Below are 57671 nucleotides of genomic sequence, written 5' to 3' on the forward strand. Positions count from 1 at the left end.
GCGCGCAGCGCGGAGGGCGCGCTGCGGGGTGTGCTTTCTTTTGGTTACTTTTCTTTGCACAAGCAAAGAAAAGTGACCCGCGCCAGCGGAAGCTCTTGCTCTTGCTTCAAAGCTTCAAGCTTCAAAATCTCAATGCCAGAACCAAGGCAAAGGCAAAGGCTTTCGCCTTGCGGCGAGTCACTTTTCTTTGCTCGCGCAAAGAAAAGTAACCAAAAGAAAGCGCGCCCTGCCTAGCGCCCTCCGCGCTGCGCGCTCCGGGTCCGCGTCCATACCGGGGATTCGCGGAAGGGGCATCCTGCCCCTGCCGCGAACGGCGCACATCCTTGTGCGCCGCCCCTTCGGGGTTTTTCCCCGCCATGGCCGCCGCTTCGGAAGGGAACCCGGTAAGTCAAAAGCAATGGCAACGGCAACAGCCAAAGCAACCGCCACAGCAACTGCAACTGCAACTGCAACTGCAAGACACGACACCCCTTTTCCAGGCAACTGACCATGGCCACGCCCGACCTGCCGATGTTCGACAAGATCCTGATCGCCAACCGCGGCGAGATCGCCTGCCGCGTGATCGCCACCTGCCGCACACTCGGTATCGCCAGCGTCGCCGTCTACTCCGATGCCGACCGCGACGCCCGCCACGTGCGCCTGGCCGACGAAGCGATCCACATCGGCGCCGCGCCCGCGCGCGACAGCTACCTGCGCGGCGAACGCATCCTCGACGCCGCCCTGGCCAGCGGCGCCCAGGCGATCCACCCCGGCTATGGCTTCCTCTCGGAGAACGCCGACTTCGCCGAAGCCTGCGCCGCGCGCGGCATCGTGTTCATCGGGCCGCCGCCGGCGGCGATCCGCGCCATGGGCGACAAGAGCGCGGCCAAGGCGCTGATGCACGCCGCCGGCGTGCCGCTGACCCCGGGCTACCACGGCGAACGCCAGGAGCCGGAGTTCCTGCGCGAACAGGCCGACGCCATCGGCTATCCGGTGCTGATCAAGGCCAGCGCCGGCGGCGGCGGCAAGGGCATGCGCCGGGTCGACCGCAGCGAGGAGTTCGTTGCCGCCCTGGCCGCCTGCCAGCGCGAAGCCCAGGCCGCGTTCGGCAACGCGCATGTCCTGGTGGAGAAATACGTGCTGCGCCCACGGCATATCGAGATCCAGGTGTTCGGCGACACGCATGGCGAACTGGTCTACCTGTTCGAACGCGATTGCTCGGTGCAGCGCCGCCACCAGAAGGTGCTGGAGGAAGCGCCGGCGCCGGGCATGCGCGCCGAACGCCGCGCCGCGATGGGCCAGGCGGCGGTGGAAGCAGCACGCGCGGTCGGCTATGTCGGCGCCGGCACGGTGGAGTTCATCGTCGCGCCCGACGGCGCGTTCTACTTCATGGAAATGAACACGCGGCTGCAGGTGGAACATCCGGTCACCGAGTGCATCACCGGCACCGACCTGGTGGAATGGCAGCTGCGCGTGGCCGCCGGCCAGCCGCTGCCCAAGCGCCAGCACGAACTGGCGATCCGCGGCCATGCGCTGGAGGCGCGGCTGTACGCCGAGGATCCGGCGCGCGGCTTCCTGCCCTCGACCGGCACGCTGCAGCATCTGCGGCTACCGGCGACGGACGCGCACACCCGCGTCGATGCCGGCGTCGAACAGGGCGACGTCATCGGCCCGCACTACGACCCGATGATCGCCAAGCTGATCGTCTGGGACGAGACCCGCGAACGCGCGCTGCGGCGCATGCAGGCGGCGCTGGCGGCGTGCCAGGTGGTCGGCGTGGCCACCAATGCCGCGTTCCTGCAGCGCCTGATCGCCACCGCGGCGTTCGCACAGGCCGATCTGGATACCGCACTGATCGAGCGCGAGCATGCGGCACTGTTCGACACCGCGCCGGCCACCGCCGAGCCGACCTGGACCCTGGCCGCGCTGGCCTGGCTGCTGCACGCGCGCGCCGACGCCGCGCAGCCGGGCGACCCGCATTCGCCCTGGGACCTGCGCGACGGCTGGCGCCTGGGCGAACCCGCGCCGCGCAACCTGATCCTGCAGCATGGCCAGACGCGCCGCACGTTGCGCGCGGCGGCGACCGACGCCGGCTGGCGCATCCACGACGGCGCCACCGATGCCGTGCTCCTCGCTGCCGGCAGCCTGCAGGAGCACCGCCTGCAGGCGCAGCTCGATGGGCAGCGCGTGCGCGCCGACGCGGTGTTCGCCGGCAGCCGCCTGCATCTGTTCGTCGCTGGCCAGGCGCACCTGTTCGACCTGCACGACCCGGTCGCCGAGGCCGACCAGCCGATCGCCGATGCCGGCGGGCTGACCGCGCCGATGCCCGGCCGCGTCGTCGCGCTGCTGGTCGCGCCCGGCACCCGCGTGGCCCGCGGCACGCCGCTGCTGGTGCTGGAGGCGATGAAGATGGAGCACACCCTGCAGGCCCCTGCCGATGGCGTGGTGCACGGCTACCGCGTGCGCGAAGGCGAGCTGGTCGGCGACGGCGTGGCGCTGCTGGAGTTCGAGGCGGACTGAGCACGGGCCCGCGCGTCGGGCATCGCGCACGCCCGCAAAATCCGCCACCAATTGCGGCGCACCATCGAGCGCGCACGATCGCGCTCGGTTGCGATCGTGTGCGACCGGCCGCAGCGAGCGCACTTCGGCAGCCGTGCACGGTCGCCATGCCGGCGCCGACGCGTCACACTCGGCGCACGCCCTCAGCCAAGTCCGCCGCCATGAAGCTCACCGCCCACGTTCTCGACGGCCACACCCTCGACGTGCGCCCGGCGCCACGCGAGCGGCCGTGGATGGACCGCACCGACCAGCGCTACGCCTACCGCTGCCTGCCGCTGGACATCGCCAACGCGCACGGCTGGGAACTGCTGTGCCAGAGCGGGTTCGAGGCCGAATGGAACGGCGGCAACGCGCTCGACGCCATCCGCCTCCACCCCGACGCCGGCAGCCACGCGCCGGCGGTCAGCCATTTCGGCTACGGCGTGCTCACCTTCCACGTGCCCTGCCTGTTCCGCACCGAGCCGGGCATGGACCTGTACGTGACCGCGCCGGTCAACCGGCCCAAGGACGGCATCGCCGGGCTGACCGGCCTGATCGAGACCGACTGGAGTCCCTACACCTTCACCATGAACTGGCAGTTCACCCGCCCCGGACGCGTGCGCTTCGACGCCGGCGAACCGTTCTGCCACTTCTTCCCGGTGCAGCGGCGGGTGCTGGCCGAGACCGAGCCGCGCTGGCAGCCGCTGTCGCAGACCCCGGAACTGGAGCGCGACTATCAGGCCTGGATGCGCAGCCGCGGCCAGTTCCTGCACGACCTGGAGCAAGACGATCCAGAGGCCAAACGCACAGGCTGGCAGCGCAGCTATTTCCGCGGACCGGCGCCGGGGCAGTGCCCGGCGGGCGTCGAGCATCGGGTCAAGTTGCGGCTGGCACCGTTCACCCGCGACGACGACAGCTGAGTTGGCGTCAACGCATCGCCGAGGACTATTTGTCTTGTGGGTGGCTGACTGCGCGTAGGCAGCTGCCCAGAGAATCCGCTATCAAGGCCCAGCCCGCGACGCCGCATCGACTTTAGTGACGCTTCTACTGGCCTCCGGCCATTTGGCCGGACGGCCTGCTCGGATGTAATCAAGGTATTCCGACTGAACAATGCCCTGATTCACCCAATGGGCTGGATCGGCTGCCAGTGATGTGCTCGCATAGGCAAGTGCGTCTTGCGGATCAGCGAATAACGCCACCGGCGCATCAGGACCGTCTGGCTCCAGATACGGGAAGTCATATAGGTCCAGGTAGTCCTCGTTGCCGATATCTTCGACGTCATGGACCCAAACCTCTATCCCCCCTTTCGCGGGGCGCAACTCGACATGACGCACATACTCCGTATGTTCGAGACTACGGCCGAGGAACTGCTCAACGGACATTCCCCGATGAAGTGTGGCGGGGATATCGATAGCGGGAAGATACCGCACGATGGTCTGACACCGGGTTCGAGCCGAATTGCAAAGGGATATCGCTTGAGTGAGTGAAGCGCAAGCCCTAATGACACCACTGCCGCTCGCATGGCACGCCGTCGTGGTTGCCGTCCATCTGCACGCCGGGACAATTGCGCAGGAAATAGATCGCCTCCTCGCACGAGGTCATCTGCGCGCAGTGGGTGCGTCCATCGCACTGGAAGCGCTGCCCGGATGACGCGGCGGCGGGGACGCCGGGCGCAGCGGGTGTGGCTGGTGCCACGCCTGTGCCCGGCGCTGGCGTGGCAGCGAAGCGCGGTGCGAGCAGCGAATACGCATAGGCACCAATGCCGATCACCAGCAGCACGGCCAGCACGCGGCCGAACGCGCTGCCGGAATGGGCGTCAGCCGCGGCGCGGCGCGCCGGCGTGGTCGGCGCGCGTCCGGGGCGCATCACCCGCACCGCGCGCGGCCGTCCTTCCGCGTCCTGTTCCAGGTCGAACGAAATCAGCTCGCCGAGCCGCGGATGCACGCCGTCGCGCGGGAACGCCGCGATGTGCACGAATATCTCGGCATCGCCATGCGCCGAGCGCACGAAGCCGAAACCCCGCTCATCGTCCCACTTGATCAACGTTCCGTGCGTGCGCATGGGACCACCTCGAAGCGAACCCGTATTCCTGTCTACCGCCGACAATAACGTGGGCGATGCCCGGTTGCGGCCATCGCCAACGGCGCCTAGCGCCCCAACGCGCCGAGGCCGAGCGTCGCCGCCGCACACCATGCCACGACCCACAGCGCCGGGCGCTGCAGGCGTGCCATCAACACCAGCCCCAGCGCCACCACCAGCAGATCCGGCGGGCTGCGGATGCCGTCGCGCCATAGCGGGTCGTACAGCGCCGCGGCCAGTACGCCGACGACCACGGCGTTGATGCCGGCCAGCGCCCGCGCCACCGATCCACGCCCGGCCAGCGCCTGCCACAGCGGCAACGCCGCGCCCAGGGCCAGCAGGCCCGGCGCGAACAACGCCGCCAGCGCCAGCATCGCCGCTGCCCCCGGGACGATGCCGCTCCCGGCGCTGGCCCCCAGATAGGCGGCCAGCGCGAACATCGGACCCGGCATCGCCTGTGCCGCGCCGTAGCCGGCGAGGAAGGTGTCCGCGGACATCCACCCGCTGGCGACCAGTTCGCGCTGCAGCAACGGCAGCACCACGTGGCCGCCACCGAATACTAGCGCCCCGGCACGGTAGAACGCCGCGGCGAGCGGCACCGGCGTCGGCATCGCGGCATGGCGTGAAGAGATCCACAGCGCCGCCAGCAGCAGGCCGCCGAACGCCAGCGCACAGCACACCCCCACATCGCGGCGCCAGCGCCGCGGCGTGGCCGCCGCCATCGGCACCGACGGCGGCCGGCACCAGGCGATCCCGGCCAGTGCCCCCAGTCCGATCACCAGCGGCTGGCCCCAGGCACGGTCGAGCGCAAGCACCAGGGCCGCGGCCGCCACCGCCAGCAGCACCCGCAGCAGGTCCGGCGTCAGCGTGCGCGCCATCGCGTACACGCCATGCGCGACCACCACCACCGCGACCAGCTTGAGCCCGTGCAGCACGTCCGCGCCGAGCGGATGCAGCAGCCATCGCGGCGCAGACAGCGCCAGCGCGAACAGCAGCAGCGCCGACGGCAGGGTGAAGCCCACGAACGCCGCCAACGCCCCGCGCCAGCCCGCGCGCTGCCAGCCGATCGCGACGCCGAGCTGGCTGCTGGTCGGGCCGGGCAGCACCTGGCACAGCGACAGCAATTGCGCGAAGCCCGATTCGTCCAGCCAGCCGCGGCGGCGCACGAATTCCTCGCGAAAATAGCCCAGGTGCGCGAGCGGGCCGCCGAAACTGGTCAGCCCCAGGCGCAGGAACACCCCCAGCACTTCCCTGCTGCGTCCCGGCACGGATATTGGCGGCTGCTCAGCAGCAGACATGCGGCGTCCCCCTCCGCGCAGCGCCGACGATGGCGCAGGCCGATTCTGCCAGGGTAGTGCGACCGCCGCTGCCTGGGACCGCGAACGATCCATGCCGGCCGGCTGGGCACTGCCAAAGCGCGTTCGCATCCACACTGAACTGGCAGTTCGCCCGCCCCGGACGCGTGCGTTTCGACGCCGGCGAACCGTTCTGCCGCTTCTTCCCGGCGCAACGGCTAGTACCAACGAGACCGAGCCGCGCTGGCGAGGCCGACGAACGACTTCCCGGCGTGCAGCCATGCCCGAGCGCACTCCCGACCCGGGTTGCGGTACGCATCCCAGCGCCTGCGCGGCAGCACAACTGTCTACTACTTGTGCCGGGGCGATCGGCTAGAGTCAAACGCGTCGAGCAACGCTGCGGATCGCGCGATAGCCGCGCACGCAGCGTCTGACGCGTCACCTGGCACCCGCGCGGCAGCGTCACCGCCCGCCTCGCAGCATTCGTCCCCCGATGCTGCCTGCCACGCTGGCGCGTTCCCCCTGCGCTCGACGCACCTGGGACGATCACACAGCAGTTGCCTTCACCCGCCGGTCAGGAGAGCGACATGGATATTTCTTCTTCGATCCCGTAAGCGCAGCGTCGCAGGGCGCTGTCCATCGCCGCGGCCAGGCGTGCACGTGCCGCGCCGGTGTGCGGCTGCCCGAACCACTCTGTCTCGACACAGCCGTCTCCGCGGTTGCGGGCGTGCATGCCCGCAACCCGGGCCGGCGCGCCCGGCGCAAGGTCCGTCCTCGCGCAACGGGCCTCTGCATTCTCGACCGTGCCGTCGGCATGGTCGTGTGGCCGGTCCGGGGCCGGGGAGAGTCCGGACACACCCAGCACGCAGGCCACGTCCGCGTGGGACCGACGCACACAACAGGGAGTACACCATGCACCTGCCTCATCTGCGCATCATCGCCGCCGCAGCCGCGCTGGCGCTCGCCAGCGGCACCGCGACCGCCGGCAAGTTTCCCGACTTCGGCTACGCGCCGCCACAGACCTACAAGGGCCCGCTGTTCCAGCTCAGCCAGGACTTTCCGCAGCAAGCGCCCAGCGGCCCGCCGCCGGCGTTCTTCCAGAAGTTGCCCAAGCCGCTGAGCAACAACTTCGAGACCTGGCGCGGCTACGTGGACGCGGTGAAGACCTATTGCCTGGAAGGCAACGTGGAAAGCGACTGGTACGTGCAGAACAACAAGGTACGGCGTTGGTACCACGCGCCGTGGCAGCACTATGGGCCGCTGGGTCGCGAAGGCGTGCATGGCCTCACCAAGGAAGCGCAGATCCAGGTGAAGCAGCTGGCACCGACCCAGCTCACCACCGGGCAGACCTTCGCGGTGGGCATCTACAACGACATCGGCGCCTATACCTTCGGCCAGGTGTGGAAGGATCCGCAGAATCCCGATCCCAGTTTCACCTCCAAGCCGAACAGCTTCCGCGACGGCACCGTGGTGTGCAAGGCGCTGTTCGCCGACGTGGACAGGAGCCAGGTGCCGTTCCTGCAGAACCCGGTGCTGTGGACGGCGTACGTCACCAACAGTTTCAGCTCGGCGGACAGAACGCTCAAGCAGGTGGCCCTGATCCAGATGGACTTCGCCGTGCGCGACCGGCGCATTCCCGGCACCGGCTGGATCTTCGGCACGTTCCAGTACAACGGCGCGGTCAGCGGCAAGCCCGGCTGGCAGAACCTGGTCCCGGTCGGGGTGATGTGGGGCAACGACCCGCAGAATACCGGCAACGACTACACCAACAAGCAGCCGACCCAGACCCGGATCAATCCCGGCATCCTGCAGTCGGCGATCAACGCCCGGCCCGAACTGCCGGCGACCCACCTGGGCTGGAACGGCCGCCTCAACGGCCCGGTCGACAATCCCATCAGTTCCTGCCTGAGCTGCCACATGACCGCCGAGTCGCCGCAACTCTCGCCGATGAACCCGACCTTCCAGGCGGCCAGCAAGATCCCGCCGGTCGGTTCCAAGGAATGGATGCGCTGGTTCCAGAACAACGCGGCCGGCACGCCGTTCGACGCGGCGGCCCAGAGCACCGACTTCAGCCTGCAGCTGGCCGGCGGCATCGCCAACTTCTACGACTGGAAGTGCACCCAGGACGGCGTGTTCGTCAGCGGCGGCAACCTCTGCCAGCAGAGCGCGCTGCCGCTGAAGCTGATGCGCTCCACCACCCCGCCAGCGACGGTCTACCCGGTCGAGCGCGGCGTGGACAACCAGGAACTGGAATAGTCCCGGCGCGATCCGTCCGCACGTCGGGCGGGGCGTGTCGCCCTGCCCGGCGTGCGGCGATCGGAAAGCCGAGCCGCACTGCGCTGGCCCGATGGTTCAGGCGCGCAAAGGTCAGCGGCTCAACCTGGATGCGCCGGGACCTCCGGCGGGCCGAAGTAGGAGTTCGGCAACGGCGCGCTGCGGATCACGATCTTCTGCACGACCATGGTCGGATCGACCATCATGATCTTCAGCACATGCCGCCCCGCAGTGGACACGGACTGCGAGGCGGTCAGGGTGCGCGCATTGTTCCTGGCGTTCTCGTAGAACGCCTCGCCCAGAAAATCCTGCGACACGCGCTGCTCCGGCGTGAACACGCTGATGACCTGCGGAGTCTGATCGTCGAAGGCCACGGCCACGCTCAGCTGGTGCGCCGTGTTCACGTTGAGCGTCGGGTTGGTGATCAGATCGATGTCGTAACGGCCGGCCTTGGCCAGATAGACCGGATACTCCAGGCGCGGCGCAGTGCGCGGGTCGGAGAACGAGGCCGCGGTGACGGGAAAGACCGACATGGCGGCGCGTGCGCGGCCGTAGTCGGGGATGCGCTCCCAGCGCACGCCGCCGGCATCGACGTTGCGTTCGAACGCGTCGGCGGCGATCGCGATCGGCCCTCGCAAGCCGCCGAATGCGCCGCGCGCTTCGCGCCGCTGCGCCGCGGAGGCCTTGATCGCCTTGACGTGAATCGTCTGCGTCTTTTGCGCGCCGGTCACGACGATCGTCCCGGCCTGCTCGCCGACGCCGGCCTGGTCCCAATCGATCTCGACCCAGAAGCGCCGATCGTGGCGTCCTACGCCGAACGGCGTGCCCTCGGCGATCGCGATCCACGGCTCGGCCGCGGCCACCTCGAACGCGATCGGGCGCGCGCCGCGCGGAAACACGTCGACGTAGTGCCGCTGCCGGCACAGGCTGTCGAACGTCGGCAGCTCCGGATCGAGCCAGTAGCCCGGCCAGCCCGATACCGCACCTTCGACTGCCACCGCATAATCGGCGGTGTCTTCGATCCGCAGCGTCGTCACGGCTGGCATGATGTTCGCTGGCGGCGAGTACCAGTCGAAGTAGCCCAGATGCACCTGGTCCATCAGGTGGTTCCACTTGCCGCCCGCCAGGCGCGTGTTGTAGTAGTCGGTCAGTTCGCGGTCGCGCTGGAACAGCTGCCGCACGTAGTCGGCCTCGGCGTTCGCGCTCGCCCGGCCCTGTTGCGCGTAGAACGCATTGCGCGCCGCGGCGATGTTCAATTCCGTCGCCGTCGCGCAGGCCTTCACCGGATACAGCACCAACTGGTAATACGCGTCGTGCGCATCCGCCGGCAAGCGCGACTGGATCCTTTCGGCCTGCGCCACGAGCGTGACCCAGGCGTCCAGCACGCGCTCGGCCTCGCGGTAGTGCAGCAGGCTGAAGGTCTCCGGCTTCACCAGTTCCGGCTTGCGCCAGGCGTTGTACTTGGCGTATTTGGCGACGATGTCCGCGATCTGCACGGCGTGCTCGGCGCCGAATTCCCTGCTCGCCCAGCGCTGCGTCCAGCCGGCGACATCGTCCTTGGTGATCGCGTCCGGATTCCAGGCCAGCCGCAGGAAGAACTCGATCGGGATCTCCAGCGGCTTGAAATCGCCGACGTTGGCGATCCAGATCCGGTTGGCGCCATAGCGGTGCGCCAGGGTCATCTGCTCCCAGATCTTCGGCAGCGGATTGCTGTTGAGCCACTTGTACGAGAACGGCCCGCCGTTCATGTCCATGTGGTAGTAGATGCCGGAGCCGCCGGCGCGCTGGCGCTCGTCGGGTTTCGGCAGCCGGCGCAGATTGCCGACGTTGTCGTCGGTGAACAGCAAGGTCACGTCGTCCGGCACCTTCAGGCCGGCGTCGTAGAACTTCTGCACCTCGGTGAACAGCGCCCACAGCTGCGGAACCTGGCTCGCCTGGGTGCCGAGTTCCGCGGCGAGAATCTGCCGCTGATCGGCGATGATGGTTTCGAGCAGGCGCAGATCGGCTTGCAGATCGCCGGCGCTGGCCATGGCCACGTCGCCGTCGCCGCGCATGCCCACCGTCACCAGCACCTCGTGCGAGCGGTTGCGCGCGATGCCTTCGCGGAAGAAGGTCTGCAGCGCCTCCTTGTTGGTGGCGTAGTTCCATTCGCCGTTGCCGTACTGCATGCGGTGGTCGGTCCACTCCTTGTGTGCGCGCATCATCGGTTCGTGGTGCGAGGTGCCCATGACGATGCCGTATTCGTCGGCGAGCCGGGCGTTGTCCGCATCGTCCTGCGCGAACGCGTTGTCCCACATCGCCGGCCACAGGTAGTTCGCGCGCAAGCGCAGCAGCACCTCGAACAGGCGTGCGTAGAACTTGGAATTCATCCCGCCGAACTTCTCGGTGGTCCACTTGCCCAGACACGGCTGCTCGTCGTTGAGGAACACGCCGCGGTACTTCACCGCCGGCGGCCCTTCGAAATGCGTGCCGCGCCGGATCGAGATCGCCGGCCGGCGCCGAACCGGCACGTCCGCCCACCAATACCAGGGCGACACGCCGATCTGTTCGGACAGCGCATAGATGCCGTAGATGGTGCCGCGCTTGTCGCTGCCGGCGATCACCAGCGCTTCGGCCACGCCAGGCATCGGATCGACCACGGTCTGCAGCGTGTAGGACTCCCACTGCCCGAGGATCGGCGCGACATCGAGCTTGCCGGCGGCGACCAGCGCATCGATGACCGCACTTTTGCCGAGCGTGCCGATCAGTACGACCGGGCGATCGAGCCGGTTCGGTTCATTGACGAGCGCGGCCGGCGTTCCGAACACGCGGCCGATGTCCTCGGCGAGATCGCGCGCCGCCCTGGCCACGCCAGGGAAATCCTGCGCGTCAACCTGGATCGGCGCGACGCCCCCGTCGCCCGCGAGCCGGAACGCATTGTTAGCGCTATCAAAAATGACCATGGCGCGCAGCGGCGACGCGAAGATCGCCGCGCTCCCGGCGCCGACCAGGAAGTCGCGGCGCGAGAGGAGGAAGGAGGAATTCGATTCGGTCATGGGATGCGATTGAGTAGCGACACGTGAAGGGCGACAACCATGAACAGCCCTATCCCTTGAATTGAGGATGATGCCACGCGAAGACAGGACACCAGGCGCAAACATAAGCGGCGAATCGCTCAACTCGCAAGATCGGAACGTAACTGCAAACCTCCCTCCCAGCATAGTTCGGCGAATCGCGCGAGCGTGCTGCATCGCGACAAACATTTGCGCGGACAATGTCGATACGCGTGTGCCATGCGCTATTCCAGCGCAGTCCAAAGATCCTGCGGAACGCCGTCTTTTTGAACAACCGATCAACGTCCATCGCTGGTCTCTTTGCGAAAGCACAACCCAATTGTTGCCAATCCGAAGCAGGTCAGGAGCACGAACATGGCATAGAGCACAAGCACGATCGCCCAGTATTGCCAAGGATCTTGCGCAAGGACGGCGCGAATATCTCCGGCATACCTGCTATTGAAGTGGACATACCCAGACTGGAGCGCCGGGCGCAGTGCATAGCCACCCATTGCGCCAAAGACCGCCATGAAGGAGCCGCCGACAATGAAGATCGACGACCTGCGTTTCGCAGGTTTTAGTGCCGGCGCGATATACCGCTGCCAACGCGGCAAGGGGAAGGAACGCGATAGTCATTAACATAATGACGGATTTCCCGACTTCCGGCCGATCCGCACCATCGTGTCTTCTGCGCATCGCCGCTGCATGCAGAAACCGAACAAACGACTTAGCTTCGCCTCACCCCTTCCCCACCGGCAACACCACATCCATCAGCGTCGCATCTTCCGGGTCCGGCGTGGCCTTGAAACCCAGGTGTTCGCACATCGCCAGCATGGTGCGGTTCTCGCGCAGGACCTGGCCTTCGACGACGTTGAGGCCGAGCCAGCCGGCGTATTCGATCATGATCCGCATCAGTTGCCAGCCGATGCCGTGGCCCTTGAGGTCGGAGCGGATCAGGATGCCGTATTCGCCGCGGTCGTAGTCGGCGTCGGCGTGCAGGCGCACCGCGCCGAGCATGTCGCCGGTCTTGGGTTCGATCGCCACCAGGGCGATCGAACGGGCGTAGTCGAGCTGGGTCAGGCGGGCGATGAATTCGTGGCTGAAGTGCTTCACCGCCTGGAAGAAGCGCAGGCGCAGGTCCTCGTCGGTGACGCGGGCGAAGAAGCTGCGGAACAGCGCATCGTCTTCCGGGCGCACCGGGCGCACGAACGCGGCGGCGCCGTCGTTGAGCACGATGCGCCGCTCCCATTCCTTCGGATACGGGAAGATCGCGAAGCGCGGGTGGCCGCGGCCCTTGTGCAGGCGCCGCGACGGCGCCACCGCCACGCGGGCGTCGACCGCGATCACGCCGTCGCGGTCGGCCAGCAACGGATTGATGTCCAGCTCGCGGATTTCCGGCAGGTCGGCCGCCAGTTGCGCCAGCTTGACCAGCACCATCGCCACGGCGCGCTCGTCGGCCGCGGGCACGTCGCGGTAGGCCTTGAGGATGCGGCTGACGCGGGTGCGGCCGATCAGTTCGTGGGCCAGGCGCAGGTCCAGCGGCGGCAGCGCCAGCGCCTTGTCGTCGATCACTTCCACCGCGGTGCCGCCGCGGCCGAACACGATCACCGGGCCGAAGGTGGGGTCGTCGGCGATGCCGGCGATCAGTTCGCGCGCCTTCGGCCGCAGCAACGTGGGCTGCACCAGCACGCCGTCGATGCGCGCGTCCGGACGCGCGGCGCGCGCGCGGGCGAGGATGCCTTCGGCGGCGTCCTGCACCGCCTGCGCGCTGACCAGATTGAGGCGCACGCCGTCCACGTCGGACTTGTGCGGGATGTCGGCCGAATGGATCTTCACCGCGACCGCCAGGCCCTGCGCCAGCATCGGTGCCGCCGCCAGCGCGGCGTCGGCGGCGCTGGCGGCGTGCACCACCGGCGCGGTGGGAATGCCGTAGGCGGCGAGCAGGCGGGTGGTGGCCAGCGGATCCAGCCAGGTCTGGCCGGCGGCCAGCGCGGCGTCGACGATGCCGCGCGCGGTGGCCGCATCGAACACGAAATCCTCGGGCAGGCTGGGCGGGGTCTCCATCAGCGCCGCCTGCGCTTCGCGGTAGCGCACCAGGTGCATGAAGCCGCGCACCGCGTCGGCCTCGGTGGCATAGGTGGGGATGTGCGCGGCGTTGAGCGCGGCGGTGGCGCTTTCGTCGTTGCCCAGCCACACCGCGAACACCGGCTTGTCGCGGTGGTGGCGCGGGCGCAGGCCGAGGGTGCGGGTCAGCGCCTGCGCGGCATCGGCCGAGGAGGTGAACGCGGTCGGCACGTTGACCACCAGCACCGCGTCGTTCTCCGGATCGGCCAGCAGCGCTTCGGCGGCGGCGGCATAGCGCTCGCCGTCGGCGTCGACCACGATGTCCACCGGGTTGGCGTGCGACCACTCCTGCGGCAGCGCCTGCTCCAGGCGTTGCAGGGTCTGCGGCGACAGCGCGGCCAGGGTGCCGCCGAGGTCGGCGAGCTTGTCCACCGCCAGGCGGCCGACCCCGCCGCCGTTGCTGAGGATCGCCAGGCGGCGGCCGGGGAAGGTGCTGAGCCGGCCCAGGGTCTCGGCCGCGGCGAACAGTTCGTCCAGCGCGCGCACGCGCAGCAGGCCGGCGCGGGCGAAGGCCGCACCGTAGACCGCATCGGAACTGGCCAGCGCCTGCACGTGGGTGTCGGCATTGGGGTCGATGCGCAGCAGGCGCCCGGATTTCACCACCACCACGGGTTTGGCGCGCGCCGCGGCGCGCGCGGCGGACATGAACTTGCGCGCGTCGTGGATGTGTTCGACGTACAGCAGGATGGCGCGGGTGCGGTAATCGGTGGCGAAGTAGTCGAGCAGGTCGCCGAAGTCCACGTCCAGCGCATCACCCAGCGACACCACCGCGGAGAAGCCGACCGAGCGCGCCACGCCCCACTCCACCAGCGCGGCGGCGATGGCGCTGGATTCGGAGATCAGCGCCAGGTCGCCGGGCTGCGGGCAATGCGCGGCGATGCTGGCGTTGAGCTTGGCGTGCGGGGCGATCACGCCCAGGCAGTGCGGGCCGAGGATGCGCAGGCCCTTGGCGCGCGCCGCCGCCTCGACCCGCGCCGCGGCCGAGCCCGGGCCTTCGCCCAGCCCGGCGGTGAGGATGATCGCCGCGGCGACGCCGCGCCGCGCGGCGATGGCGACGATGCGCGGCACGATCCGCGCCGGCGCGGTGATGACCACCAGGTCCGGCACCCACGCCAGATCGGTGAGCCGGCGCACAATAGGCACGCCGTCGATCTCGCGGTAGCGCGGGCTGACCCAGCCGATCTGCCCGGGAAAGCCGGCGGCGCGCAGGTTGCGCACCACCGCGCGCCCGGCCGAGCGCTCGCGCGGACTGCCACCGACGATGGCGACCGAAGCGGGGCGGAACACGGACTGCAGGTGGTAGGTGCTCATAGCGGGCGCGTGGCGGCAAGCGGTGCGACAACGGTACACGGGTGATGCTGGCGCGGGGATGATCAGGGAATGCGGACGCGTCGCGACTGCGGCCGATGCGGGAAAGATGGCAGGTTCCGACGTCCACGCGCCGGGACTGAAGTCCCTCCCACAGTGCACCACGGCCGATCGCGAGTTCCCTGCAGAAGCCGTTTCGACCGCGACGAATGCAGCGTTGAGCATTCCGGCACCGATTCCTGTCGGGGCTGAAGCCCCTCCTACAGTGCACCTGGACGCGGGCCGCAGGTTCCTGTGGGAGCGACTTCAGTCGCGACGAACGAAGCGGGGACACTTGCCGGCTTCGCGCCTTGCCGGCGCCGATGGCCCGAAGCCGCCAAGCCGTGGCTCCCCGGCCCCACCCGGCGTCCCGGCGATGCCAAAGGTCAGCGCCACCTGCGTCTTCCCCCAATCCGGGTAAGCGGACGGTCGCGTGGCGGCCGCATAATGGCGCGATGGAGACGACTCATGCATAGCGGCGGCCTGGAACTGGCGCTGGTCTTGCTGCTGGCCGCGGTGATCGCGGTGCCGGTGTTCAAGCGCCTGGGCCTGGGCGCGGTGCTGGCCTATCTCGCCGCCGGCGTGGTGCTGGGTCCGGACGGCCTGGGCTTCGTGCAGGACACCGAGCGCATCCTCAACGCCGCCGAGATCGGCGTGGTGATGCTGCTGTTCCTGATCGGCCTGGAACTGTCGCCGGCGCGGCTGAAGCTGATGCGGCGCGCGGTGTTCGGCGCCGGCACCGCGCAGGTGGTGCTGACCGCGCTGCCGCTGGGCGTGCTGCTGCTGTGCCTGGACCTGAACTGGAAGAGCGCGCTGGTGGTGGGCCTGGCGCTGGCGCTGTCGTCCACCGCGGTGGGCCTGCAGCTGCTGGCCGAGCGCAAGGCGCTCAACAGCGACTACGGCCGGCTCGGCTTCGCCATCCTGCTGTTCCAGGACCTGATCGCGATCCCGCTGCTGGCCGCGATCCCGCTGCTCGGCGGCGCCAAGAACGACACCCTCACCTGGACCGAGGTGGCGCAGGCGCTGGGCGCGCTGACGGTGGTGGTGCTGTGCGGCCGCTTCGCGCTGCGCCACCTGTTCCGCGTCGTGGCGCGCACACGCATGCCCGAGGTGTTCACCGCCAGCGCGCTGCTGGTGGTGCTGGGCAATGCGTGGTTCCTGCAGAAGGCCGGGCTGAGCCCGAGCCTGGGCGCGTTCCTGGCCGGGGTGCTGCTGGCCGACTCGGAATTCCGGCACGAGCTGGAGGCGCAGATCGAGCCATTCCAGGGCCTGTTGCTGGGCGTGTTCTTCATCGCCGTGGGCATGGGCATCGACCTGGACCGCATCGTCGCCGAGCCGTGGCTGATCGCCGGCGGCGTGGCCACGCTGCTGTTGGTCAAGTTCAGCCTGCTGGTCGGCATCGGCCGGGTGGCGCGGCTGCCGCTGCGCAGCGCGCTGTTGCTGGGCAGCCTGTTGTGGCTGGGCGGCGAATTCGCGTTCGTGGTGTTCACCGAAGCGCAGCGCGTGCAGTTGCTCGACGACGCCAACCACGACCGCCTGGTCGCGGTGGTCGGCGTGTCGATGGCGCTGACGCCGCTGCTGTTGATCGGCATCCAGCGCCTGCTCGACGGTGGCGAGGCGGCCAAGGCTAGGCGCACGCCGCCGCCGGCCGCCCACTACGACACCGTGGACGAGCAGCGCGCGCAGGTGCTGATCGCCGGCATGGGCCGTTTCGGCCAGGTCGTGGCGCGCCTGCTGACCGCGCAGCGCATCCCGTTCGTGGCGCTGGAGCACAACCCGGACACGGTGGAAGACCTGCGCCGCTTCGGCAACAAGATCTACTACGGCGACCCCAGCCGCCCGGACCTGTTGCGCGCGGCCGGCAGCGACAGCATCGGCATCTTCGTGGTGGCGATGGACGACCCGGAGACCAACATCAAGACCACGCGGCTGATCCGCCGCCTGTATCCGAAGGCGCAGGTGCTGTCGCGCGCGCGCAACCGCCAGCACGCCTGGCGGCTGATGGATCTGGGCGCCGAGCCGTTCCGCGAGGTGTTCGCCTCGAGCCTGGAACTGAGCGAGAAGGTGCTGGTGAATCTGGGCCTGAGCCCGGAGACCGCGCGCGACCGCATCGCCCGCTTCCGCCAGCACGACGAGCAGCTGTTGCGCGCGCAGCACCTGGTGTACGACGACGAGGCGGCGGTGGTGCAGACCTCGCGCGATGCGCGCGCGGACCTGATGCAGCTGTTCGAGGCGGATGTGAGCGACGCGCCCGGGGACGCGGCGGACGATGCGGCGGCGGCGAAGCCGCAGGCATAACGGTGTTGGTGTTGATGGTGCGGCGCTTGCGTAGCGTGTGCGGCGGGAGGACTGGCGGCAGGGATGTCGGTCGTGGCGGTGCCGGATGCCGGTTGGATCCTCGCTTCGTTCGTCGCGGCTGACGCCGCTCCTGCAGGTTTCGCGAGCTATTCTGGAGCGCTTGCAGGCGGGCTTTCGCCCCGACAGGATGCGAAGCCGGTGGGCTCCACCGCTGCGTTCGTCGCCACTGAAGTCGCTCCCACAGGACTTGCGGCCGGCATGCCGGGTGCTGTGGTGGGAGGGAATCGTGACGGTCTTGGGCCATCGGTTCCGACAGGATCCGAAACCTGACGATTCCGCGGCTTCGTTTGTCGCGGCTGAAGCCGCTCCTACAGGGGTTCGCGAGTGGTGGCTGCCCTTGTAGGAGGGGCTTCAGTCCCGACAGAATGCCGAACCTGCCAGGTGCGCCGCTTCGTTCGTCGCGGCTGAAGCCGCTCCTACAGAACTGCAGCGGGCGCGCTGCTGCAGCACTTGCGGCTGGTGCGCCGGGTGCACTGTGGGAGGGACTTCATTCCCGGCTGCAGCCAGGCCTCGTCTCGACGGCGGCACAAGGCCACCTGACGTCGCTCCCACACGGGCTACCCGCATTGCGGGGTCAGCGCTTCGCCGCCGGTCGTTTGGCCGCAGCTGCGGGCGACTTCTTCGCCACGCGCTTGCTCGCTTTTCCGGCAGAGGATTTGACTGCCTTCTTTGACGCGGCCGTCTTCTTGCCGTCCGCTGTCCTCCTGCCCTCCGTCGCCTTCGGCGAGGCGTCCGCTTTCTTGGCCGAAGCAGTCCTCGCCGCCGCAGCCTTGCTGGGCTTGCCGGCGCCGGCCGCCTTGGCTTTCGAAACGGCGGGCTTGGCAGAAGCCGAAGCACGCTTCGGCGGCGCTGCGGGCCTGGCGTCGGCGCCGCCTTCCGCCGGGCGCCGCGGCGGCGGCCGGCGGCCGGCGGTCAGGGTGCGCCAGCTGTGGCCGCCGTTGAGCGCGAGCAACGCATCGGCCGCGGCCGGGCCGGCGCTGCCGGCCGGGTATTGCGCCACTTCGTCGGCCGAGGCCTGCCAGGCATCGAGGATCGGCTGCACGATGCGCCAGGCCGCCTCGACCATCGTCGCGTCCTGGAACAGGCCGGCCTCGCCGTTCATGCAGTCCTGCAGCAGGCGTTCGTAGCCGACCGTGTATTCCTTCGGGAACCAGTCGCGGTAGCGGAAGTCCATGCGCACCGGCGCCAGGCTGACCCGCGCGCCCGGACGCTTGACGTCGAACTGCAGCGAGATGCCCTCGTCGGGCTGGATGTGCAGCACCAGCCAGTCGGGACCATAGCCGCCGATCTCGGCGCTGCGCAGCGGCGCCAGCGGCGCTGGCTTGAAGCGGATCGCAATCTCGGTGGTGCGTTCGCGCAGGCGCTTACCGGTCCGCAGGTAGAACGGCACGCCGGCCCAGCGCCAGGTGTCGACCTGCAGCTTCATCGCCACGTAGGTCTCGGTGTTGGAATCGGCCGGCACCGTGTCTTCCTCGCGGTAACCGGGCACCGCGTTGCGCCCGATCGCGCCGGCCGCGTACTGGCCGCGCACCACGTCGCCCGGGGCCAGCGGCCGCACCGCCTCGATCACCTCGGCGCGCCGGCGCAGCATCGACGCGGGGGTGAACGCCGCCGGCGGTTCCATCGCGATCATCGCCAGCAGCTGGAACAAATGATTGGGCACCATGTCGCGCAAGCAACCGGTGGGATCGTAGAAACCGCCGCGCCCTTCCACGCCGATGGTCTCGGCGGCGGTGATCTGCACGTGGTCGATGCGGTCGCGGTTCCACACCGGCTCGAACAGGCCATTGGCGAAGCGGAAGGCGAGGATGTTCTGCACCGTCTCCTTGCCCAGGAAATGATCGATGCGGAACACCTGATCCTCGTCGAGCACGCGGCCGACGATGGCGTTGAGCTCCTTGGCGCTGCGCAGGTCGTGGCCGAACGGCTTCTCCACGATCACCCGGCGCCAGCCGCCGCCAGCGGGCTGCTTGACCAACCCCGCCGCGCCCAGCTGCTCGATCGCCGGGGCGAAGAAACGCGCCGCGGTGGCCAGGTAGAACAGCACGTTGCCGCCGGTCTGGTACTGCGCGTCGTACTTGGCGATCACCTCGCCCAGCGCGCGATAGGTCGCCGCATCGGCGAAATCGCCGCGCAGGTAGTGCAGGCGCGTGCGCAGCCAGTTCCACACCTCCTCGTCCAGGCCATCGGCCTTGAACTCGGCGTCGCGGTCGGCCATCAGCCCGTGCAGCGCGGTGCCGAGCAGGCGCCGCCAGCTGGTTTCGCTGATATCGCCGTGGTCCACGCCGATCACCGCGAACTGTTCGGGCAATGCGCCGCTGCGGCGCAGGTTGTACAGCGCCGGCAGCACCAGGCGCCGGGTCAGGTCGCCGCGCGCGCCGAACACCACGATCAGGCACGGAGGAGTGGTTTGCGTCGCTTCGCTCATGGATGGGTTTCCTGTTCGCCGATTAAGCCATGCAGGCGCAACGCGGCGTGGACCAGCGCCACGTGCGAGTAACCCTGCGGAAAGTTGCCGAGCATGCGGCCGCTGCGCGGATCGTATTCTTCGGCCAGCAGGCCGACGTCGTTGCACAGGCCGAGCAGGCGTTCGAACAGCGTGCGCGCCTGCGCCATGCGCCCGAGCAGCGCGTAGTTCTCCACCAGCCAGAAGCTGCAGGCGATGAAGGTGCCCTCGCCGGCCGGCAGGCCGTCGCCGCTGTCGTCGTCGGCGCGGTAGCGCTCGACCAGGCCGTCGATGCTCAGCCGCTGCGCGATCGCATCGGCGGTGGCGGCCACGCGCGGATCGTCCGCCGGCAGGAAGCCGACCAGCGGGATCAGCAGCGTCGCCGCGTCCAGCCGATCGCTGCCGTAGCTCTGCACGAAATAGCCGTCGCGGTGCACGCCCTGCTCCAGCACCTGCGCATGCACTTCGTCGGCCAGCGCGCGCCAATGCGCGCGTTGCGCGGCGTCGGCGTCGGTGACCCCGTCGCGCGCGCCGCAGTCGAATGCCAGCCACGCCATCACCTTGGAATGCACGAAATGGCGGCGCTGGTCGCGAATCTCCCAGATGCCTTCGTCCGGCTCGCGCCAGCGCTGCTCCAACTCCTCGAGCAGCTGCCGCGCCAGCGAGCGTCCATGCGCCGCGGTGGCCATGCCTTCGTGGTGGCCGCGATGGAAGGCGGCGATCACCTCGCCGTACACGTCCAGCTGGAACTGGCCGGCGGCGGCATTGCCCACGCGCACCGGCAGCGCGCCTTCGTAGCCGGGCAGCCAGTCCACTTCCCATTCGGGCATGCGCCGTTCGCCACCGATGCCGTACAGCGCCTGCAACTGATCCGGCGAGCCGGCCACGGTGCGCTGCAGCCAGCCGTGGAACGCGGACGCTTCGTCGGAGTAGCCGGCGGCGTGCAGCGCGGTCAGGGTGAACACCGCATCGCGCAGCCAGCAGAAGCGGTAGTCCCAGTTGCGCTCGCCGCCGAGCCGTTCCGGCAGCGAGGTGGTGGGCGAGGCGACGATCGCGCCGGTGGGCAGGTAGCTCAGGCCCTTCAGCACCACCAGCGAGCGCCGCACCGCCTCGGTCCACGGACCTGCATGCACGCAGCGGTGCGACCAGCCATGCCAGAACGCTTCGGTCTGCGCCAGCGCCTGTTCCGGCGCCAGCGGCGGCGGCAGCTCCAGGTGCGAGGCGCCATGGCTGAGCACGAACCAGGTGCTGTCGCCCGCCTCCAGCGCGAAGTCCGCTTCGGTGGCGAAGCCGTGGCCATGCATCGGCTGCGGGCTGCGCAGCGCGATCTGGTCCGGCCCGGCGATCGCCTGCAGGCCGCCGTCGATCTGCGACACCCAGGGGATGGTGCGGCCGTAGTTGAAACGCAGCTGCAGCTGCATGCGCAACGGCACGCGCCCGCGCAAGCCGCGCACGATGCGCACCACGTGGTTGTGCACGTCGTCGTTGTGGCTGGCGACCATGAAGTCCAGCACCGCCACGGCGCCTTCATCGGTCTCGAACTCGGTTTCCAGCACCAGGCTGCCGTCGCGGTAATGGCGCGTGCTGCGGAAGTCGCCGACCGGCGCGATCGACCAGCGGCCGTGCTCCGGCGTGCCCAATAGCGCGGCGAACAGCGCGTCGGAATCGAAGCGAGGCAGACAGAGCCAGTCGATCGAGCCGTGCTTGTCCACCAACGCCGCGCTACGGCAATTGCCGAGCATGGCGTAGTCCTCGATTCGTGCTGCCATCATGTCCGCCGTTCGCCAGGAAAGCGCGAGTCTGCCAGCGCCGACGTTTGCTTTGCGTAAGGGCCGCCGGCCGGCCACAGCGTCCCGTTAATCCCCGAGTGGGTCTGCCCGGGGATCGACGGCGCGCTCCATGGGCAGACGCAATCGGGCGGCTGCCGCTACACTGCGCCGGCGCATGAATGCCACTATCGCTGCCGCCGCCCTGCGCGTTCTGGTCCTGGAGGACGATCCGATGCTGCGCGAGCGCATCCTGATCCCGGGCCTGCGCCGTTTCGGCTTCGACACCCAGGGCTGCGGCAGCGGCGCCGAGCTGCAGGCGCGGCTGCTGACCGCCCCCGCCGACATCGTGGTGCTCGACGTCGGCCTGCCCGACACCGACGGCTTCACCGTGGCGCGCGAACTGCGCCAGCAGTACCCGGCCATCGGCATCGTCATGTTGACCAGCCTGGGCCAGACCGAAGACCGCGTGCGCGGACTCACCGGCGGTGCCGATGCCTATCTGGCCAAGCCGGTGGAGATCGACCTGCTGGCGGCGACCTTGCACAGCCTGACCCGGCGCCTGGGCGGCGCCCCGATGGAACCGGCGCGTGGCCGCTGGCAGCTCAGCGAGGACGGCTGGTGCCTGCTGGCCCCGTCCGGCGCGGCGGCGGCGCTGACCGCAAGCGAGCGCCGCCTGTGCCAGCGCCTGCTCGAGCAGCCCGGCCTGCTGGTCGCGCGCGAAGCGTTGATCGCGGCGCTGACCGACCGCGTGTACGACTTCGACGCGCACCGCCTCGACTCGATGGTGCACCGCCTGCGCAGCAAGGCGCAGCGCCGTTGCGGCACCGCCCTGCCGCTGGCGGCGGTGCACGGCAAGGGCTACATCTTCGATCCGGCCGGCTGAGCGGCGGCCACGCGCGCAGTGCCGGCCGCCGCGGCTGCCTGCGGCAAGGCGATGCGGAAGCGGGTGCCCACGCCCAGTTCGCTGTGCACCTGGATGCGGCCGCCGCTGCGCACCACCAGATCGTGCACCACCGCCAGGCCGAGCCCGGTACCGCTGTCGGCGGGCTTGGTGCTGTAGAACGGCTCGAACACGCGCGCCACCACGTCCACCGGCATGCCCTGGCCGTCGTCGGCGACCTCGATGATCGTCCACGCCGCTTCGCTGCGCACGGCGATGTCGAGATGGCCGCGGTCGGCGATGGCGTCGCGGCTGTTGCTGGCCAGGTTGAGCAGCATCAATTCGAACTGGCTGCGATCCAGGTGGATCGGCGCCGGCGTCGCCGGCAAGACGCAGCGCAGCACGATGCGCGCTTCCAGCAGTTGCCGCAGCATCGGCTGCAACGCATCGATGGCGGCCGCGGCGTCGAAGTCCTCGGCCTGTTCGCCATCGCGGCGGCTGAAGCGCAGCAGCCGGCGGATGACCGCCATGCCGCGCCGCGCCGATTCCTCCACCGACGCCAGGCTGTCTTCCAGCAGCGCGATGCGCTCGCCGTCGCTGCCGGCATCGTCGTCGTGGCGCGTGGCGGAGAAGCCGACGATCACCGCCAGCACGTTGTTGAAATCGTGCGCCAGGCCGCCGGCCATGCGCTCGACGATCTCGCGCTTCTGCGCATGGATCAGCTGCGCCTGCGCGCGTTCGCGCGCCAGCATTTCCTGCTGCAGGCGATGGCCGCGCGCATTGGATTCGCGCAGGCTCTCGCGTAGCGCTTCGGTGGTGCGATCCAGCAGCAGCGTCACCAGCAGGTAGCTGAACAGCACCGACGGCAGGTTGTAGAACGCGCGCCCCGGCTCGTCGGCGAACTCCAGCAGCGCATCGTGGCCCACGCCCAGGCCCAGCATCAGCAGCAGTGCGCCGAAGGTGATCCACAGCGCGCGGCGCCCGAGCACCAGCCCGGCCAGGATCAGCACCAGCATCTGCGCCAACTGATCCGGCAACTGACGCTGCAGGCCGTTGACCGCGGCATTGACCAGCAGCGACGCCAGCATCGCGGCCAACAGCAAGCCGACGCCACCGCGCAGCGCGCCGCGGCGCACGCGCACGAAGCCGATCGCGGCGCACACCGCGATCAGCAGACTCATCGACAGCGACACCACCAGGCCGGGCGGCACCCCGCGTCCACGCAGCTGCGGCCAGGCGAGGGGCAGCGCGACCGCGAACGTGGCCGGAATGGTGATCGCCAGGAACAGCAGCAACAGCTGGATCACGCGCACGTTGCGCCGGTCCACCTCGTCCACGACCGGCACCCGGTCGAACCAGTTCAACAACGCCCTCACCATCCGAATGCGCTCCCCATCCCACTCGACGCGGTGAGAACCCGGTGATGATCGTGCGAGAACTTGCGGGTGACAAGCAAATGACGCCGCGCATAAGTTCGCTGTACGGAGCGCGCACAGGGGGAATCACGGCGCGCTTCCCAAGACCACTCGGACCGAAGCGGCGCCCGCGCGCCGTTGACGTCGCGTCCTGCCCTGTCGCCACGCACACCAGAGATCGCCATGAACGCATGCATGTCCATCCACGGCACCGCCGCCCCTCGTCCGACCCTCAGCGCCGCGCTCGGCGCTTCCACCATTCGCACCCGCAACGTGCTGGCCCTGGCGTGCGCGCTGTGCCTGGCGCCGCCGGCGCTGGCACAGGCCGCGACCGATGCGACGGCCACCGACACCAACGCGGCACCGGCGGACGCGAGCGCCGACGCCAGTTTCTATCTGCAGGCCACCGGCAGCGACAGCAGCAACGCCGGCGCCTATGCCGACGGCGAAGAGGCGCTGGCGGCGGGCGAAGCCGCCTCCGCGGTCGGCACCGGCACCGTCGCGCTCGGCGCCGGCGCGGTCAGCTACGCCAACCAGGCGCTGGCGGTGGGGCATAACAGCCTGGCCACCGAGGTCTCCACCACCGCGATCGGCGGCGTGCTCGACCTGGACTACTCGTACAAGCAGAACGGCCAGGTGATCTGGCAGCAGACCTCCGCCTCCGGCCTGGCCGCGACCGCGCTGGGCGCCGGCGCGCAGGCCGGCGGCGAGTACAACGTGGCCACGGGCGCCGGCGCGATCGCCAGCGACCGCTCCAGCGTCGCCATCGGCGGCATCGTCGATCTGGGCAACGAGTTGTATCCCGGCTTCGGCCTGGACGGGGTCTACCTGCAGGCCACCCAGGCCACCGGCCCGCTGTCCACCGCTGTTGGCGGCGGTGCGCTTGCCACCGCCTACAGCTCCACCGCGGTCGGCGCGCTGGCCGAGGCCAGTTCCGAACGCACCGTGGCGATCGGCACGCAGTCGATCGCCAACCAGTACGGCGCGGTGGCCGTGGGCGGACGCAGCGAGGCGTCCGGCGAATTCGCCGTGGCGATCGGCGTCGCTTCCAGGGCGCTGGGCCAGAGCAGCCTGGCGCTGGGCGGAAGCGCCTTGGCCGCGATGGACGACACCACCGCGCTCGGGCAGGCCGCGCTGGCGCTGCAGCAGGGCGCCACCGCCGTCGGCAGCGGCGCCTGGGCCGGCGGCACCCGCAGCATCGCGATCGGCCAGGCGATGGTGTGGAACGGCAATTTCTGGGGCGACACCCCGATCATCTTCCACGACAGCATCGCGGTGGGCACCGGCGCGGACGCCTACGGTGACCAGGCGGTCGCGATCGGCGCCGGCGCGCGGGTGGGCAACTCCACCTTCGTCGACGATGTGCAGATCATCACCAACAGCAGCGTGGCGCTGGGCGCCGGTTCGGTCGCCGAGCGCGACAACACCGTGTCCATCGGCCACGCCGGCGCCGAGCGCCAGCTCACCAACCTGGCTGCCGGCACCGCCGATACCGATGCGGTCAACCTGGCGCAGCTGCGCGGCGTGGCCAGCGCGTTCGGTGCCGGCAGCACGGTGGATGCCAACGGCAATCTGATCGGCGGCAGCTATCTGGTCCAGGGCACGCGCTATAGCGACCTCGGCTCGGCACTGGGCGCGTTCGACACGGCGCTGACCGGCTTCGACACACGCATCAACGCCATCGCCAATTCCGGCGGCGGCCAAGGGGTCAGCATCGGCGGCGGCGACGCGGCGCCCCCGAGCACCGGCACCGGCACCAACGCGGTCGCGGTGGGCTCCGGCGCCACCGCCAATGGCGACAACGGTCTGGCGCTGGGCGCCGCATCGCTGGCCTACGGCCCCAACGACACCGCGATCGGCGCCAACGCCAAGGTCAATGCCGACGGCAGCACCGCGGTCGGCGCCAATGCCCGCGTCGCCGCGGTCGCGACCAATGCGGTGGCGGTCGGCGAGAGCGCCAGCGCCTCCGCCGCGTCCGCCACCGCGCTCGGCCAGGGCGCCTCGGCCACCGCCGCCAATTCCGTCGCGCTGGGCCAGGGTTCGCTCGCCGACCGCGCCAATACGGTCTCGGTCGGCAGCAGCGGCAACGAGCGCCAGATCGCCAACGTCGCCGCCGGCAGCGCCGGCACCGATGCGGCCAACGTGGCGCAGATGCGGTCCGGCGACAGCGCCACGCTGAGCAGCGCCAATGCCTACACCAACACCCGCGTCACCGCGCTCGACGACAGTTTCAACCAACTGCGGACCGACACCGAGCACCGCCTGGACGGCATGGACCGGCGCATGGACCGGCTGGGCGCGATGAGCGCGGCGATGCTCAACATGGCGATCAACGCCGCCGGCACGCAGAGCCCGCGCGGGCGCGTGTCGCTCGGCGCCGGCTTCCAGGGCGGCGAGCAGGCGCTGTCGATCGGTTACGCCAAGAAGCTCGGCGCACGCGCCTCGTTCAGCCTGGGCGGCTCGTTCAGCGGCGGCGAATCCTCCGCCGGCATCGGCGTGGGCGTGGACCTGTGAGGTCCATGCGTCCCGGCCACGCGCCGTCCTCTCTTTCCTCTCGTTGCCACAGGACCTTCAGATGATCTCCAAGAGCCAACTCAGCGCGGCCCTCGCCCTCGCCCTCGCCGCCAGCGGCGCCCAGGCCGCCGCGCCCGCCATCGGCAAGGGCGGACTGACCGAACCGGCCACGCAGTCCGCACAACCGCCGCAGGTGGGCCAGCGTTTCATCGTCAAGACCCGCGATGCCGGCACGACGGCGCGGCGCCTGCTCGACGGCACGCTGTCGACCGCGGTCAGCCGCACCGGCCTGCAACGGGCCAAGGCCGCCAGCGCCGGCGCCCCGGCGCAGGGCGCGGTCAGCGCCAAGGTGCTGCGCGAGATGGCGGTGCCGGGCTGGCACGTGGTGCAGACCTCGCGCCGCCTCAACGCCAGCGAAAGCGCCGCGTTCGTGAAAGAACTGCAGGCCGATCCGGCGGTGCTGTCGGTCCAGGTCGACCGCCTCTACCAACGGCTGGACGAGCAGCGCGTGGCGCTGCCCAAGGCCGCGTCGGCCACGGCGGCGGCGGCGGCGGCGGCGGCTCCCAACGATCCGGCCTACGCCCAGCTGCAGTGGAACTTCCACGATCCGGTCGGCGGGGTGAATGCCGAGCAGGCCTGGACCCGCTCCACCGGCCAGGGCGTGGTGGTGGCGGTGATCGATACCGGCGTGGTCAAGGACAACCCGGACCTGGCCGCGAACGTGCTGCCCGGCTACGACATGATCACCGACCATCGCGTCTCGCGCCGCGACAGCGATGGCCGCGTGCCCGGCGGCTACGACCTGGGCGACTGGGTGGAGGCCGACTACTGCGCCGCGCTGGGTTCGCCCGGCAACCAGCAGCAGGGCAGCTCCTGGCACGGCAGCCATGTCTCCGGCACCATCGCCCAGGTCACCAACAACGGCCTGGCCACCGCCGGCCTGGCCCACGACGCCAAGATCCTGCCGGTGCGCGTGCTCGGCTCGTGCGGCGGCTTCGGCAGCGACATCGCCGACGGCATGCTGTGGGCGGCCGGCTTGCCGGTGGACGGCCTGCCGGCCAATCCGAATCCGGCCGAGGTGCTCAACATGAGCCTCGGCAGCGGCGGTCCCGACACCTGCCCGCAGCTGTACCAGGACGCGATCGACAAGATCAACGCCGCCGGCAGCATCATCGTCGTGGCCGCAGGCAACTCCAACGCCGACGCCGGCACCTACACCATGTCCTCCTGCAACGGCGTGATCAGCGTCGGCGCCACGCGCGTCAATGGCGGCCGCGCCAGCTATTCCAACTACGGCACGCGCGTGGATGTCGCCGCGCCGGGCGGCGGCGGCGGCGTCGACGGCAACCCGAACGGCTACATCTTCCAGGTGGTCAATGCCGGCACGCAAAGCCCGACCGGCGATTGGCAGATCGGCGGCATGGCCGGCACCTCGATGGCCTCGCCGCACGTGGCTGCGGCGGTGGCGATGGTGCAGAGCGTGGTGAGCACTCCGTTCACCTGGAGCGGCATGCGCGACCTGCTGCGCGCCAGCGCGCGCCCGTTCCCGGTCGCGATCCCGACCACCACGCCGATCGGCGCCGGCATCCTCGACCTCGACATGCTGTTGCAGATGGCGACGACACCGCCGTGCGCCCCGTCGGACAGCAGCTGCGTGCCGCCGACCAAGACGCTGACCAACAAGGTCGAACTGCGCAACCTCGGCAGCCAGGGCGGCGACGCGCTGTACAGCTTCCAGGCCGAAGCCGGCAAGGCCGTGAGCTTCATGACCTTCGGCGGCACCGGCAACGTCGCGCTCTACGCCGCGGCCGGCAAGGTGCCGACCACCAGCAGCTACGACGCACGCTCGGTGCGAACCGGCACCACCCAGACGATCCGCGTCACGCCGTCCAGCGCAGGTACGTACTACCTGCGCCTGTCCGGCAGCTACAGCGGCCTGACCCTGGTGGTGCGGCAGTAAGCAGATGCGGCGGCGCCGTTCGCCGCCGCGCCGGTGGGCGCGGGAGGATTGCCTCCCGCGCAGGTGCCGCAGGATCGATTGGCCCGCCATCCGGCGGGCTTTTTTTTGGCGCCGCGGCGGAAAAGCGGCGCCGCGCGACCGGCGCGCCCACGGTTCGCGCACGCGGCACGATGCGCGGGATGACGCGCGACTAGCGGCCTTCGCGCAGGAACCGGGCCATCGACGACACCCCCGGCAGCGCCGGCTGGAACTGGCCGGCGACGTCGACGAAGCCGCGCATCACCGCGATCTCGCGCGGCGGGCGGTTCAAGGTGTCGCGCAGGTCCGGGTCGGCGCCGGCGCGCAGCAGGCGCTGCACCAGCAGCGGCAGGCCGTGCAACGCGGCCAGGTGCAGCGGGCCGAACCCGCGCGGATCCTGCACGTCCAGGCTCACCTCTTCGTCGAGCAGGCGCTCCACCCCGGCCAGCACCACCGGCTCTTCGCAGGCGGTGCCGGGTTCGGCGCGCGCGCCGAGCAGCAGCAACAGCGGGGTCACCCCGCCGGCGGCGCTGCGGTCGGCTTCGGCGCCGGCCAGCAGCAAGGTGTCCAGCAGCGCCAGCAGGCGCGACTTGTCGCGCGCGGTGAAACCGTACAGCGCGGCGCAGTGCAGCGGCGCCAGCTGTTGCGCGTCGCCGGCGTGCACGTCGGCACCGGCGGCCAGCAGGCGCGCGGCGATGTCCGGCAGGCCCAGCGCGCAGGCCAGCATCAGCACGGTGACGCCGCCGGGCAGGCGGTGTTCGATCTGCGCGCCGGCGGCCAGCAGCGCGGCGACGATCTCGGTCTGGCGCATGCTCACCGCCGCCGACAACGGCGTGGCGCCGCTGCCGGCGGCGTGCTGCAGGTTGGCGCCGCGCGCCAGCAACAGGTCCACCGCCGCGGCATGGCCGCCACCGGCGGCGCGCAGCAACGCGGTGCAGCCCTGCGCGTCGATCGCGTCCACCGGCAGGCCCAGGTCGATCAGGCGGCGGATCGCGTCGGCGTCGCCGACCATCGCCGCGGCCGGCAGGTCGGCCTCGCGCAGCGGGCGCCGCGGCAACGGCCAGATCCGCCAGTCCAGCCAGTCGGCCAGGTCGCGGCGGCCGCTGGCCAGGGCCACGCCCAGCGGGGTCTGGCCGTCGGCGGCGCGCGCCTCCGGCGAGGCGCCCTGCTGGATCAGCAGCTTCAGCGAGGCCTCGCGGCCCAGCGCCGCAGCCAGGTGCAGCGCGGTCATGCCGTGGCTGTCGCGCGCCTCGCGGTCGGCGCCGCGTTCCAGCAATTGCAGCTGCAGGCGCAGCCAGCCCAGGCGCACCGCCAGCGACAGCGGCGGATCGCCGGCCGGCGACGGCGCGAACGGGTCGGCGCCGCGTTCGAGCAATTCCAGCGCGAACTGCTCCAGCGCGCGCGAGGCATGGTCGTGCTGGGCGCAGGCGGCCAGCAGACGGGTCAGGCCGCCGCGGCCGGCCGGCGACACGCCCTGGCGCAGCATCGCCTGCAGACTGGGCACCGCTTCCACGCCGCGCGAGAGCAGCGCGAACATCGGCGTGTCGCCGCAGGCGTCGAGCACTTCCGGCGCGGCGCCATGCGCCAGCAGCCACTCCACCGCCTGCGGGTTCAGCGCCAGGTGCGGATCGTGCAGCAGCGCGCCCAGTTCCTCGGCCGCGCACAGCCGCGCCAGCGCCGCCAGGCCGTCGCGCTGGCCCAGTTGCAGGCCTTCGCGCAGCAGTTCCAGCGGCGGCCGGTCGGGCAGGCTGGCGCTGCCGACCTCGCCCTGGCCGTCGCTGACCGCGGCCGGCAGCGGGTAGTCCGGGTCCAGCGCGGACACGATCGCCCAGCGCCCGGCCTCGGCGGCCAGATCGACCGCGCGGCGGCCGCTCTGGTCCGGCTGCGCGGCCGCGATGCCCAGTTCCAGCAGGCGCCGGATCAGGCCCGGCGAGACCTGGTCGGCGGTGCAGGCCAGCAGCACGGCGTTGCGGCCGTCGCCATCGACCGCGACCAGGTCCGGCTTGTGCGGCAGCAGGTGTTCGAGCACCGCGACGCGGCCATGCCGCGCCGCTTCCAGCCACGGCGTGCGGCCCAGCGCGTCGCGCGCTTCCAGGTTGGCGCCGGCGCCGAGCAGCGCATCGACGATCTCCACATGCCCGGCCTGCGCCGCCTCGTGCAGGGCGCTGCGGCGCTGGCGGTCGCGCGCATCGACCCGCGCCTTGTGCTTGAGCAGCATCTGCACGCCGGCCGGATCGTCTTCCTCGGTGCCGGCCGCGGCCAGCAGCACCGGGCTGCCGTCGGCCGGCTCGGGCTTGGCGCCGCGCTCGAGCAGGAACTTGCCCATGCGCCAGTTGCCGACGTGGCAGGCCACCGCCAGCGGGGTCAGGCCGTCGCGGTTCAGCGCGTCCAGCTCGGCCGCGGCATCGCGCAGCAGGGCCGCCACGCCCGGATCGGAACTGCGCGCGGCGTGGTGCAGCGGCGTGTTGCCGTCGCTGTCGCTGGCGCGCGGATCGGCGCCGTTGGCGAGCAGGGTCATCACCGCCTCGGGGCGGCCGTGCCAGCTGTCGCGGGTCGCCGCCAGCAGCGGGGTCATGCCAAGGTGCGGCTGGTTGACGTCCACCCCGCGCACGATCAGCTCGCGCAGCAGGCGCAGGTCCGGCAACACCGCGGCCAGCACCGGCAGGCTGCGCTGGTCGCGCCAGTCCGGCGCCGGCAGCGCGTGCGGGTCGGCGCCGGATTGCAGCAGCTGCAGCGCGCGGTCCACGCGGCCGCCGCGCGCGGCGTCGTACAGCGCCGCATGCAGTTCGTCCGCCGCCGGCGCCGCTTCGTCCTCGCGCGGCGCGGCCTTGGCGCTCAGTTCGGCGAACAGGTCCGCCGAGGTCGCCCGCACCGGCAGCGCCTGCGGCGGCGCCACGCGCTGCAGCAGGGCATGCAGCAGCGGCGACAGCAGCGCATAGGCCAGCGCCAGCGGCCAGCGCGCCGCGGCGGCCAGCAATCCGGGCCAGGCCAGCAGCACGCCGACCCCGGCCAGCAGCAGCACCAGCGCCGCCACCGCCAGGCCGCGCCAGGCCTGCACGTCCTGCTGCGCCAGCGCATGCCAGCGCGCGCCCAGCGCGCCGCCCTCGCACTCGCTGCCGTGCCACAGCGGCCAGGTGCGCCACAGCCCGAGCAGCGCCGCGCTGGCGGCCACGCTCAGTGCCAGGGCGGCGGCCAGGCTGCCGCTGTCGCGCAGCGCCGCCAGCGGCCAGGCCACCAGCAGCGCGACCAGGCCCAACCCACCGGCCCACAGCGCCAGCAGCGGCAGCAGTTCGCGGCCCAGCGCCGGCACGCTGGCCGGCCGCGGCCGGCTGCCGCGGGACCAGGACAGCGCCAGCGCGAACGCCGGCTGCGCCAGCCACGCGCCCAGCGCCGCGGCCAGCGGGCCAAACCCGGCGACCAGCGCCAGCAGCGCGCCCAGCGCGGCGGCGATCCAGGGAGCGCGCGCGCGGAAGGGGGATTCAGTCATCGTGTCGATCGGTCCGGCCGTCGGGCAGCGGCGGCAATTGCAGATGGAAGCCGCAGCCGGCCAGGTTCGCGCGTACCGCCGCGGGGTCGGTCCGGGCCAGGGTGCGCTCGGCGGTCAACGCCACGTCCAGCACGAACACCAGCGGCTGCAACGACGCCAGCAGCGGCGGCGGCAGACAGCCGAAGTCGTCGCGCTTGGCGAGGTAGAGATAGGTGTCCGGCTTGCGTTGGCTTTTGTAGACGTAGGCTTGCATGCCCGTGGCGTGCGCCTGGCGTGGAAAGGCAAGCGATTGTGGAGGAAATGCGCCAGCGGCGAAAGCGCGCGCGCCGCGCTGCATTTATAAACGCATGCGCCGTGCCCGTTCACGTTCAGCGTGGGCGCGCGCGCTTCACGGCTTCGCGGACCGCGTCGATATACTCCCCTGATCCATTCTTTACGGAATATCGCGTGACCGAAGCGTCCCCGTCGCCCCGCATGGCACCCGTCGCAATTCGTGCGTACACCGCGACCACCGCGCTCGGCAGCGGATTGCAGGCCCAGGCCACGGCCTTGCGCGACAGCCGCAGCGGCCTGCGCCGCAACGATTTCGGCGCGCAGCCGTTGCCCTGCTGGATCGGCCGCGTGGACGCGCTGGAGACCTTGCCACTGCCGCCTGCGCTGGCCGCATGGGAATGCCGCAACAACCGCCTGGCCTGGCTGGCGCTGCAGCAGGACGGCCTGCGTGAGGCGGTCGCCGCCGCCGCGCAGCGCCATGGCGCCGAGCGCGTGGCGGTGGTGATGGGCACCTCCACTTCCAGCATCGGCGCCAGCGAAGAGGCCTATACCCGGCTCGACCACGACGCCGAGGGCGCGCGCTTTCCCGCCGACCTGGAGCGGCCGATCGTGCACACGCCGCATTCGCTGGGCGATTTCGTGCGCGCCGCCACCGGCCTGCGCGGCCCGTGCATCACCGTGGCCACCGCGTGTTCGTCCAGCGCCAAGGTGTTCGCGCAGGCGGCGCGGCTGATCGCCGCCGGGGTGGTGGATGCGGCCCTGGTCGGCGGGGTGGACACGCTGTGCGGCAGCGTGCTGTTCGGCTTCAATGCGCTGCAATTGGTGTCGCCGGAGCTGTGCCGGCCGTTCGACGTGCGCCGGATCGGGCTGTCGCTGGGCGAAGCCGGCGGCTACGCGCTGCTGGAGCGCACCGATGCCGCCGCCGCGCCGCCGGCGCTGGCGCTGCTGTGCGGCTATGGCGAATCCAGCGACGCGCACCATATGTCCGCGCCGCACCCGCAGGGCCTGGGCGCGCGCCTGGCGATGGGCGGCGCGCTGCAGCGCGCGGGCGTGGACGCTGCCGAGATCGGCTACCTGAACCTGCACGGCACTGCCACCCCGGCCAACGACAGCGTCGAGGCCGCCGCGGTCGCCGCGCTGTTCCCGGCCACCCTGCATGCCAGTTCGACCAAGGCCTGGACCGGGCATACGCTGGGCGCGGCGGGCATCGTCGAGTCGGTGTTCGCGCTGCTCGCGCTGCGCGACGGCCTGCTCCCCGGCACCCTCAACAGCGAACAGCCCGATCCCGAGTGCGGCCCGCAGATCCGCTTCGCCAATGCCCACGCACAGGTCCATTACGCGATGAACAATTCCTTCGGCTTCGGCGGCAACAACTGCTCGCTGCTGTTCGGCCGCGCATGAGCACGCCGATGTTGACCGCGACCCTCGAAGGCATCGGTTTCTGGACCGCGGGCCTGCCCAGCTGGGCGGCCGCGCGCGCGTTCGCCGCCGGCAGCGGCGGCATCATGGAGACGCCGGCGCGACCGGCCTCGCAACTGCTGGCGCCCAACGAGCGGCGCCGCGCGCCGGACACGGTGGCGGTATCGCTGGAAGTGGCGCTGGCCGCGTGCCAGGACGCCGGCCGCGATCCGGCCGCGCTGCCGTCGGTGTTCACCTCCACCCACGGCGACCTGGCGATCACCGACTACATGTGCACCACGCTGGCCAGCGATCCGCTGGCGATCTCGCCGACCAAGTTCCACAACTCGGTGCACAACGCCGCCGCCGGCTACTGGACCATCGGCGCCGGCGCCACCGCCGCGGCGACCGCGATCAGCGCGCACAGCGCCAGCTTCGCGCAGGGCCTGCTGGAAGCGCTGTCGCAACTGGCCGCCGGCGAGGCAGCGGTGCTGCTGGCCGGCTACGACAGCCGCTCGACCGGTCCGCTCGGCCGCGTCTCGCACAGCGACGGCCTGCTCGGCGGCGCGCTGGTGCTCGGCGCCGCGGCGCTGCCCGGCAAGCCGCGCCTGCGCGTACGCCTGGCCGATGGCGACGCCAGCGCCGGCGACGGCGCACTGGCGCGGCATGCCGCGGGCAACGCGATGGCGCCGATGCTGGTGCTGTTCGACGCACTGGCCGCCGGCGCCGCCAGTTGCACGCTCGATGCAGGCGGCGGCCGCTGCCTGCACGTGGAGCTGCAGGCGTGAGCCGGATCGCGCTGATCGCCGCCGATGCCGCGATCCTGATTCCGGCGCTGAACGAAGCGCTGCGCATCCGCGACGTGGTCGGCGATGCGCTGGCGCACTGCCCGCGGGTGATCGTGGTCGACGACGGCTCCGACGACGGCACCAGCGACTGCATCGCCGACCTGCCGGTGACCCTGATCCGCCATCCGCAGCGGCGCGGCAAGGGCGCCGCGCTGCGCAGCGGCTTCGCCGAAGCGCAGCGTCAGGGCGCGCGCGCGGTGATGACCATGGACGGCGACGGCCAGCACAGCGCCGCCGATTTCCCGCGCCTGCTGGCCGCAGCCAATCGCCATCCTGGCTGCGTGATCGTCGGCGCGCGCCTGCGCAAGCGCGCCAGCCAGCCGACCATCCGCCGCATCGGCAACGACTTCGGCGACTGGGGCATCGCCTGGGGCTGCGGCTTCCGCCTGGTCGACAGCCAGAGCGGGCAGCGCCTGTATCCGCAGGCGGTGTACACCCTGCCGAACGTGCCCGGCGAGGGCTTCGTGTTCGAGGCGCAACTGCTGATCTCCGCCGCGCGCCAGGCCGGCGCGCGCGTGGTCGCGGTGCCGATCGAGACGCGCTACGCCGACCAGACCCCCGGGCAGTTCCGCAAGAGCCATTTCCGCCTGGTGCGCGATCTGTGGAAGATCACCTCGCACGTGGTCGTGCAGGTGTGGCAATACGGCCATGTCGTGCGCGAATACCGTCGCGTGCGCGCCAATCCGGTGCTGATCGACGACGCCGCTGGCGAATTTCCCGCGGTGCCCACCCCTTTCGACAAGGAAGAAACGCCATGAACCAACAGCATGCGGATGTGGTCATCACCGGCGGCGGCCTGGCCGGGCTGACCCTGGCCCTGCAGTTGCGCCAGCGCGATCCGCAGCTGCGCATCAGCGTGCTGGAACGGCGCGCGCATCCGGTGCGCGAGGCCGCGTTCAAGGTCGGCGAATCCTCGGTGGAGATCGGCGCGCACTACTTCGCCAACGTGCTCGGCCTGCACGAGCATCTGGAGAGCGAACAGATCCGCAAGTTCGGCTTCCGCTTCTTCTTCTCCGACGGGCGCGAGGACATCGACCGCTGCACCGAGCTGGGCGTGAGCCAGCTGCTGCCGACGCCGTCGTGGCAGATCGACCGCGGCCGCTTCGAGAATTTCCTCGGCGAACGCGCACGCGCGCTGGGCATCGAGTTCATCGATGGCTGCACGGTGCGCGGCATCGACCTGGCCGACGACGACGCCGACCACCAGGTGCGCTACGAGCGCGACGGCGCCGCGGCGACGCTGCGCGCGCGCTGGGTGGTGGATGCCAGCGGCCGCGCCGGCCTGCTCAAGCGCAAGCTCGGCCTGGCCCAGGACAACGCGCACAACGCCAACGCGGTGTGGTGGCGGGTGGACGGGCTGGTGGATCCCAATGCCTGGTCGCAGGACAGCGCCTGGCTGCAGCGCTGCACGCCGCCGGACCGCTGGCGCTCGACCAACCACATGTGCGGCCCGGGCTACTGGTTCTGGCTGATCCCGCTGTCGTCCGGCGCGCATTCGCTGGGCATCGTCTGCGATGCGCAGATGCACCCGCTGGAGACGATGAACACGCACGAAAAAGCGATGGCCTGGCTGCGCACGCACCAGCCGCAGGTCGCGCGCACGCTCGATCAGAGCCAGCACGCGCTGCAGGACTTCCTGTTCCTGCGCAAGTTCTCCTATGGCTGCAAGCAGGTGTTCTCGGCGCAGCGCTGGGCGCTGACCGGCGAAGCCGGCGTGTTCCTGGATCCGTTCTATTCGCCGGGCAGCGACTTCATCGCCATCTCCAACACCTACATCTGCGAACTGATCGGACTCGATCGCGCCGGCCGCAACATCGCGCCCTACGCCGAGTTGTACCAGCAGCTGTATTTCTCGTTCTACGAGAACACCCTGACCCTGTACCAGGACCAGTACCCGCTGTTCGGCGACGCGCAGGTGATGCCGGTCAAGGTGATCTGGGACTACACCTACTACTGGGCGCTGCTGGCGCCGCTGTACTTCTCCGAACGCATCGCCGATCTGCCCATGCTGGGCCGGCTGCGGCCGGAGTTCACCCGCGCGCGCGCGCTCAACCTGGGCATGCAGGCGCTGTTGCGCGACTGGGGCCGGCACAACGACGCGCAAGGCCGGCCGGACGCCGATGGCCGGCTGCTCGACCAGTACCTGATCGGCTGGTTCCACCAGCTCAACGCGGCACTGCGCGAGGAGCTGGACGACGCGGCGTTCCTGGCGCGCCTGCGCGGCAACGTCGCGCGGATGGGCTGGCTGGCGCGCGAAGTGCTGAGCCAGGCGCGTGCGCAGCATCCGCAGATCGACGACCACGGCCTGGACGCGCTGCTCGCCGACATGCTGGAAGGCGAGAGCTCGCTGGCCGACACCTGGTACGCGCGCGCCGCGTGAGCGCCGGCGACGCACGCTGCAGCACGTTCTTGAAGCGGTTCCGCGGGAGTCACGCATGAAGGCAAACATCTGCATCCTGATCCTGGGGACGCTGGCGGCGCACGCCTCCGCGCAGACCCAGCAGCTGGACCGCAGCGACCGGATCCTCCACCAGGCCAGCGACCTGATGCCATGGTGCGAAGCTGAAGCGCGCTATCGCTACATGCTTCAGGGTGTCAGCACCTTCCAGTGGTCCGGGTCTTACCATGACCGCAGCAACATGCTGTTCGTCGAAGGGCACCTGCGTGCCGGCGGCGAGGACGTGGCGGTGCATTGCCGCGCGGTCAGCGGAGCGCGGACCCAGGATGCGGTGATCGAGATCGACGCGCAGCCGGGCTGACGCACGCGCGCCAAGCCCGTCCCGCACCTTCCACGGACGCTGCGCCACGCAGCGCCGCCTGGATTCACGGGGATGCCTGCGCTCCGTCGTCCGCTTGCCCGTCGTCCGGTTCCGGCGGCGCTGCCTCGCCGCCGAAGCGATCGAACACATCCGGATCGAACAGGCTGGCGTTGGCGATGTCGCCGGTGGAGATCACCTTCGCCGCCGGCAGTTCGGAACCGGAGAAGATGTCCTCGGAGTAGTTTTCGGTCACCACCACGCGCAATGTCTGCGCGTCGCGGTAGCCGCTCCACACCGGGACCAAGCGCAGGTACGGCGAGGCGTCCGCGCGCAACGGCGGGATCCATTCCAGCCAGCCGGCATAGACCTTGCGGTCCTTCAGCGACAGTAGCACCGGCACCGGCGCGAGCAGGCCGTCGCTAGTCTCCAGTGCGTCCAGGCGATCGGCCGGATGCACCTGCGCATCCAGCGCAGCCTGTTCCGAAGCCGAGCGCGGCGGCAGCAGGCGCGACAGCCAGCGGCCCAGACGCAGCGGTGGATGCCACAGCATGCGGATCGCCAGTTCGGCGACGAAGCCGCGGGTCCGGACCTGCTCCACACGCAGCACACTGAGGAAGAACAACCGCTCCAGGCTGTTGTAGGTGCCGGTGCCATACAGCCACAGCGCCGCTTCGTCGCGCGGCCAGAACCAGTTGATCCACACCCGCAGCGCCAGGCAGACGAGGAAGGCGAGCAAGGCGGTGCCGATGCCCGGATATGGCGCGACCAGGTGCAGCAGCCGCCAGGCCTCCTGACCCCAGGCGGTGGCCATCAACAGCACCGCCAGCACCCGCGCGACCGCCAGCGCGACGATGCCGACCAACGCCGAGGCCAACAGCAGTTGCTCCTTGCCCTGGCGCGACGCCCAGTAGGAGGTGATGAAGGTGAAGTTGACGAACAGGTAGCCGCCGATCAGCGGCAACAGCAATTGGTTGAAAGGCATTCCTTGCCCCTGCGGCTATTTGGAGCGCTTCGCCTCGACGTGGCCCCTGACCGTACGCGCCAGCTTGCTCACCGCCTGGCGTCCGGACTCGCTGTTGAAGAACGCTTGCAGGTCAACGCGCACGCCGGACCCGGTGAACACGGCATAGGTCCGGTTCTTGAGTTCGGACACGGTCGCAACCGTCCCGCCCGGGACCCGGCTAGGGCGCTTCTTGATGGCAGGAACAGCGGACATGCCCCGACTATAGGCCCGGCCCGCTCGCATTCCAAGTGCCGCGCCGCGGGCCTCAGCCCATGCCGCCATTGATGCCGATCACCTGCCCGTTGATGTAGCCGGCCGCGTCCGAGCACAGGAAGCCCACCAGCGCGGCCACCTCATCCGCCTTGCCGGGGCGGCCGGCCGGCACCAGGTGCTTGATCGCCTCCGGCGCGAACGCCTCGCCGGCCATCGCGCCTTCGATCACCCCGGGCGCGACCACGTTGACGCTGATCCCGCGGCTGGCCATCTCCCGCGCCAGCGACTTGCTGGCGCCGTGCAGCGCGGCCTTGGCCGCGGCGTAGTTGGTCTGCCCGCGATTGCCGAGCACCGCCGCCACCGACGACACGCTGACGATGCGCCCCCAGCGCGTGCGCGCCATCGGCAGCAGCAGCGGCTGGGTCACATTGAAGAAACCGTGCAGCGACACGTCGATGACCCGGTGCCATTGCGCCGCGCTCATCCCGGCCATCGGCGCGTCGTCGTGGATGCCGGCGTTGTTGACCACCACCTGGATCGGACCGGCCTCCAGCAGCACCGCCAGCGCCGCGGCGCTGGCATCGGCATCGGCCACGTCGAACGCCACCGCCTCGGCGCTGCCGCCGGCCGCGGCGATGTCCTGCACCATGGCAGCGGCGCGCGCCACGTTGCCGTTGGCGTGCACGATCACATGCAGCCCGTCCGTGGCCAGGCGCCGGCAGATCGCACCGCCAAGGTCGCCACTGCCGCCGGTGACCAGGGCGCGGCGTTTCGTCGAAGGATCGGTCATGCGCACATTCTCCGTGTTGCGTTGGCTGCGGGACCCTTCATCGTAGAACACGGCGATGTGCAGGGTCAGTGGCCGGCACCCGCCGGGCGCGCCTCCACGGTGCGGCGGATGCATCTTGTGGCGCCAGGATCGGGCGATCGATTATTTGCTGCCGAGCAGCGTCTGCATGTTGTGCGCGGCCTTCCTTACCCGTTCGAGCGCGACCTCGCTATCCACACGCAGGTCTTCCGGCAGGGCGAAGTGCTCCATGCATGCGTTCTCGGCGATGGCCCCGCGCAAGTGCGCAATGACGCGGATCATCAGATGATCCATCCGCCAGCAGATGGACGGTTCGATGCCGGCAAGCCGCTCCGCCGTCGCCGGATGGCTGGTCCCTCCGATCCACAGGTCCGTCTCGAAGGCGAACTGGATCGCATCGTAACGGGAGTCGGCTTTTGCATAGCCGGGATCGCTGAAGAGGATCTTCCAGCGCGGAATCGCCGAAAACCGCAGGCTGCAGAAGATCGGCCGGAACAGGCGGCGCGACCTGTCCACCTGGGCGATGGATGCCGGGATCTGCGTATGGAAATCGGCGAACACCTCGACCAGATGACCGAGCGCAGGCGGTATGAGCTCGATGTAGCGCGCGATCACGAAGCCGGGCGCATCGGCGGCATCGACGGCGGGGATATAGAAAAGATCGCCCGGTTTCGGTGCTCTCAGCGCCTTCATCGGGGGGCTTCCGCATGCATGATCGGTACCGGGCGCCGCTACGCCGCGCCCAGCATCACCGTGGCGCGCCCTTCGGCCAGCAGTTGCGCGCCATGCACGATGCGGAAGCCGTATTGCTGGCTGTCCTCGGCCTGCAGCAGCACTTCGGCCTCGCACTCGATCGCCTCCGGCAGCTCATGCAGATCGGCCACGTGCAGTTGCACGCCGCGCAGCGCGACCAGCATACCCGGGCGCACCGGCTTGCCGCTGGCGCGGCCGAGCAGGCCGCCGTGCACCGCCATCGCCTGCGCGCCGTATTCGCACAGGTGCAGCGCGCGCAGGCGGCCGCCGCTGCGCAGCGGATGCGCGGCGGCGCGGTGCGCCTGGCTGCGCAGCACGATGCGCTGCGCGTCCCAGGCCACCACTTCTTCCCACAGGCACATCAGGCCCTGGTGCGGCACCAGCGCCGCGATCGCGTCGCGTCCGTGCGGAAGTTCGGTCATGCAGCGTCTCCTAATGCGCGGTGGCTGCGGGCGCGTCGCTGGCGGTCTCGCGCGAGATCAGCAGCGCCAGCACGAAGTTGAACAGCACGCCCAGCGCCACCGTGCTGCCGATCGCGCGCAGCACCGGGATGCTGGAGGCGGCCAGCAGCGCGAACACCAGCAGCGTCATCAGGCTGCACACGATCAGCGCGTGCAGCGTGCGCAACTGGTCGGCGCGGTCGTCGCCGGCGTGGTCGAAGAACAGCGCGTAGTCCAGGCCCAGGCCGGCGGCCAGGATCAGCGCGATCAGGTGGAACAGGTTCAGTTCGACGCCGCAGCCGCGCAGGATCGCCAGGATCAGCAGCGTGGTCAGCGCCATCGGCAGCAGCACGCGCACGATCCGGCGCGGCGTGCGCAGCGCGATCGCCACGGTCAGCGCCAGCAGCAGCGCGGCGATGCCGAGCGCGCCGAGCACGCGGCCGCGGTAGGCGGCGACCAGCGATTCGGAGGCCTCCTTCAGGTCCATCAGCTGCGCGCCACTGCCCTTTACCGCATCGGCCAGCAGTGCCGGGTCGCGCAGGCCGGTCAGCGATACCAGCGCGGTGGCGTGGTCGGCGCGGTCCAGCAACAAGCCATCGACCGTGGTTGCCAGCGGCGTGCCATGCAGGTCGCGCGCGGTCAGCGGCGGCGCGCTGCGGGCGCGCTCCAGATCGGCCAGGAACGGCGCGAAGGCGTCGGCACGGAACGGCGTGGCGGCCACCGCGGCGGCGGTCAGCGCGCGCGCCTGCGCCGCATCCGGCAACGCCGCCTGGCGCCGCTGCTGGGTCGCCGCGCTGGGCAGGTAGCGCGCGGCCATGTCGTAGCCGGCCAGCTCGCCGCGCGCGACCAGCGCATCCAGGCGCGGACGCAGTCGCTCGGAGGCGGCCAGCGCGGCGTCGGCGGAGGCGGCCGGCAGCGCCAGCACGTAGCGCACGTCCGGCGCGCCCAGTTCCTTGCGCAGATGCGCGTCGCGGGCCAGGCCGTCGGCCGGCACCGGGGTCAGCTTGGACAGGTCGTTCTGCCAGAACGGACCCGGCGCGAACGCGATCACCGCCGCGGCGACCAGCGCCAGCGGCAGCAGCGACCAGCGCGGCCGCGGCAGCCGCGCGATGCCGTGCCACAGCCGCGCCAGCGCCGGCGAATCGGCGTGGTCGCGCGGCGAGGGGTCGATCAGCGCCGGCAACAACAGGCGCGTGGTCAGCGCCGCCACCAGCAACCCGGCGATGGTGAACACCGCCAGCTGGCGCAGGCCGTCCACCCCGGAGAACAGGAAGGTGACGTAGGCGATGCAGGTGGAGACCACGCCGGTGGCCAGCGTCGGCCACAGGTGGCGCGCATTGGCGCGCGGATCCAGGCCCGGGCGCTGATGGCTGAACAGGTGGATCGGATAGTCCTGGACCACGCCGATCAGGGTGAAGCCGAACGCCACGGTGATGCCGTGCACGCCGTCGAACAGCAGCGCCACCGCACCCAGCCCGGCCAGGCCGGCGCTGGCCAGCGGCAGCACGCCGAGCACCGGGATCTTCCAACTGCGGTAGGCGACCAGCAGCAGCACGATCAGGCCCAGCGTATCCAGCATGCCGATCCACTGCGCCTCGTTCTGGGTGCGCCCGCCGATCTCCACCGAGAACGCGCCGGGGCCGGTCAGGGTCAGGCGGCTGGCGCTGCCGGCGCTGGCCTTGGCGAAGGCGGCATGGATCGCGTCCACCGCCTGCTGCTGCCCGGTCGGATCGAACCCGGCGGCGCGGGTCTGCGCGACCAGCAGCGCGTCCTTGCCGGCGCGGTCGAACCAGACCCCGTCGCGCTGCTGCGGGCCGCCGGCCGGCTGCAGGCTTTCGGCCAGGTGCAGCACTTCCAGGGTCGGATCGCGCGGCAGCAGCGGCTCGACCATCGCCGCGGCCGGCGAGCCCAGGTCCTGCAGCCGCGCCTGCAGCGCATCGGCCAGCGTCGCTGCATCCAGCGGCTGGGCGTCGAAGCTGTCGCTGAGCAGGTAGCGGTAGGCCAGCAGCCGCTCGGGGATCGCGTCCAGGCCGGCATCGGCGCCATTGGCGACCAGCTCGAAGGTGTCGCGCTGCGCGGCCAGCTGCGCGCGCAGCGCCTGCGATTGCCGCGCCAGGGTCGGCGCATCGGCGCCGGACAGCGACATCAGCAGCAGCCGCGAGCCCGGGCCTTCGCCGAGTTCGTCGAGCAGCAATCTTTGCGCGGGGGTCTGGGCTTCGGGCATGAATTTGCGCAGATCGCCCGATACCTGCAGCACGTTGCCCAGCCATACGCCGGCAATGGTCAACAGCGCCAGCCACAGCAGCGCCAGCGAGATGCGCGCCGTCGAGCTCAATCCACGTTTCATCGCTGCGACCACGCAAGCGCCAGCACATTCTTACCCGGGGCCACGCGCAGCACGGCCCGCCCGCCGCGATCGCAAGCGGACATCAGCGCGCGTCGCCGTGGCACAGCGCGGTCAGCGCCTCGGTCTCGGCCAGGCTGGCCGCGTCGCGCGCGGCGCCGGCCAGCAATGTGCGCTGCACGTCGCCCTTGGCCGGAGTGGTCTCGATGCAGCGCAGCTCGGCGCCGCGGCCGTACAGGCGCAGGCTGCGCACCTGCGCGGCCAGTGCCGGGTCCTTGGGCTGCAGCTGCAGTTGCCAGCGTTCGCGCGTGCCGCTGCTGCTCAGCGTGTAGTGCTGCTGCAACTGCGCACGGTCGCCGGACAGCAGCGCGCCGAAGCCGTTCTGCAGGCCCGCCAGTTCCGGCACCCGCGCCAGCGAGAAACGCCGCGGCGCCTTGCCGGCCCGCTCCAGCGTGGCTTCGCCGCCGCGCAGGGTGGTGGTCTCGCGGTACGGCGCGGTGACCTCGCGCACCAGCGTGTCGGTGTCCGGGCGCCGGTACTGGCCCTGCACGCGCAACGGCGCCTTCAGCAGCGCCGAGCCGCGCAGTTCGACGAAATCGGTGCTGACCGGGACCGGCCGCGCCAGCTTCTGCAGGATCCAGCCGGGGTCGAGCGGCTCAGGCGACGCGGCGCACAGCGGTGCGGCGCTGCACAGCAGTATCAGCATCCACGGCAAGAGGCGGCGCATCGGCATGGCGGTTGTTCCAGAAATCGTAGAAGTTGAACCAGTTGTACGGCGCGGAGCGCGTGTAATGTTCCAGCCTGGCGGCGTAATCGCGGATGAGCGCGGCCAATGCCGGCGCACGCTGCCGGCGCGGCAGGTCCAGGCCTTCGCTGAAGGTCTCGAACACCAGCTGGTAGCGGTTGCCGCCGCGGTACAGGCCGAACGCCAGCACCACCGGCACCTTCAGCGCCGCGGCGATCAGCCACGGCGAGGTCGGGAACATCGCGCCCTGGCCGATGAACGCGGCCGGCAGCGCCGGGTCTTCCGGGCGCGGCCGATCGACCAGCAGCGCGACCAGCGCGCCTTCGTCGGTGGCCTGCTTGATCGCCATGACGATCGAGGTGCTGTCCATGCCGGCATCGATGATGTTGGCCGCCAACTGCGGGTTCAGCGCGCCCAGCAGTTCGGTCATCGCCGGGTTGTGGGCCTTGTCCAGCACCACCTTGACCTGCACGTCCGGGCGCTCGGTGGCCAGCACCCGCAGCGCGTCGAAGCTGCCCAGGTGCGAGCCGAAGATCAGCACGCCGCGGCCGCGGTCCATCTGCGCATGCAGTTGCTCCAGGCCCTGGATGTCGACCCGGAAGCGGTGCATCTGCCCGCACAGCATGAACACCCGGTCCAGGATGGTCGAGGCGAAGGTGTGGATGTGCCGGGCGACGTCCAGCAGCGTGGCCGGGCGAGCGAACACGCGGCCCAGGTAGTCGCGCGAGTCGCGCCGCTCCGGGCCGCGCACCAGCAGGAAATACAGGGTGATCGGATACAGCAGCAGGCGCCCGAGCGCGCGGCCGCCGTAGCGGGCGATGCTGCGGATCAGCCACAGCGCGAAGCGGCCGCCGCCCTCGGGGCGGTGTTTCCAGCTGGCGCTCACGGGGCCGCCTCGGCGACCAGGTCGCCGCTGACCAGCAGGTCCTCGCCGCGGCGCACGCGGAAACGCCAGCGCGGCGCGACGCCGTCCAGTTCCACCCGCGCCGGCTGCCCGGGCAGCAGCGGCTGCAGGAACTTCACCTGCGGCAGGCGCAGCGGCCCGCACGCACCGTGCGCGGCCTCCACGGCCTGCAGCACGTGGTCCAGCACGACGACGCCGGGCACGACCGGGTGGCCCGGGAAATGCCCTGGCAGGCTGGGGTGATCATGCGGTACGACGAAATCCATAAGGCTGGCGACTCAGATCCTGGGTTCGAGCATGGCACGGACGGCCTGGTGTGCGCGCTGGGTCAGCTGTTGCCGGTCCAGCGGGCCATCGGCGCCGTTCACGTTGATCGGCGTGCCGATCCGCACCCGGATCACCCCGGGCCGCACCCGGAACAGGCTGGTCGACGGCAGCACCTTGCCCGCTCCGTCCAACGCCACCGGCACCACGTCCACGCCAGCATCGATAGCGGCCTGCAGCAGCCCCGCCTTGAATTCGGCCAGTTCGCCGCTGCGGCTGCGGGTGCCTTCCGGGAACAGGCACAGGTCCTGGCCCTGGCGCAGCAGCGCCGCGGCCTGGCGCCGGACCATGGCGCCGGCGCGGCGGCTGTCGCGGTCCAGGAACAGCATGCCGGTGGCGCGCGCATACCAGCTCACGAACGGCACCTGCAGCATTTCGTCCTTGAGCAGGAAACGCAGCGGCACCGGCAACGCCGCGAACAGCGCGCAGATGTCGATGATCGACTGGTGGTTGCTGACGAACAGGTGGTTGCGCGACCAGTCCACCCGCTCCTGGCCTTCCACTTCGAAGCGCACGCCGGCGCCGAAGAACAGCACCGGCGCCCATACCCGCGCGCCCATGCGCAGCGGCAGCCGCGGCCCGGCCAGCAGCAACAGGCCCAGCGCCACGACGATGCCCAACCCGGTGAACGCCAGCGTGAACAGCAGTTGCAAGGTATTCCACACGGCCCAGGCCATGCGCGACGGCATCCCTGTCTGCGGCATCTTCAGTTTGTCCTTGATGATCTGCACAAGCCTCTGCATCCCCCGATGCGCGCGTCAGCGCAATAGATCGCGCCAAAAAACCGGCCCCAGCCGCGCCAGCTGGTGCAGGAAGTCAGGCAGATTACGGTAGGGACGCTGCGGAAACCAGCGCCCGCGCAGGACGTACTCGCCGACGAAGAAGCCGCCGATCACGCCGTAGCCCAGCAGGTTGGCGATCAGCGAGGCGCGCGCATCGCCGATCGGCACCGGCGAGGCCTGCCCCAGCTGCGCCAACACCCCGCTCGGTACGGCGCACAGCGCCAGCAACAGGTTCAGCAAGGTCATGGCGGCCAGCAGCAGGGTCCAGGCCAGGGTCAGCCGGCGCGTGTAGCGCAGCTGCTCGGGCGCAAGCGGCAATCCGGCCTGACGGTACAGCGCCTCGACGATGCGCGAGATCAGCGGAGTGCGCCCGCGCTGCAGGCTGCGCCCGAAGAACCAGGCCACCCAGGCGGTGAACAGCACCGGCGGCGCGGCCAGCAGCAGCAGCGCGTGCGGCGAGCGCCACAACGGCACCAGCGCGGCCAGCGCCAGCAGCGCCAGCGCCCAGGCCCACGGCCGCAGCCGCGCCATCGGCTCCACCAGCACCATCAGCACCAGCGCCGCGCCCGCCAGCACGGCCAGGTCGGGACGGTGCGCGGCGTTGGCCCAGTGCGCCAGCGGCGAATACGCCAGCGCCAGCAGCACCCCCAGCGCCAGCGCCCACGGCGCGGCGGCGGCCGGGTCAGCTGGTCTTGTTGGCTTCGACATGCGCCGACAGTGCGCGCAGCGAGGCGAAGATGCGGCGGTTCTCGTCGTTGTCCGAGCGCAGCTGGAAGCCGTAGCGCTTGCTGATCGCCAGCGCCAGTTCCAGCGCATCGATCGAGTCCAGTCCCAGCCCGGTATTGAACAGCGGCGCCTCCGGATCGATGTCGCCGGGCTGCACGTCTTCCAGGTTCAGGCTCTCGACCAGCAGCTCGGCCAGTTCACGTTCGGCGGCGGTTTGCGAAGACATCCAGGGGCTTCCAGGCGGTGAGGACAGGTGCGACAAGATGGTGCATCGCGCGCAGCGACGCAACTGTCCGACCCTGGCAGGCAAGCTATCATGGCATTCGTCTTACATGTCCACCGCAGGTTTTTCAGGATGAATTCCACCGCCCCTGTCGGCGCGTCCGCGCCGTCCCCCGCCGCCCCACTGGCGCCCGCGGCGGAAACGCCCGACGTGCTGGTGATCGGCGGCGGCCCCGCCGGATGCGCCGCGGCGACCCTGCTGGCGCAGCAGGGCTGGCAGGTGACCCTGCTGGAAAAGGACCGCCATCCGCGCTTCCACATCGGCGAATCGCTGCTGCCGATGAACATCCCGATCCTGCAGCGGCTGGGCGTGCTCGAGCAGGTGCGTGCGATCGGCGTGCTCAAGCTCGGCGCCGATTTCCCCAACGACAGCGGCGGCTACAACACCTTCCGCTTCGCCAAGGCGCTGGATGCGCAGTCCGACTACGCGTTCCAGGTGCCGCGCGCCGACTTCGACCGGGTCCTGTTCGCTCACGCCCGCGCCGCCGGCGCCGACCTGCGCGAGGAGACCAAGGTCGAGACGGTGCAGCTGGACGGAGAGCAACCGCTGGTGCAGGCGCGCAGCGCCGACGGCGTGCACACCTTCCGCCCGCGCTACCTGATCGACGCCAGCGGCCGCGACACCTTCCTCGGCAACAAGCTCAAGCTCAAGCGCGCCAACGCCCGGCACCAGTCGGCGGCATTGTTCAGCCATTTCCGCGGGGTGGCGCGGCGCCCCGGCGAGGACGCCGGCAACATCAGCATCTACCGCCATCCGCATGGCTGGATGTGGCTGATCCCGCTGCCCGACGACGTGATGAGCGTCGGCGCGGTGTGCTACCCGGAATACATGAAGACCCGCCAGGGCGACAGCGAGGCGTTCCTGATGCGCACCCTGGCGCTGAACCCCGACGTGGTCGAACGCATGGCCGGCGCGCAGCGCGTGGCGCCGGTGCACGCCACCGGCAACTACGCCTACGAGTGCACGCGCATGAGCGGGCCGCGCTGGCTGATGCTCGGCGACGCCTATGCCTTCGTCGATCCGATGTTCTCCTCCGGCGTGTACCTGGCCATGCACAGCGCCGAGCGCGGCGCGGCCATGGTCGATGCGGCGCTGCGCGATCCGGCGCGCGAGGCGCGGCTGCAGCGCGGCCTGGAGAAGCACCTGCGGCGCGGCCTGAGCGAGTTCAAATGGTTCATCTACCGCTTCACCTCGCCGACCATGCGCGAGCTGTTCGCGCAGCCGCGCAACGTGCTGCAGGTGGAACAGGCGGTGGTGGCGATGCTGGCCGGCGACGTGTTCGACAACCGCGCGGTGCTGCGCCGGCTGCGCGTGTTCCGCGCGATCTACGCCATGTCCGCGGCCGCGATGTTGCCGCGCGCCTGGCACTCCTGGCGCCAGCGGCGGCGCCAGGCACGCGAACACTTCCAGGGCGACACCTTGCACGGAGACAGATCATGAGCCGGCCGCACCCGCAGTTCCCGCACCACGAGCAGCGGCATCCGCAGCTGCAGGTGGACTACGTCGCCGAGACCGATCCGGGCGAGCTGCTGCGCGACGACCGGGTGCTGGCGGTGTTCGGCTTCGGCAACGACGCGCCGCACCACGCCGATCCGCGCTACCTGCGCGTGCCGCTGCAGCCGCACGGCCCGCGCATGCTCGAGGTCTGGCGCACCGACGCGCCGGTCAGCAGCGGCCGCGACGGCGACATCGCCTGGGCCAGCGACGGGCGCCTGCAGTTCGGCGTGATCGAGATCGACGAGCAGGCACTGGAGATCGAAGAGGCCTCGACCCTGGCCTATGCGCAGATCACCGCCTTCGTCGCCGGCAGCGCCACGCCGCGCCTGCTGCGGATCTGGAACTACCTCGACGCGATCACCCTGGGCAGCGGCGACCGCGAGCGCTACCGCCAGTTCTGCGTCGGCCGCGCGCGCGGCCTGGGCGACTTCGACGCCAGCCAGCTGCCGGCGGCCACCGCGGTCGGCCGTTGCGACGATGCGCGGGTGATCCAGATCTACTGGCTGGCCGCCGCGCAGGCCGGCACGCCGCTGGAGAACCCGCGCCAGGTCAGCGCCTACCGCTACCCGCGCCAGTACGGGCCGCAATCGCCGAGCTTCGCCCGCGCGATGCTGCCGCCGGCCGGCAGCGACATGCCGCTGCTGCTGTCCGGCACCGCCAGCGTGGTCGGCCATGCATCGATGCACACCGGCCAGCTGCTGGCGCAGCTGGAGGAAACCTTCGCCAACTTCGACGCGCTGCTGGCCGCCGCGCGCACCCACAGCCCCGACCTGCCGGCGCAGTTCGGCGACGGCACCCGGCTCAAGGTCTACGTCCGCGAAGCCGCCGACCTGCCGCTGGTCGCGGCCGCGCTCGACGCCCGCTTCGGCGACCGCGTGCCGCGCCTGCTGCTGCACGCGGTGATCTGCCGCAACGAACTGGCGGTGGAGATCGATGGCGTACATGGGTGAGCGTGCGCGCGGCTGAGCGCCAGCTCGCCATCGCCGCGACGGCTGGTGCGGTTCGTTCGACCAGGCGTCGAGCAATGCAGGACGTTCGGTCGCCACTGCCACTGCGGTTCGCCACCTGCAGATGCGCGCGCCCCAATCCCAAATAGCATCGCAAGCTGTTCGGCGGTGTCCGCCCCAGATCCTCGCACTGGCATGCCATGTCCGACAGTCGCCGCAAGATCGTGATCGTGTCCGGCGCACCTGGCGCAGGAAAAACCACCTTGGCGATGCCGCTCGCCAAACGGCTCGGCTTTCCGCTGTTCTGCAAGGATGTCATCAAGGAAACGCTGACCGACAGCCTCGGCGACAGCGGCGGCGATCTGGCCGCGTCACGCCGGCTTGGCGGCGCGGCGATGGAATTGCTCTGGTCGCTGGCGCGCCACGCGCCGCACGCGGTGCTGGAAGCCAACTTCCGGCCCCGCAGCGCATACGAACGCGACAAACTGGCCAGCCTGGACGCAGTCATCGTCGAGGTTCATTGCGACTGCGGCCCAGACGAAACCGCCCGGCGTTTCCGGGATCGCGCCGCGGCCAGCGCACATCACGCCGCGCATCCGTTGAAAGAACTGCCGCCGGACATGCTTGCGGAGTACGCCGGACCGGTGGGACTAGGGACGGTGGTCGCGGTGGATACGCGCGTGCCGGTGGACCTGGAGCGCCTGGTGGCGGAGGTCCTGAGCGCTTTATCCTGAAGAACGGCGGCTGGTCCATTCGGCGTTGAGGCCAAGCCGAGTGCCAAAGGCAGCGACGACCGCCAGGGCGTGCGGGATGCGTACCGTATCCGCTTGGCCGATCAGGACCCGCAACGGATTTCCCGGCCGATGCAGCGCCATCTGCGCAGATGCGGCAGTCACCGGAAGCGCTACGGCATCCGGCGCCAATCGACCCTCACCCCTCGCGCTCGCCCGCCAACAACGCCAGCAACCGATCGCGCGGCAACTTGCCGGTTTCGTTGCGCGGCAAGGCGTCGAGCTTGCGCAGGCGGCGCGGCAGGAACACCGGGTCCAGCTCGCGGCGCAATGCGGCCAGGATCGCGGCTTCGTCCAGGCTCGGCGCGACCACCACGGCCGCGATGCGGCCGACGCGCTGACCGGGTTCCGGCTCCAGTTGCAGCATCGCGCCGTCGACCACGCCCGGCACGGCCAGCAGGCGCCGGGTCAGGTCGGCCAGCGAGGCGCGCTTGCCGGCGATCTCCAGCAGGTCGGCCTGGCGGCCGCGCACCTGGAAGCGGCCGTCGGCGTCCACGTCCATCAGGTCGGCCAGCAGCACCGGCTGCGGCAGGTGTGGCGCGTGCACCAGGGTGCCGTCCGGTTGCGGCGCCACGCGCACGCCGGGCAGCGGCGTCCACTGCGCCTCGCAGGCGGTGCGGCGGCTGGCGAACACGCAGGTTTCGGTGGAGCCGAACATTTCGCGCACCTGCCCGCCGAAGCGCGCCTCGGCGGCCGCGGCCAGTTCCTGCGCCAGCGGCGCGGTGGCCGAGACGATGCCGGCCAGCGGCGGCAGGGCGACGCCGGATTCGACCAGCGCACGCAGGTGCACCGGCGTGGTCACCAGCAGCCGCGGCGCCGGCACCTGCGCCAGCGCGCGCGCCACGTCCTCGGGGAAGAACGGCCGCCCGGCATGCACCGCCAGCGGCGTCACCAGCGGCAGCAGGATCGACAGCTCCATGCCGTACATGTGCTGCGGCGGCACCGTCGCCACCACCTGCGGTACCGCGTCCGCCTCCCACAATCCGACCAGCGCCAGCAGATCCTGGCGGGTGCTGGTCAGGAAGTTGCCCCAGGTCTTGGGGTTGGGTTTCGGCGTGCCGGTACTGCCGGACGTGAAGCCGATCGCGACCAGCGCATCGGCCGCCAGTTGCGGCATGTCGCCGTCCAGGCTCGGCAACGGATCGGGCAGCTGCCAGTAGCGCGGCGGCGACTCGGCCAGCGCCAGGTCGCCCAGGCAATAGCTGTCGGCATGGCTGCGCTGCACCTCGGCGACTACTGCCGGCGCGCGCGAGGACGGCAGCAGCGAGGTCTGCCCGCGCAGCGCCACCGCGCAGAACGCGACCATGAACCGGTAGCGGTCCTCGCACAGGTTCAGCGCATGCCGGCCCGGCGGCAGCACCGCCGCCAGGCCGCGCACATGGCCGAGGAACGTGGCCAGATCGATGTGCTGGCCGCCGGCGTAGGCCAGCGGGCGGTGCAGGTCGCCGACGGCAAGCGGATGCAGGAGCGGCGGGGAAACGGCGGACGAAGCGACAGGCATGCGTGGCGAAGGCTCGGCGGGCGACTGGCCCGCAACGGGCAGCGCGAATCGGTAGCTTGGCGGCCACCGCCGTCGCTGGCAAGCCGGGCGCACTGCCCACGCGATGGCGGCACGCCGCACGCGCGCCGCGATTCCACCGAAGAACTCAGTGGTGGTAGCCGCTGTCGGCCGTGATCTTGCCGCGGAACACCCGGTACGACCATGCGGTATAGCCCAGGATCACCGGCAGCAGCACCACCAGCCCGGCCAGCACGAAGCCCTGCGAGGACGGCGGCGACGCCGCTTCCCAGATGGTCAGCCCCGGCGGCACGATGTTCGGCCAGATGCCCAGCACAAGCCCGAAGAAACCGAGCACGAAGAAGCACAGGGTCAGCACGAACGGGCGCGCGTCGCGGCCCTGCGCCATCGCCGCGCGCCACAGCGCGAACGCGTTGACCAGCACCAGCAGCGGCACCGGCGACAGCCACCAGAAATTGCCGCCGTGGAACCAGCGCGCCATGATCCGCGAGTCCAGGAACGGCAGCCAGGCGCTGACCAGGCCCATGAACACCACCACCACCAGCACCAACGGCCGGGTCAGCGAACGCGCGATGCGCTGCATCGGCCCTTCGGTCTTCAGGATCAGCCAGCTGCCGCCGAGCAGCGCATAGCCGAACACCACCGCCGCGCCGGTCAGCATCGAGAACGGGCTGAACCAGCCCAGCACGCCGCCGAGGTACTTGCCGCCCTGCAGCGGCATGCCCTCGACCAGCGCGCCGAGGATCACGCCCTGCCAGAACGCCGCGCACAGCGAGCCCAGCGCGAACGCCCAGCCCCACAGGTACTTGGAGCGATGCGCCTTGAAGCGGAACTCGAACGCCACTCCGCGGAACACCAGCGCGATCAGCATCAGCAGCACCGGCAGGTACAGCGCCGACAGGATCAGCGCATAGGCCTTGGGGAACGCCGCCAGCAGGCCGGCGCCGCCGAGCACCAGCCAGGTCTCGTTGCCGTCCCAGATCGGCGCGGCGGTGTTCATCATCAGATCGAGCTGGTCCTCGTCCTCGGCGAACGGGGCGAGGATGCCGAGGCCGAGCACGAAGCCGTCCAGCAGCACGTACATCAGCACGCCGAACCCGATCACCCCGAACCAGATCACCGGCAGCACGGTGGCCATGTCCATCAGCGTGTCTCCTCGAGATCGTCGCCGGCCGCCGAGATCGGCCGCGCCGGCGTCCTGTCGCCATCGTGCAGCTGCGGCTCGGGCTCGTGCGGCAGCGGCCCCTTGCGCAGCATCTTCAGGATGTACCAGCCGCCGAAGCCGAACACGAAGGCGTAGGCGGCCACGTACACGCCCAGCGACACCCACACCATCGCCGGGCTGATCGCGCTGACCGCATCGCGGGTGCGCAGCAGGCCGTAGATCACATACGGCTGGCGCCCGATCTCGGTGACGAACCAGCCGGCCAGCAAGGCCACGAACCCGGCCGGCAGCATCGCGTTCCAGGCCACGTGCAGCCAGCGCCGCCGCAGCAGCGTGCCGCGCCACCAGAACCACAGCGACACGAAGGCCAGCAGCAGCATCGCCATGCCCAGGCCGACCATGATCCGGAACGCGTAGAACACCGGCTTCACCGGCGGCCGTTCGTCGGCGGGCACCGAGGTCAGCGGCGCGATCTCGCCGTCCAGGGTATGGGTCAGGATCAGGCTGCCCACGCGCGGGATCTTGACCTCGTAGTCGTTGCGCTCGGCCTGTTCGTTGGGCACCGCGAACAGCACCAGCGGCACGCCGGCGCCGGGCGCCTCGCCATGCCAGTGCGCCTCCATCGCCGCCACCTTGATCGGCTGGTGCTCGAGCGTGTTCAGGCCATGCGCGTCGCCGGCGGCGATCTGCAGCGGCACCGCGATCGCGGCGAACGCCACCGCCAGCTTCAGCATCCGCCCCGCCACCTGCACGTGCACGCCACGGCGCAGGTACCAGCCGCTGACCCCGCCGATCACGAAGCAGGTGGTGATGAACGCGGCCAGCACCATGTGCGCCAGCCGGTACGGGAACGACGGATTGAAGATCACCTCGCGCCAGTGCGCCGGCTGGAACACGCCATCGACGATGGCGTAGCCGGCCGGCGTGTGCAGCCAGCTGTTGGCCGACAGGATCCAGAAGGTGGAGATCAGCGTGCCCAGCGCGACCAGGCAGGTGGACAGGAAGTGCAGCTTCTCCGGCACCTTGCGCCAGCCGAACAGCATCACCCCGAGGAACGAGGCCTCCAGGAAGAACGCGGTCAGCACTTCGTAGCTGAGCAGCGGGCCGAGGATGTTGCCGGCGCGCTCGCTGAGCACCGACCAGTTGGTGCCGAACTGGAAGCTCATCACGATGCCGCTGACCACGCCCATGCCGAACGACACCGCGAAGATCTTCAGCCAGAAGAAATACAGGTCGCGCCACAGCGTGTCGCGGGTGCGCAGCCAGCGCCACTCCAGGAACGCCAGCCAGCTCGACAGGCCGATGGTGAAGGCCGGGAACAACACGTGGAAACTGATGACGAATCCGAACTGGATACGCGAGAGCAGCACTGCGTCCATGGACGTCGCTCGTGAAACCGTAACTGGCCGCCATTGTTGGCCCAGCCGGGCGAAATTGCGTGTGACGTCTTGTCGCAGGGCCGGGATTGGGGATTGGGGATTGGGGATTGGCAAAAGCGAAAGGCCTCTGCGAATCCCCAATGCCGAATCCCCAATCCCGGCCGCCCCATGACCAACGGCGCAGTCGCCGCGCCATCGCGGCTGCTACCCTCCCCGCTTGCCCGTTCGTCCGGAATCCAGATGCGTCGCGTCCCCCTGTGCGTTGTGTTGCTGTCCCTGTCCTGCCTGGCGCCGCTGGCCGCCGCGCAGGAAACCGCCGCTCCGTTGACGATCGAGCAGGCGATGGCCGATCCGGACTGGATCGGGCCGCCGGTCGAGGCCGCCTGGTGGGCCTGGGACGGGCGCCAGGTGCAGTACCAGCTCAAGCGCGCCGGCAGCCCGGTGCGCGACACCTACCGCCAGGGCGTCGATGGCGCCGCTGCGCAGCGCGTCGAGGACACCCAGCGCAGCACCCTGGATGCGGCCGATCCGGTCTACGACGCGCGGCGACAGCGCATGCTGTTCGTGCGCAACGGCGACGTGTTCCTGCGCGACTTGCGCAGCGGCGCGCTGACCCAGCTGACCCGCAGCAACGACGCCGCGGCGCGCCCGCAGTTCACCACCGACGGCGGCGCGCTGTGGCGGGTCGGCAACGACTGGTACCGCTGGAGCGCCGGCGGCGGCACGCTGCAGGCGGCGGTACTCAAGGCCGAGCGCGATCCCGACGCCGCGCCCAAGCCCGATGCGCTGCGCGAGCAGCAGCTGCGCACCCTGGAAACCCTGGCCCGCGATCGCGCGCAGCGCGACCTGGCGCGGCAGCAGGAGCAGGCCTGGCGGCGCGCCGACGGCAGCCGTGCGCCGGCGCCGGTGTACCTGGGCGAAGACGTGGCCATCGACGACAGCGCGCTGTCGCCGGACGGCCGCCACCTGCTGGTGGTGACCCACGCCAAGGGCGGCGACGAAGGCCGCGACGGCAAGATGCCCAAGTACGTGACCGAATCGGGCTACGAGGAATTCCAGGAAACCCGCACCCGCGTCGGCCGCAACCCGCCGCTGGCGCAGACGCTGTGGCTGGTCGACGTGAGCGCCGGCAGCGCGCGCAAGCTCGACGTCGCCGCCCTGCCCGGCATCGACGCCGATCCGCTGGCGGCGCTGCGCAAGGCGGCCAAGCAGGAGCCGCTGAAGGGGCCGCGCGCGATCCGCGTGGAAACCGACGGCGACGGCGCCGGTCCGGCGATCCACTGGAGCGACGACGGCCGCAATGTCGCGGTGATGCTGCGCGCGGTCGACAACAAGGACCGCTGGATCGCCAGCGTCGATCTGGATAAGGCCACCCTGCTCAACCGCCACCGCCTCACCGACGCGGCCTGGATCGGCTGGAGCTTCAATGACTTCGGCTGGCTGGCGGACAACCAGACGCTGTGGCTGCTGTCCGAACAATCCGGCTATGCGCACCTGTACACCCAGCGCGGCACCGACAAGCCGCGGCAGCGCACCTCGGGCAAATGGGAAGTCTCCGCGCCGGTCGCCACGGCCGACGGCCAGGGCTTCCTGTTCCTGTGCAACCGCAAGTGGCCGGGCGACTACGAAGTGTGCAAGCTCGACCTGCGCGACGACCGCGTCAGCGAACTGACCGCGCTCGACGGCGTGGAAGACTTCGCGCTGTCGCCGGACGGCCAGCAGCTGCTGGTGCGCTATTCGGGCAGCTACCTGCCGCCGCAGCTGGCGGTGGTGCCGGTGGCCGGCGGCAACGCGCGCACCCTCACCGACACCCGCAGCGCCGCGTTCAAGGCGCGCGCCTGGATCCAGCCGCAGTACGTGCAGGTGCCGTCCAAGCACGGCGCCGGCGTGGTCTGGGGCAAGTACTACGGCCCGCAGCATCCCGAGCCCGGCAAGCGCTATCCGATCGTGATGTTCGTGCACGGCGCCGGCTACCTGCAGAACGTGTCGGCGCGCTACACCCCGTACTTCCGCGAGCAGATGTTCCACAACCTGCTGGTGCAGAAGGGCTACGTGGTGCTCGACCTGGATTACCGCGCCAGCGCCGGCTATGGCCGCGACTGGCGCACCGCGATCTACCGCAACATGGGCCATCCGGAACTGGAGGACTACCTGGACGGCCTGGACTGGCTGGTCGCCGACAAGCAGGGCGACCGCGACCGCGCCGGCATCTATGGCGGTTCCTATGGCGGCTTCATGACCTACATGGCGCTGTTCCGCAGCCCCGGCACGTTCAAGGCCGGCGCCGCGCTGCGCCCGGTCGGCGACTGGACCCAGTACAACCACGAATACACCGCCAACATCCTCAACACCCCGGAGCTGGACCCGGAGGCCTACCGCGCCTCCTCGCCGATCGAATACGCCGCCGGCCTGCGCGACCACCTGCTGATCGCCCACGGCATGGTCGACGACAACGTGTTCTTCCGCGATTCGGTGAGCATGAGCCAGAAGCTGATCGAGCTGCACAAGGACAACTGGGAGATCGCCCCGTACCCGCTGGAAAAGCACGGCTTCACCCGCGCCGATTCGTGGCTGGACGAGTACAAGCGGGTGCTGAAGCTGTTCGAGCAGCAGTTGAAATAGGTCTGCCTTTCGGCAAGCGGTCGCGGCTGAAGCCGCTCCTACAGGACTGCCTGCGGAACGCAGGGGCTGTTGTGGGAGCGACTTCAGTCGCGACGAGCGAAGCGCCGGCTTGCCGCTGACCGGCGGGCGAAGGGGCACCGCTCGCTTGCGCCGGCAGCCACCCGCCCTATCCTTGCCGGACGCTTCGCGGCCCCCCTCGTGCCGCCCCCCCATCGAAGGACCGCCGATGCCACCCCCGCCCCTGCCCTCCGCACGCAACCCGATGATCGACACGATGGCGAAGATCTCGCTGGTGGTCGGCGTGGTCTGGCTGCTGTACGCGCTGTGCCAGGTGGCGGTGCTGGCGCTGCTGCCCGATGGCGCGCTGCAAGGGCTGTTCGCGCGCGTCGGCATCACGCCGCCGGCGCTGTGGCAATGGTGCCTGGACCACATGCTCGCGCTGTCGCTGCTGTCGGCATTGCTGGCGCTGCTGTTCAGCGCCTCCGCGTGGGGGCTGCAGCAACGGCGCGAATGGGCACGGCTGAGCTTCGTCGCCTTCCTGGTCGTCACCGGACTGGCCAACTTCGCCAGCCTGCCGCTGATGTGGCACTTCTTCGGCGCGATGCACCAGATGCTGCCCAAGGCGCTGCTGCACAGCGCCGACGGCGCGCAGTTGCTCGCTCAGTTGCAGTCTGGACGCATGATCAGCATGGCCACCGCCGCGGTGACCTCCCTGGTCTTCGCCGCGCTGCATGGCTGGATCGTCTACCAGCTGTACCGGCCGGCGATCCGCGCCGAGTTCCGCAGCTGATTCCACCCGCCGGCATCGCCGGCTTCGAAAAGGATTTCCGATGACATCGCATTGCCCCAGCCGCCGCTTCCTGGCCGGCGCCACCCTGTCCGCGCTGGCCTGGTTCGGCATCGCCGCCTGCGCCGCCGCCGCGCCCGCCGCCCCCGTCTGCGGCCTGTACGTGGACGGCGCGCAGAACGCGCTGTACCTGGAAAGCGCCGACAGCGCGCGGCTGGAACCCGAGCAGGACACGCCGCGGCGCTTCCATCTGCAGCGCGAGGGCAACGCCTTGCAGCTCTTCGATCTGGCCAGCGGCCGCAGCGAACGCTACACGCTCTCGGCGGACGCCGCGCAGGTCCGTGCAGCGGACGGCACCGTCTATCGGCGCGGCAGCAGCGCGCCCTGCGCCGCCTCCGTCCCGGCGGCGACAGCGGCGATCGCGCAATGCCGCGCGGACCTGCCGGCCTGCGCGCAGCGGCTGGCGTCAGGCGACCAAGCGCAAGCCGCGGCGCTGTGCGGGCCGCAGTTGCCGTTCGCCTGCCGTGCGCTGCTCGATCCCGCAGCGACGGCGACCGCCGCCCCCGACCAGGCCGGGGCCGCCGTGCAGCCCGAAGCCGTGTGCCAGCGCAGCGCCTCCCCGCAGATCTGCACGGCGGCGGCGGAACGGCAGTGGGACGACGGCCAGTTCCTGCGCGCCAAGGCGCTGCTGGAACAGGCCTGCGCCCTGTCCGATCCGGTGGCCTGCGGCCGCACCACGGCACTGGACGAGGTGGACGCGGCGCTGCTGCAGTCGCCGCCGGCCACGCGGCTGCCATGCGGCCGTTTCATCGCACCCACCGGCGACGGAATCAGCCTGCAGTTCGG

The 57671-nt window shown here is 70.6% G+C and carries 44 protein-coding genes and 1 pseudogene (1 of these 45 running past the window's edge); 20 read left to right on the top strand and 25 right to left on the bottom strand.

The genetic code is table 11. The features are described from left to right. The 3 genes from H9658_RS23000 to H9658_RS15280 form a co-directional block, all read left to right on the top strand. A partial coding sequence (locus H9658_RS23000; protein ID WP_225210015.1) for a hypothetical protein occupies nucleotides 1–209 on the top strand: 209 nt, incomplete at its 5' end. Between the two features lie 280 nt (nucleotides 210–489). Then, a complete protein-coding gene (locus H9658_RS15275) occupies nucleotides 490–2499 on the top strand; it encodes an acetyl/propionyl/methylcrotonyl-CoA carboxylase subunit alpha (protein WP_191825992.1) in 2010 nt (669 codons plus the stop codon). A gap of 200 nt (nucleotides 2500–2699) precedes the next feature. Continuing rightward, complete coding sequence (locus H9658_RS15280; RefSeq protein WP_191825993.1) at nucleotides 2700–3437, top strand: DUF6065 family protein; 738 nt, start codon at nucleotides 2700–2702, stop codon at nucleotides 3435–3437. 81 nt (nucleotides 3438–3518) lie between these two features. On the opposite strand, the gene H9658_RS15285 is transcribed toward H9658_RS15280, so the two are convergent. From H9658_RS15285 to chrA, 3 genes are all read right to left on the bottom strand, one after another. Next, nucleotides 3519–3899 carry a hypothetical protein gene (locus tag H9658_RS15285; protein ID WP_225210016.1) on the bottom strand — a complete coding sequence of 127 codons (381 nt, stop codon included), beginning with the start codon at nucleotides 3897–3899 and terminating at the stop codon, nucleotides 3519–3521. 115 nt (nucleotides 3900–4014) lie between these two features. After that, entirely contained in the window at nucleotides 4015–4578 is a 564-nt protein-coding gene (locus H9658_RS15290; protein WP_191825995.1) for an excalibur calcium-binding domain-containing protein, read from the bottom strand. An 86-nt stretch (nucleotides 4579–4664) separates the two neighbouring features. After that, nucleotides 4665–5894 (bottom strand): chromate transporter, encoded by a 1230-nt coding sequence (gene chrA, locus H9658_RS15295; RefSeq protein WP_191825996.1) that lies wholly within the window; start codon nucleotides 5892–5894, stop codon nucleotides 4665–4667. Between the two features lie 131 nt (nucleotides 5895–6025). Between chrA and H9658_RS23005 the strand changes: the two are divergent. Then, a pseudogene (locus tag H9658_RS23005) lies at nucleotides 6026–6141 on the top strand (DUF6065 family protein); the annotation flags it as partial. A gap of 662 nt (nucleotides 6142–6803) precedes the next feature. Continuing rightward, on the top strand, nucleotides 6804–8147 hold the full coding sequence (locus tag H9658_RS15300) for a type 2 periplasmic-binding domain-containing protein (RefSeq protein WP_179569786.1): 1344 nt from the start codon (nucleotides 6804–6806) through the stop codon (nucleotides 8145–8147). Nucleotides 8148–8266: 119 nt separating this feature from the next. On the opposite strand, the gene H9658_RS15305 is transcribed toward H9658_RS15300, so the two are convergent. Together H9658_RS15305 and H9658_RS15310 are read right to left on the bottom strand one after the other, a co-directional pair. Further along, nucleotides 8267–11611, bottom strand: coding sequence for a glycosyl hydrolase 115 family protein (locus tag H9658_RS15305; RefSeq protein ID WP_225210017.1), 3345 nt, complete (start codon nucleotides 11609–11611; stop codon nucleotides 8267–8269). 324 nt (nucleotides 11612–11935) lie between these two features. Next, nucleotides 11936–14632: a bifunctional acetate--CoA ligase family protein/GNAT family N-acetyltransferase gene (locus H9658_RS15310; protein ID WP_191825998.1), complete on the bottom strand. Its 2697-nt coding sequence runs from the start codon at nucleotides 14630–14632 to the stop codon at nucleotides 11936–11938. Nucleotides 14633–15136: 504 nt separating this feature from the next. On the opposite strand from H9658_RS15310, the gene H9658_RS15315 reads away from it, so the two are divergent. After that, entirely contained in the window at nucleotides 15137–16966 is a 1830-nt protein-coding gene (locus tag H9658_RS15315; protein ID WP_191825999.1) for a monovalent cation:proton antiporter-2 (CPA2) family protein, read from the top strand. 634 nt (nucleotides 16967–17600) lie between these two features. On the opposite strand, the gene zwf is transcribed toward H9658_RS15315, so the two are convergent. Next, nucleotides 17601–19454, bottom strand: coding sequence for a glucose-6-phosphate dehydrogenase (zwf, locus tag H9658_RS15320; RefSeq protein WP_191826000.1), 1854 nt, complete (start codon nucleotides 19452–19454; stop codon nucleotides 17601–17603). Continuing rightward, entirely contained in the window at nucleotides 19451–21241 is a 1791-nt protein-coding gene (locus H9658_RS15325; protein WP_191826001.1) for a glycoside hydrolase family 15 protein, read from the bottom strand. Before H9658_RS15325 ends, zwf begins: the two co-directional genes overlap by 4 nt. Before the next feature lie 175 nt (nucleotides 21242–21416). Here H9658_RS15325 and H9658_RS15330 point away from each other — a divergent pair, with 175 nt between their 5' ends. Beyond that, complete coding sequence (locus tag H9658_RS15330) at nucleotides 21417–22124, top strand: response regulator transcription factor (protein WP_191826002.1); 708 nt, start codon at nucleotides 21417–21419, stop codon at nucleotides 22122–22124. On the opposite strand, the gene H9658_RS15335 is transcribed toward H9658_RS15330, so the two are convergent. Then, nucleotides 22100–23500 carry a sensor histidine kinase gene (locus H9658_RS15335; RefSeq protein ID WP_191826003.1) on the bottom strand — a complete coding sequence of 467 codons (1401 nt, stop codon included), beginning with the start codon at nucleotides 23498–23500 and terminating at the stop codon, nucleotides 22100–22102. The two genes, H9658_RS15330 and H9658_RS15335, sit on opposite strands and share 25 nt — an antisense overlap. A gap of 219 nt (nucleotides 23501–23719) precedes the next feature. Here H9658_RS15335 and H9658_RS15340 point away from each other — a divergent pair, with 219 nt between their 5' ends. Further along, nucleotides 23720–26050, top strand: coding sequence for a YadA-like family protein (locus H9658_RS15340; protein WP_191826004.1), 2331 nt, complete (start codon nucleotides 23720–23722; stop codon nucleotides 26048–26050). Nucleotides 26051–26111: 61 nt separating this feature from the next. Then, nucleotides 26112–28010, top strand: a complete 1899-nt coding sequence (locus tag H9658_RS15345; RefSeq protein ID WP_191826005.1) for a S8 family peptidase — start codon at nucleotides 26112–26114, stop codon at nucleotides 28008–28010. A 190-nt stretch (nucleotides 28011–28200) separates the two neighbouring features. Here H9658_RS15345 and H9658_RS15350 read toward each other — a convergent pair whose 3' ends face one another. Both H9658_RS15350 and H9658_RS15355 read right to left on the bottom strand, forming a co-directional pair. After that, nucleotides 28201–31515 carry an ankyrin repeat domain-containing protein gene (locus H9658_RS15350; RefSeq protein ID WP_191826006.1) on the bottom strand — a complete coding sequence of 1105 codons (3315 nt, stop codon included), beginning with the start codon at nucleotides 31513–31515 and terminating at the stop codon, nucleotides 28201–28203. Further along, nucleotides 31508–31768: a YcgL domain-containing protein gene (locus tag H9658_RS15355; RefSeq protein ID WP_179569816.1), complete on the bottom strand. Its 261-nt coding sequence runs from the start codon at nucleotides 31766–31768 to the stop codon at nucleotides 31508–31510. Before H9658_RS15355 ends, H9658_RS15350 begins: the two co-directional genes overlap by 8 nt. A 221-nt stretch (nucleotides 31769–31989) precedes the next feature. On the opposite strand from H9658_RS15355, the gene H9658_RS15360 reads away from it, so the two are divergent. Genes H9658_RS15360 through H9658_RS15380 form a run of 5 tightly spaced genes read left to right on the top strand, consistent with a single transcriptional unit; the run spans nucleotide 31990 to nucleotide 36793 of the window. Next, entirely contained in the window at nucleotides 31990–33189 is a 1200-nt protein-coding gene (locus H9658_RS15360) for a beta-ketoacyl-[acyl-carrier-protein] synthase family protein (protein ID WP_191826136.1), read from the top strand. 8 nt (nucleotides 33190–33197) lie between these two features. Next, entirely contained in the window at nucleotides 33198–33974 is a 777-nt protein-coding gene (locus H9658_RS15365) for a beta-ketoacyl synthase chain length factor (protein ID WP_191826007.1), read from the top strand. Then, nucleotides 33971–34792, top strand: coding sequence for a glycosyltransferase family 2 protein (locus H9658_RS15370; protein ID WP_191826008.1), 822 nt, complete (start codon nucleotides 33971–33973; stop codon nucleotides 34790–34792). Before H9658_RS15365 ends, H9658_RS15370 begins: the two co-directional genes overlap by 4 nt. Beyond that, complete coding sequence (locus tag H9658_RS15375) at nucleotides 34789–36414, top strand: NAD(P)/FAD-dependent oxidoreductase (protein ID WP_191826009.1); 1626 nt, start codon at nucleotides 34789–34791, stop codon at nucleotides 36412–36414. The genes H9658_RS15370 and H9658_RS15375 overlap by 4 nt, the downstream gene beginning before the upstream one ends. Nucleotides 36415–36469: 55 nt before the next feature. Beyond that, nucleotides 36470–36793: a hypothetical protein gene (locus tag H9658_RS15380; protein ID WP_191826010.1), complete on the top strand. Its 324-nt coding sequence runs from the start codon at nucleotides 36470–36472 to the stop codon at nucleotides 36791–36793. A gap of 64 nt (nucleotides 36794–36857) precedes the next feature. Here the strand turns inward: H9658_RS15380 and H9658_RS15385 are convergent, their stop codons facing one another. The 12 genes from H9658_RS15385 to xanC form a co-directional block, all read right to left on the bottom strand. Then, the gene (locus tag H9658_RS15385; RefSeq protein WP_191826011.1) at nucleotides 36858–37775 is read right to left on the bottom strand and encodes a hypothetical protein; all 918 of its coding nucleotides are present in this window, start codon (nucleotides 37773–37775) and stop codon (nucleotides 36858–36860) included. Nucleotides 37776–37790: 15 nt separating this feature from the next. Beyond that, a complete protein-coding gene (locus H9658_RS15390; RefSeq protein WP_179569830.1) occupies nucleotides 37791–37946 on the bottom strand; it encodes a hypothetical protein in 156 nt (51 codons plus the stop codon). 115 nt (nucleotides 37947–38061) lie between these two features. Further along, a complete protein-coding gene (gene fabG / locus H9658_RS15395) occupies nucleotides 38062–38799 on the bottom strand; it encodes a 3-oxoacyl-ACP reductase FabG (protein ID WP_191826012.1) in 738 nt (245 codons plus the stop codon). A 141-nt stretch (nucleotides 38800–38940) separates the two neighbouring features. Continuing rightward, nucleotides 38941–39510 (bottom strand): hypothetical protein, encoded by a 570-nt coding sequence (locus tag H9658_RS15400; RefSeq protein WP_191826013.1) that lies wholly within the window; start codon nucleotides 39508–39510, stop codon nucleotides 38941–38943. A 38-nt stretch (nucleotides 39511–39548) separates the two neighbouring features. Next, entirely contained in the window at nucleotides 39549–39992 is a 444-nt protein-coding gene (locus H9658_RS15405; protein ID WP_179569836.1) for a phosphotransferase, read from the bottom strand. Nucleotides 39993–40002: 10 nt separating this feature from the next. Beyond that, a complete protein-coding gene (locus tag H9658_RS15410; protein ID WP_406848135.1) occupies nucleotides 40003–42345 on the bottom strand; it encodes an MMPL family transporter in 2343 nt (780 codons plus the stop codon). Between the two features lie 94 nt (nucleotides 42346–42439). Beyond that, a complete protein-coding gene (locus H9658_RS15415; protein ID WP_304951835.1) occupies nucleotides 42440–43087 on the bottom strand; it encodes a LolA-related protein in 648 nt (215 codons plus the stop codon). Further along, nucleotides 43011–43985, bottom strand: coding sequence for an LpxL/LpxP family acyltransferase (locus tag H9658_RS15420; protein WP_179569842.1), 975 nt, complete (start codon nucleotides 43983–43985; stop codon nucleotides 43011–43013). The genes H9658_RS15415 and H9658_RS15420 overlap by 77 nt, the downstream gene beginning before the upstream one ends. Then, nucleotides 43982–44269 carry a hypothetical protein gene (locus H9658_RS15425; protein ID WP_191826015.1) on the bottom strand — a complete coding sequence of 96 codons (288 nt, stop codon included), beginning with the start codon at nucleotides 44267–44269 and terminating at the stop codon, nucleotides 43982–43984. Before H9658_RS15425 ends, H9658_RS15420 begins: the two co-directional genes overlap by 4 nt. 12 nt (nucleotides 44270–44281) lie before the next feature. Next, the gene (locus H9658_RS15430) at nucleotides 44282–45031 is read right to left on the bottom strand and encodes a lysophospholipid acyltransferase family protein (protein WP_191826137.1); all 750 of its coding nucleotides are present in this window, start codon (nucleotides 45029–45031) and stop codon (nucleotides 44282–44284) included. Nucleotides 45032–45085: 54 nt separating this feature from the next. Then, nucleotides 45086–45817 (bottom strand): COG4648 family protein, encoded by a 732-nt coding sequence (locus tag H9658_RS15435; RefSeq protein ID WP_191826016.1) that lies wholly within the window; start codon nucleotides 45815–45817, stop codon nucleotides 45086–45088. After that, on the bottom strand, nucleotides 45792–46061 hold the full coding sequence (xanC, locus tag H9658_RS15440) for a xanthomonadin biosynthesis acyl carrier protein XanC (RefSeq protein WP_003470209.1): 270 nt from the start codon (nucleotides 46059–46061) through the stop codon (nucleotides 45792–45794). The genes H9658_RS15435 and xanC overlap by 26 nt, the downstream gene beginning before the upstream one ends. Before the next feature lie 129 nt (nucleotides 46062–46190). Between xanC and H9658_RS15445 the strand changes: the two genes are divergently transcribed. The 3 genes from H9658_RS15445 to H9658_RS15455 all read left to right on the top strand — a co-directional run bounded on the left by H9658_RS15445 (nucleotide 46191) and on the right by H9658_RS15455 (nucleotide 49296). Further along, nucleotides 46191–47558 (top strand): NAD(P)/FAD-dependent oxidoreductase, encoded by a 1368-nt coding sequence (locus H9658_RS15445; protein WP_191826017.1) that lies wholly within the window; start codon nucleotides 46191–46193, stop codon nucleotides 47556–47558. Beyond that, nucleotides 47555–48565, top strand: coding sequence for a chorismate transformation enzyme, FkbO/Hyg5 family (locus tag H9658_RS15450; RefSeq protein ID WP_179569849.1), 1011 nt, complete (start codon nucleotides 47555–47557; stop codon nucleotides 48563–48565). The genes H9658_RS15445 and H9658_RS15450 overlap by 4 nt, the downstream gene beginning before the upstream one ends. 197 nt (nucleotides 48566–48762) lie before the next feature. Next, nucleotides 48763–49296, top strand: a complete 534-nt coding sequence (locus H9658_RS15455; RefSeq protein ID WP_191826018.1) for an AAA family ATPase — start codon at nucleotides 48763–48765, stop codon at nucleotides 49294–49296. A 196-nt stretch (nucleotides 49297–49492) separates the two neighbouring features. On the opposite strand, the gene H9658_RS15460 is transcribed toward H9658_RS15455, so the two are convergent. From H9658_RS15460 to H9658_RS15470, 3 genes are all read right to left on the bottom strand, one after another. After that, nucleotides 49493–50854, bottom strand: coding sequence for an AMP-binding protein (locus H9658_RS15460; protein WP_179569853.1), 1362 nt, complete (start codon nucleotides 50852–50854; stop codon nucleotides 49493–49495). Nucleotides 50855–50999: 145 nt separating this feature from the next. Then, nucleotides 51000–52016, bottom strand: a complete 1017-nt coding sequence (cydB, locus tag H9658_RS15465; RefSeq protein WP_179569855.1) for a cytochrome d ubiquinol oxidase subunit II — start codon at nucleotides 52014–52016, stop codon at nucleotides 51000–51002. Further along, complete coding sequence (locus H9658_RS15470) at nucleotides 52016–53416, bottom strand: cytochrome ubiquinol oxidase subunit I (protein WP_191826019.1); 1401 nt, start codon at nucleotides 53414–53416, stop codon at nucleotides 52016–52018. The genes cydB and H9658_RS15470 overlap by 1 nt, the downstream gene beginning before the upstream one ends. Nucleotides 53417–53656: 240 nt before the next feature. On the opposite strand from H9658_RS15470, the gene H9658_RS15475 reads away from it, so the two are divergent. From H9658_RS15475 to H9658_RS15485, 3 genes are all read left to right on the top strand, one after another. Beyond that, nucleotides 53657–56038 carry a S9 family peptidase gene (locus tag H9658_RS15475; protein ID WP_191826020.1) on the top strand — a complete coding sequence of 794 codons (2382 nt, stop codon included), beginning with the start codon at nucleotides 53657–53659 and terminating at the stop codon, nucleotides 56036–56038. 226 nt (nucleotides 56039–56264) lie between these two features. Next, nucleotides 56265–56828 (top strand): hypothetical protein, encoded by a 564-nt coding sequence (locus tag H9658_RS15480; protein WP_179569860.1) that lies wholly within the window; start codon nucleotides 56265–56267, stop codon nucleotides 56826–56828. Between the two features lie 40 nt (nucleotides 56829–56868). Beyond that, a protein-coding gene (locus H9658_RS15485) for a hypothetical protein (RefSeq protein ID WP_191826021.1) crosses the window boundary here: on the top strand, nucleotides 56869–57671 show its 5' portion. It continues 205 nt past the right edge of the window; the window shows 803 of its 1008 coding nt (coding positions 1–803); its start codon is at nucleotides 56869–56871; the stop codon falls past the right edge of the window.

Source organism: Xanthomonas bonasiae (genome assembly GCF_014836395.1).
Classification (GTDB): Bacteria; Pseudomonadota; Gammaproteobacteria; order Xanthomonadales; family Xanthomonadaceae; genus Xanthomonas_A; species Xanthomonas_A bonasiae.

Excerpts from the sequence above, each read along its gene's own strand:
- zwf (WP_191826000.1), bottom strand. The coding sequence starts at position 19,454 with ATGAGCGAAGCGACGCAAACCACTCCTCCGTGCCTGATCGTGGTGTTC.
- H9658_RS15290 (WP_191825995.1), bottom strand. The coding sequence starts at position 4,578 with ATGCGCACGCACGGAACGTTGATCAAGTGGGACGATGAGCGGGGTTTC.
- H9658_RS15275 (WP_191825992.1), top strand. The coding sequence starts at position 490 with ATGGCCACGCCCGACCTGCCGATGTTCGACAAGATCCTGATCGCCAAC.
- H9658_RS15430 (WP_191826137.1), bottom strand. The coding sequence starts at position 45,031 with ATGCCGCAGACAGGGATGCCGTCGCGCATGGCCTGGGCCGTGTGGAAT.
- fabG (WP_191826012.1), bottom strand. The coding sequence starts at position 38,799 with ATGACCGATCCTTCGACGAAACGCCGCGCCCTGGTCACCGGCGGCAGT.
- H9658_RS15375 (WP_191826009.1), top strand. The coding sequence starts at position 34,789 with ATGAACCAACAGCATGCGGATGTGGTCATCACCGGCGGCGGCCTGGCC.
- H9658_RS15315 (WP_191825999.1), top strand. The coding sequence starts at position 15,137 with ATGCATAGCGGCGGCCTGGAACTGGCGCTGGTCTTGCTGCTGGCCGCG.
- H9658_RS15285 (WP_225210016.1), bottom strand. The coding sequence starts at position 3,899 with ATGTCCGTTGAGCAGTTCCTCGGCCGTAGTCTCGAACATACGGAGTAT.
- H9658_RS15435 (WP_191826016.1), bottom strand. The coding sequence starts at position 45,817 with ATGTCGAAGCCAACAAGACCAGCTGACCCGGCCGCCGCCGCGCCGTGG.
- H9658_RS15455 (WP_191826018.1), top strand. The coding sequence starts at position 48,763 with ATGTCCGACAGTCGCCGCAAGATCGTGATCGTGTCCGGCGCACCTGGC.
- cydB (WP_179569855.1), bottom strand. The coding sequence starts at position 52,016 with ATGGACATGGCCACCGTGCTGCCGGTGATCTGGTTCGGGGTGATCGGG.
- H9658_RS15330 (WP_191826002.1), top strand. The coding sequence starts at position 21,417 with ATGAATGCCACTATCGCTGCCGCCGCCCTGCGCGTTCTGGTCCTGGAG.
- H9658_RS15460 (WP_179569853.1), bottom strand. The coding sequence starts at position 50,854 with ATGCCTGTCGCTTCGTCCGCCGTTTCCCCGCCGCTCCTGCATCCGCTT.
- H9658_RS15300 (WP_179569786.1), top strand. The coding sequence starts at position 6,804 with ATGCACCTGCCTCATCTGCGCATCATCGCCGCCGCAGCCGCGCTGGCG.
- H9658_RS15480 (WP_179569860.1), top strand. The coding sequence starts at position 56,265 with ATGCCACCCCCGCCCCTGCCCTCCGCACGCAACCCGATGATCGACACG.
- H9658_RS15425 (WP_191826015.1), bottom strand. The coding sequence starts at position 44,269 with ATGGATTTCGTCGTACCGCATGATCACCCCAGCCTGCCAGGGCATTTC.
- H9658_RS15360 (WP_191826136.1), top strand. The coding sequence starts at position 31,990 with ATGGCACCCGTCGCAATTCGTGCGTACACCGCGACCACCGCGCTCGGC.
- H9658_RS15450 (WP_179569849.1), top strand. The coding sequence starts at position 47,555 with ATGAGCCGGCCGCACCCGCAGTTCCCGCACCACGAGCAGCGGCATCCG.
- H9658_RS15335 (WP_191826003.1), bottom strand. The coding sequence starts at position 23,500 with ATGGTGAGGGCGTTGTTGAACTGGTTCGACCGGGTGCCGGTCGTGGAC.
- H9658_RS15345 (WP_191826005.1), top strand. The coding sequence starts at position 26,112 with ATGATCTCCAAGAGCCAACTCAGCGCGGCCCTCGCCCTCGCCCTCGCC.
- H9658_RS15445 (WP_191826017.1), top strand. The coding sequence starts at position 46,191 with ATGAATTCCACCGCCCCTGTCGGCGCGTCCGCGCCGTCCCCCGCCGCC.
- H9658_RS15475 (WP_191826020.1), top strand. The coding sequence starts at position 53,657 with ATGCGTCGCGTCCCCCTGTGCGTTGTGTTGCTGTCCCTGTCCTGCCTG.
- H9658_RS15310 (WP_191825998.1), bottom strand. The coding sequence starts at position 14,632 with ATGAGCACCTACCACCTGCAGTCCGTGTTCCGCCCCGCTTCGGTCGCC.
- H9658_RS15350 (WP_191826006.1), bottom strand. The coding sequence starts at position 31,515 with ATGACTGAATCCCCCTTCCGCGCGCGCGCTCCCTGGATCGCCGCCGCG.
- H9658_RS15325 (WP_191826001.1), bottom strand. The coding sequence starts at position 21,241 with ATGGCAGCACGAATCGAGGACTACGCCATGCTCGGCAATTGCCGTAGC.
- H9658_RS15340 (WP_191826004.1), top strand. The coding sequence starts at position 23,720 with ATGAACGCATGCATGTCCATCCACGGCACCGCCGCCCCTCGTCCGACC.
- H9658_RS15365 (WP_191826007.1), top strand. The coding sequence starts at position 33,198 with ATGTTGACCGCGACCCTCGAAGGCATCGGTTTCTGGACCGCGGGCCTG.
- chrA (WP_191825996.1), bottom strand. The coding sequence starts at position 5,894 with ATGTCTGCTGCTGAGCAGCCGCCAATATCCGTGCCGGGACGCAGCAGG.
- H9658_RS15385 (WP_191826011.1), bottom strand. The coding sequence starts at position 37,775 with ATGCCTTTCAACCAATTGCTGTTGCCGCTGATCGGCGGCTACCTGTTC.
- H9658_RS15470 (WP_191826019.1), bottom strand. The coding sequence starts at position 53,416 with ATGGACGCAGTGCTGCTCTCGCGTATCCAGTTCGGATTCGTCATCAGT.
- H9658_RS15380 (WP_191826010.1), top strand. The coding sequence starts at position 36,470 with ATGAAGGCAAACATCTGCATCCTGATCCTGGGGACGCTGGCGGCGCAC.
- H9658_RS15280 (WP_191825993.1), top strand. The coding sequence starts at position 2,700 with ATGAAGCTCACCGCCCACGTTCTCGACGGCCACACCCTCGACGTGCGC.
- H9658_RS15355 (WP_179569816.1), bottom strand. The coding sequence starts at position 31,768 with ATGCAAGCCTACGTCTACAAAAGCCAACGCAAGCCGGACACCTATCTC.
- H9658_RS15405 (WP_179569836.1), bottom strand. The coding sequence starts at position 39,992 with ATGACCGAACTTCCGCACGGACGCGACGCGATCGCGGCGCTGGTGCCG.
- xanC (WP_003470209.1), bottom strand. The coding sequence starts at position 46,061 with ATGTCTTCGCAAACCGCCGCCGAACGTGAACTGGCCGAGCTGCTGGTC.
- H9658_RS15415 (WP_304951835.1), bottom strand. The coding sequence starts at position 43,087 with ATGCCGATGCGCCGCCTCTTGCCGTGGATGCTGATACTGCTGTGCAGC.
- H9658_RS15400 (WP_191826013.1), bottom strand. The coding sequence starts at position 39,510 with ATGAAGGCGCTGAGAGCACCGAAACCGGGCGATCTTTTCTATATCCCC.